Here is a 45,352-nt window from a genome sequence, read left to right on the forward strand (position 1 = left end):
AGTTTTGGAGAATAATATATGAACGGATGTCTTTATGAGTATGTTGGACCTGGAGTATGAACTGATTAAAGATAATTATTTTGATGAAGAAGGAGTACGTACATGAAAACGAGATTAACATTCCCGCAGATTCTATTATCTGCAGCCGTTATTGCAACGATTATGACCGTAGCTGATTCATTCATTGAGTGGGAAAAGAAGATATATGGGGGTATTTTTGCCTTTGTTATCGTAATAAGTGTATGTAAAATCGTTGAGGTCCTATTTAAGGGTCAAAGCTTAGAAGAGTCAGATGAACCTGTTAAAGAATAGTACGCGATAAATCGAACGACATAGGAGGAAGTGAAAGATGGACTATACTTTCACGGTTATGACACAAGAACAGGCAGAATGGATTGCCTATTCATGGCATTATGATGGAGAATACAGCTTCTATGACATGGAGGCCGACCCGGATGATCTGGAGGAGTTCTTAAACGCGGAAACAAGAGGCGATTCGGTATTTGCGGTAACCTATGAAGAGAAATTAGCTGCCTTTTTAACGGTTGAATTGACCGGTAGCCAGACGGCGGATATTGGCTTAGGAATGGAGCCAGGCTTAACCGGTCAAGGGAAAGGAATGGACTTCCTGCAGGCTGTGATTGAATTTGTCACATTCGAATATGAGGTTGAAAGAATGACCTTATCGGTTGCCGCTTTCAATGTCAGGGCGATAAAGGTATACAGGAAAGCCGGGTTTAAGGATGCTGGGACGTTCCTGCAGGAGACAAACGGCCGTACGTATGAGTTTTTGAAAATGGAGTTAGCTGTTTAGAACTCACATGTGACCGGCATCATGAATAATTCATTCTCAACAAGGATATTGCCTCTGACCATTAATTTAGTCTGTGCTTCACATTCAATCGGTCTAAGATTAGGCGATGGAAAGGCTTCTGGATGAAAGTAATATTCGATGGACGTAAATTCATAGGGAATAAAAGAGCATAGCTGTTCGATTGGAGGAATCATTTCTCCCATTACATCATATAAGTGCAGGATTCCATTGTTTACCTCAAAAACAAGGATTGTATCCAGTTCCTCTATAAGGTAAAGATTCTCGTAGATTGCTGGATTATAAAAATTGAAGTACAGACAATTCAAATAACGAATAGGAAAGAAAGTGGTGGATAAGATTTTACTGTGTTGAGCGATTTTGTTGAGAAGATCTAAATCTGCCGGATTCGTCAATGGCTCGAGTTTACGTAAAGAGGATGATGAAGCGATTGTCGTATGGGCAAAATCCATTTTAAAGGAATACTGGTTAACCGTTTTAAACCCAAAAGGGATATAAAGCTCGGGACTGCTCGTATAGAGGATGGATCCTTCATACGTTTGATCTGCATCGTCCAGCATTTTTTGAAACAAAGCCTTCATGAGTCCCTTCCTTCGATAGTCCGGATGCGTCATGACCGATTGAATCCCAATACAATGGATGGATGCACCGTTAATCATCATCGGGAGCGGAAAGGCCGAAACATTTGCAATCGCTTGTTCCCCGTCAAAGAAGCTGTAAGGCATATACTCGTCATTCCACAATCCTTTATCAGAGAGATCGGTCATCAAATTCGGACTGATGCCGAAGACTTGCTCAAATAACGGGTATAGCTTCTCGCGCATGCGGATATCATGCGTGTATTTTTCGGCAAATAGGAAGCCGTCTTTTTGAATGGACAATTTGAACACATCCTTAAACTAGTCATTTATGAATACGCTTTGCTGGATAGTAAGCCGCTTCATCCTCAAAGGCAGGAGATGAATGGTTCCTCGTCACCCGATTCAAATGGTCGGGAGAAGGAGAATAAAACCAATAGGGTGGTTCTATTTGATTATAGCATCTGAAGCCTGATGGTATGGAATTTTATCCCGTTGTGAATGCCATTGGTCAATTCATGGTTAGGGGAGATATGAAATGAAATCATTTGTTCTACATTTTCAGGAAATCGATTGGACGAAGCTTCCGCTTGTTGGCGGGAAGGGTGTTCATTTGGCGGAGCTATCGAAAATACAAGGATTATCTGTTCCAGCAGGCTTTTGTGTAACGACGGAAGCTTACCAAAAAGCCTTTGAAAACCATGACACTTTCCATCAGTTATTGGAGCAGTTAACAAAGTTGAACGGGGAGGAGCACACGCAAATCCGTACCCTCAGTAATCAAATCCGTCAGCATATGATGAAAGCTGAGATTCCTCCTAATGTTGAAGAGGATGTCACTCATGCTCTTGCCCAGCTTGGAGCTGAACATGCCTATGCGATACGCTCCAGTGCCACGGCAGAGGACCTCCCGTCTGCCTCCTTTGCCGGGCAGCAGGACACGTATTTGAATATCATCGGTGTTTCGTCCATTTTGCGGCATATCCAGAAATGCTGGGCTTCTTTATACACGGAACGTGCCGTTATTTATCGGCTGCAAAATGGGTTTGATCAAAAAGACGTCTCGCTATCTGTAATCGTTCAGCAGATGGTCTTCTCAAATGCTTCAGGCGTTATGTTCACGGCTGACCCGATGACCTCCAATCGAAAGATTCTCTCCATCAATGCGAGCTTTGGAATGGGAGAAGCGCTTGTTTCCGGCATTGTCTCACCTGATTCCTATCAAGTGAGGGGAGCCCAACTAATCGACAAGATGATTGCGGACAAAAAGAAAGCGGTCTATTGTTTGGAGGAAGGGGGCACGAAGACACAGCCGATTGAGCCTGATTGGCAAAAAGTGCAAACATTAACGGACAGCCAGATTATCGAATTAGCACAAATCGGAAGGCAGATAGAGGACCACTTCAGCTGTCCTCAGGATATCGAATGGTGTCTTGTAGATAATACCTTTCATATTGTCCAAAGCCGGCCCATTACCACTTTATATCCAATACCTGAAGCAGCAGACCAGGAAAACCATGTGTACGTCTCGGTCGGCCATCAGCAAATGATGACCGCCGCGATGAAGCCGCTCGGCTTATCCTTTTACCTATTAACGACTCCCGCCCCGATGCGAACGGCTGGCGGAAGATTATTTGTCGACGTCACCCAGCAGCTCGCTTCAAAAGAAGGCAGAGTAATGCTGCTAAACACATTAGGAAAGTCTGATCCGCTCATCAAAGATGCCCTCATCACAATCGTTGACAGGGGAGACTTCGTTAAACTGCTCCCGCAAGACTATTCAGCAATAGCTCCGCTTAGAAAAGGCCCTATGCCAGCTGCGCAGCCGCCCATTGAACCTGGCCCCTCCCTTATTTCAGAACTAATCAATAAGAGTCAAGCATCGATCGAATTATTGAAACAGCAAATCCGAACAAAATCAGGGATAGATTTGTTTGATTTTATACAAGAGGATCTCAAGGAATTAAGGAGGGAGTTATTCGCTCCAGAAAGCATGGCGGTGATCAAGGCGGCGATGGATGCTTCGGCATGGCTGAATGAGCATATGGCCAAATGGTTAGGTGAACCGAATGCTGCGGACACCCTTTCACAATCCGTTCCAAACAATATCACATCAGAAATGGGGCTTGCCTTATTGGATGTGGCTGATGCGATCCGCCCTTATCCAGAGGTGATAGATTACCTGCAGAACGTAAAAGAGGACCGCTTTTTGGATGAGTTGTCGGAGTTTGAAGGAGGGGCAACGATCAAACAAGTGCTGGATGATTTTCTCCATAAATATGGAATGCGATGCAGCGGCGAAATTGATTTGACAAGGACGCGATGGAGTGAGAAACCAAGTGCCTTAATTCCGCTTATTCTAAGCAATCTCAAAAACTCCGCTCCCCATGCTAGTCAGTTGATGTTTGAACAAGGACGAAAGGAAGCAGCTCGAAAAGAGAGGGAGTTATTGACGAGACTGCAGTCATTACCTGATGGGGAACAAAAGATGAATGAAACAAAACGAATGATTGATTTGCTGCGGAATACGATCGGCTACCGTGAATATCCGAAATACTTCATGGTTAATCGCTACTTCATTTATAAACAGGCATTGTTGAAAGAGGCGAAAAAGCTTGAACAGGCGAAGGTGATTCATCATCTGGAAGATGTCTATTATCTTACTTTTGATGAACTGCGTGAAGTGGTTCAAACGAAAGAAATGAATGAAGAAATCATCCGGAAGCGGAAAGAGGAATATACGCTATATAAGAAGTTAACGCCACCACGTGTCATTACATCAGATGGAGAAATCATAGCAGGAGCGTACAAGCGGGAAAGCATCCCAGTCCATTCTATTCCAGGTCTTCCGGTATCTGCTGGAGTCATAGAAGGCCGGGCCCGCGTGGTTTTAACGATAGAGGAAGCCGATTTGGAGGCTGGAGATATATTGGTGACGGCTTATACAGACCCGAGCTGGACTCCTTTATTTGTCTCCATCAAAGGCTTGGTCACCGAAGTAGGCGGGTTGATGACCCATGGCGCGGTGATAGCACGTGAATATGGGCTGCCGGCGGTGGTTGGAGTGGAGAAGGCAACAACGCTTATTAAAGACGGACAACAAATCCGCTTGAATGGGACCGAAGGGTATATTGAAATCCTATAATAGTATTTTAAATGGTCAAGAGTAGAAAATTCATTTGTTCATTGCAGCTAAAAGCTGAGGAGTTAGTCTATTTCAGGTTAATATGGCCGATTTTCAATAGGGGAAAATCGGCCAGAAATAATGATGATGGATTTAACGGGTAAAGCCTAGTTTGCTTTTCTAATAGGCGTAAAAAAGTTTCAAGCATTTTCATCTCGATTAACTATTTTCCTATATTCCGACTTCGGTTCGCTTTGCTCCCAAATTAGGTTTTGCAAAAGGATTCCGGTCAACCCTATACATGTCAATCCTATACCAATTGCTTGAAAGGTATTCAGAACGCCAAAATGATGAATCATAAGACCACCAAGGAGCGGGCCAGCAATAAAGAGGATGCTTAAAATAGAATCAAGAATACCAGCGACTCTGCCTACAGCATCTTTAGGCGGTTCAATCTGGATAAGAAAATTGATGGCTGTAACAATCATTCCATTTCCTATTCCCCCGATTAAGGCAAGAATGACCGCTAAAAATATCATGTTGTACTCTTGTAGATAGCCATAACCTCCTGTCATAATCCCAATCAGAAGACTGCCTGTTCCAAAGAACCAACCATACTTGCGGATGCGGCTTAATCCATGCAGAAGCATGACAACCAGGAGAGAACCTAATCCGATAGCTGCAATTGCCCATCCCGTAATTTCTGGGGTGTTAGGAAACACGGTGCTAAATAAAGTGACGATTTGTGTATCAATCATTTGAATGGTGAGTGTACTAAAAATACCAAAAAGGATGCTTGCTCTTAAAGTTTGGTTATTGATAACAATCGTCCAGCCCATCTTCCACGATAAGAAAAAACTAGTCTGTTCGGTAACCTCAGACGCTTCATCATTATCGCGTCCTTTTATTTGAACCCGGCTGAGAATAATCCCAGAAATCGTAAAGGACAAGGCGTTCATGAGGATGGAGAGTTTGGGGGAGAAAATTCCAGCTATAGAACCACCTATAAGTGGTCCAACTACCTTCATCAGCTGAAATAGGCTTCCATTAATGGTGATTGCCTTCATTATGTCTTCATCTTCAACAATATTTCTTATCAATCCTTGCTGGGCAGGCAAGCTAATGACTCCTGCAGTGTTACGTAACAAAAGAATGGGCAGAGCAATAAATGGAGAGGGGACGAAAACGAGACATAAAGTGAGCAGCGCTCGAAACCAGTCGGAATAGATTAAGATTTTCCGTTTATCCATGCGGTCGGCCAATACACCAGCAAATTGTCCGAACAGAATGCTTGGAATCGCATAGGAGATGGATATAAAAGCAATCAGGAGCGGGTCTGCATTCCAGGAATAGCGGAATAAAATTAGCATCCCCACGTAATCAAACCAATTCCCTAAATTGGCAAGAGCATTTGCCGTAAAAAATTTCATAAAGTTCCTGTTATGCCATATTGATGCGTGCTTGTTCATCGATTTCCCTCCACGTCATGTTATTTCTTTCATCATAACGAGGGAATGTCAGAGGAATATCAGAGGCCAATTTAGGAATCGTTTATTGAAAATGTGATTTTAGCTGGAATTCAATCTTCGTCTTTAAATCAGGTAATTTGTATTCTCTGTGATACTTGGCCAGCATCTCCTGATAATGCATATATAAACCGCCATATAGATTGAATTCTTCTAAAAAGAAAAGGATAACTTGGAGATTGATTAGTATACCGGGTATATATTTGGCCTTATGGGACAGTTGGAATCCTTTGTCCACATACTTTTCTCCATTGACGAAATCATTCTTAACAAAGCAGAAGATACCTTGTAGAACAGTGCAGCTTGCCTGTTCCCTAGCATACGGATATGTGGAAAGGGTTTTATTGATATCAATCATCGTATCCTCCATCAAACGACTATCCTTCTGCAGAAGGACAAGGTAGCCTTCTAGAAGAACGAGAATTGGTAGAAAGCCAACTAGTCTTTTTTCATGAATTTCCTGTTTGGATTGGATAAGAAGATGGAGGGCTTCATCTGTTTGTTTTGTGAATATCAAAAAGGATAAGCGATTCAACAGTGTGATCTCCAGCCTATGATGTTCGGGAAGCTCTTTTGATGATAAGGCACGACAAAAGTAATCGAGACATTTCTGCTTATCCAGCTCCGCAAATGAAAAGATATGAAGATAGTAATAGCATTTTTCCCAAAAAGGAATGTTCTCTTTCTCAAGAAACCAGCTGAAATTTCCCTTCATGAACTGCAAATACATCTGACTGGGTAAATCAAGTTCAAAGCCAAGCAGTGTTTGATTATCTTCCAAAAGCTTTAAGGCATCCCCTTGACCATAAAGATGATACTTATGATAGAGACTGAGGAAATGTGAGGTAATGTCTTTTTCGTGGATTAAGGGATTATCCGGTTCCTTTTTGGTTACTAGGCGATATCCTTGTCCCCGCACCGTTTCAATAAGTATAGCCGGTGCAAGAGGCTGGATTTTCTTTCTGACCCTATATATATGATCATCAATTGTTCTGTCAATCGGTGTTTCTAAGGACCAGACAGCATCTAATAGTTCATCTCTTGTAAAAATCCGAGAGGGGTTCTGATATAAAAATTTAAACAATTGAAATTCCTTCGGTAAGAATACGATCACTTCGGAATGATAATTCACTTTATAGTCGTTTGGTGAAAATTTAACTGTATCCATTTTTTAACCTCTTCAGGATGGTATATTTGTACAACGTTCATTATAGCAAAAAATGGGAATGCATTTTCAATCAAGATAGAATATTTGATTGCATTTTTAGTAGAATCTATTTATGAAGGATGGAAGAAAATGTGTATATTGAATGCGAGGTGTAGAAATGGAAATCATTGATTTCGGAAAAGCGAAGGCTAAGGAGATTACAAACTTTCACTCGTTGAAAGCCTTCTATACAAAAATCACGAAAAGCGAAGCTCCAATAACCATAGGGTTTATCCATATAGAGCAAGGTGGGGTTGTTGGTTATCATCTGGCACCGGTACCCCAGTTATTCATTGTGGTGGAAGGAGAAGGCTGGGTTGAGGGGGAAAATCAAAAAAGGGTGAATGTGAGAAGCGGTGAGGGTGTCATTTGGAAGAAAGGGGAAGGTCATACAAGTGGAAGTGATAGCGGTTTGACAGCACTTGTTCTTGAATCGGAAGAATTAACGCTCTAAATAGAATGAGAGTAAAAGGAAGTTGGGACCTGATGTCGAATTAATTAGTTATATAGTCAAATCAAGGGGGGAAATAGGATGGAAGAAAAGGAATTTTGGCGGTTAATCAAGGAGGCGAAGGAACAGGGTGAACAAGAGGAACAAGCTGAGTGGTTATCCGAGCTGCTGATGGAAAGAGGCATAGAGGAAATAGTCGATTTCGAGGCTATCCTGCAGCAGTTCATGAATATGAGCTATACATCCCGCCTATGGGGTGCGGCGTTTGTCTTAATGGGCGGCTGCTCGGATGATGCCTTTGATTATTTCCGTGGTTGGTTAATCGGGCAGGGGGAAGAAATCTTTCATAAAGTAATGGAAGACCCTGAATTTCTAGCTGAATACATCGATGATGATCATCTTGATGAAGAAGGATTTCCTCAAAATGAAGAATTGATTTCTCTTGGCCTGAATGCTTATTTCCTGATTAAAACAGGTGACGATGATTGGGATGATGAGGTACATGATGAGTATCTTCAGGCACTAGAAGAAAAGGGAGTCAATCCTATATCCGAAATAGAATTTGATTGGGAAGAAGAAGATTTGGAAGAGTTATTCCCGGCTCTATGGGAACGATTTGGCGAGGATCCGCTGCCACAGGAATAACCGTCAGTTTAGGAGATATTCGCCTACATACCGGAGGTGACAGGATGGAAATTACCCAGGAATGGAAGCAGGAAAATCGTGATTTTATCCGTAAAAAACTAATCGAATATAATCTATCAAAGCTTCCTGATGAGATTAAACAATTGGTGAATAATATCCATTTTATCCTTCGAGATGAAAGCGGAAAAATAGTTGGCGGTATAACGGGAGACATGGTTTGGTACCGACTGCATATTGATTTCTTATGGGTGGATGAATCAATCAGGGGAAAAGGATACGGGAAAGAATTGCTGGATAGCATGGAGAACTTTGCACGGGAAAATCATTGCAAACTTATTCAACTGGATACATTCAGCTTCCAAGCGCCTGACTTCTATCAAAAGCATGGCTATGAAGTGATAGGTGTCATTGAAGAGTTTCCAACGAAAGAGCATCAGCAGTATTTTTTCATCAAAAGACTAGATTGAAGCCTATCTGCAGAGGTGTTGAGCTTGAAGATTATCGAAACCGAGAGATTATATTTAAGAGAATTAACAATAGAAGATACACATGATTTGTCGAAGGTACTATCTGACCCAGAGTCTATGAAATATTATCCAGCGCCATTCAGCAAGGAAAAAGTGGAGCAGTGGATTCAATGGAATCGGGAAAACTACATCAAATATGGGCATGGTTTATGGGCAGTTATCAGAAAAGAGGATGAACGATTTATTGGGGACTGTGGAATCACGATGCAAACGATTGAGAACGAAACAGTGCCTGAGATTGGCTTTCATATCATGAAGGAATTCTGTAATAAAGGCTATGCCACTGAAGCAGCTAATGCCTGTATAAAGTATGCTTTTTCTGTTGTCGGCTACCCGAAAGTATATGTATATGCCGCATTAACAAATCTTCCGTCACGAAGGGTAGCAGAGAAGATGGGAATGCATGTTTACAAGGAATTTCAGAAAAATGGAGCAAAACAAATTGCGTACGTTACCATCAATCAACCTATGTTCAATTAGCAAGATTCTGTAAAAAAGAACCCAGATACTATTAATAGGACGAAAGTATAGTGAAAAATAAGTTTGTCATCATTTTATTGATTGTCAGCCTAGGGATAAATATGTATCTGCTGGCGAAGTGGCTGCTCATTGACCAATGGTATGAACCGAATGGAGAAGAGAAGATTATTTTAAGCGAAATGGTACAAAAAACGATTGAAAGTGAAGATTATCAAAAAATAGCGGAGCAAGAGAATATTGTGGCAGTGGATACGAGTATGGATAAAAACAAAGGTGGAGTCTTTCCATACTATTTCATGATAAGTGTCCGTACCGATAAGCAAACCTATCTTTTTTCTTGCCATAATGAACCATGTACACAAATGGAAAACATAGGTGAAACCTATTCAATTTATCAAGATGAAAAACCATATTTGCCTTTCGGGGATTAGCAGGCAGCTGTCTAGCATGAAGGAAAACCGGTGCATGGATTCTTAATCCCATTGCACCGGTTCTTCAGGATTCTTAAGGCTTCTAAAGGCCATCTCTATTTGAGATCTTGTATTCCGAGCAATTGATAATGCGGGCAGCTCATCTTCCGGGAAGAAATCAATGGCACTTGTTTCTATGCCCTCTGTTGGCTTGCCGCCAATGATTTCACATTGAATAAATAGTTTGTACACATGATAAGGAGAAGGGGGATGAGGATGGCACTTCTTATCTAATACACCTAACAGCTTGACGGGTTTCACCTCAAATCCCGATTCCTCTTTAACCTCTTTAACCGCAACTTCCCTCGGTGTTAATCCAATATCAGCCCATCCGCCAGGTAATGCCCAGCAGTCATCCGTATTTTCCTTCACCATTAAAATGCGATTATCTTTAAAAACGACCGCTCTTATGTCGACTTTAGGCGTTGCATAGCCAGTCTCATTGGCAAATAATTCTCTGATGATGGGTGTATCCATTTCAGTATAGGTAGACATCATTTCAATGCTAATTTCCCTGATCTGTTCAAACCGTTCCATATCATAAACATCCTTTGAGTAGGTCAAGCCAGCCTGTGCAATCGATTGAAGCTGTTTGGCCCAATCCAGCCAATTCGAATCCATTTCTAATCACCGCCATCATAGAATAAACGCAATATTAAGTGTAAATCGTGTGCGATTGGGTGTTCGTCCTCCTATGTATCCATTATAAATGAAAAACAGCTAATGATGAATTTTATCCTTCACCCCCAAATTGACTGAAATATGATAAAATTATCTAAATTATGAAAAAGGAGATGCGCCTATGTTATCGATCATTGCTGCTGACCTTCACTCACACCTGTTTAAGGCATGTATATAGGGGGAAGCTGCTAGATCTTTATTGCTTGCTGACCCCTAAATAATTATTTTAGGGGGATTAAAAATTGATTGAACCATTTAACGAGAAATGGCTTAAAGGGAGTTTCGTCACCCTTCGCAGGATGGAAAAGGACGATCGTGAGGCATTTATTGAAATGGAAAGCAATATGGAAAATAGATTATTCATGAATGATGCTATCCCATTTCCTCCGACAGATGATGATCATGATCAATTCCTGAATGGAATCAGCGCTGATAAGGAAGAGTATCTATTTGCCATTGAGCGGATGAATGACCAAGCTTTTATCGGCACAATCTCCATCTACGCCATCAATTGGGTGAATGGCACATGTCATGTGGGGATTTCCATTGGCTCTCCACATCAAGGAAAAGGTCTTGGAACAGATGCCATGAATGCCCTGCTTGATTTCATCTTTCATTATCTTCGTATCAATAAAGTAAAGTTAAGTGTCTTTAGCTTTAATCAAAGAGCCATTCGCTCCTACGAGAAATGCGGTTTTCAGCATGAGGGTGTGTTGAGGCAGGAAATCTTTCGTTTTGGCGACTATCATGATTTAATCGTGATGGGGATTCTTCGAGAAGAATGGAAGAAGAAATAAAGAGAAGCCGGACCGGTTTTCACATCGTTTGTCAATAAGCAAAAGCCGCTTCACAAATAGGAGCGGCTTTGTTTTTATTCCCTATGCCTCTTTGTTCACTGGACTGATTTAACTGTTTATTTCATAGACTAATGTATCAAATAATTCTTCGTCTACATACAGCAGAATGGCCCATTCTCCTGACTTAGGTATTTTCACCATAGAAGGTGTATGAGCATCGGCTCCATTATTGGGCCCGCCAAGATTGATAGTCCAGCCATCCTTTAAAATCTTGTGCACCGTTTTGGATTCTTTATGATAACCAACAACAGTCAGGCTGGTATTTGCCTGTTCATTTCCCCATAGATGCCACATCCACTTTTGGCCATCTAAGCTTGGCATATCAGCTCCAATGACACCAGATTTATTTTCGTTTCCAATGATCCCTTTGTCGCCAAATTCACCCGCTTTTCTTTCCCAATTGATTTGTTCCAGATCGCTTTCTTGGACATAATCGGGCATATCATCCGGTAAGACAGTCTTACTCTCAACCGTTTTATCACTTGAACATCCGACAACCAAAAGAAGAACACTGAACGAAACAATTATCATTGTCCCTATTCTTTTCACGAAATCCCTCCTTGAAATGAGCTTATTGGCTGATTTTCTGGATGAATCCTATTGTGGATTTTTCATCGATTGACTGATCATAAATCCTTCATGTTCATGACAGGAATCGATGTTTTAAGGGGCAAACTCGATTTGGCCGGTAAACAATAAAAGAATCGTTATGATCCAGAATAGTATGAGAGATAACGAGAGAAGTAAGGAAAGAATGAGGATGGCCTTTTTCTCCGTTTTCTTCATCAAACCTATTATGGATAAAACAATGCCTGCACCTGTTAGCAGCATGGTCATATAATCACCGGCCGCATTCCCAATGTTCGCTATTCTTGTCTGCGGGACAAAGACGAATAAAAAGCAAAGGATTCCAATGATAATCGTTATATAGCGAAAAACGCCATACTTCTTCTTCGGCAGCGTTGTTTGAACCTCCAATGATTAACCTCCTTTCAGCTATACTGTCGTCATTCCATCCTATTAATTATTCGCTTTATTATGTCTAAAACCTCCTGCTTGTGAAGGATTCACGCTATTTATAAGTTAACGAGTATTCGATTTTCCATGAACAAATAAAAAGAAGGAGAAGATAGAGCTTGAGGAATTGGTTGGTTATTCCGTATCAGCCCCAATATGCACAAGAGACAATCAGAATGTGGCGGGAAAGTAAGGAACGGGCCATAGGCCAGAAGGAGATTCATGATCTTGATAGTCATCTTTATTTCTTGAATCATATTCTAGCCGATCGCTTTCAAATTGAATTGGCTATAGTTGATGGGAAAGTAGCTGGCATGATTGCCTATAATGAACGCGAGGTGAATCAGCTCTATATTCATGTTGATTATCAAGGGATGGGAATTGGACAGTCCTTGCTTGAAAAAGCGAAGGTGCTATGCTCTGGACGACTTACCTTATCTACATTTGAAGTGAATGAAAAGGCGAGGCGGTTCTATGAACGGAATGGATTTGAGGTGATAGGAAGAGGTTGTGAGAATGAAGAAAATTTACCGGATATCCAATATGAATGGACTGTGCCACAACACGATAAAGATACTTAATTGCGACTGTCTTCGATTTCTTTACATGGATCCCTGCCATCCGGAATAGGGTATTCCTAAGAGACATTCAGAAGGGGGAGTGGCTATGGGGTACTATGTGACGGTGGAAAGAGATGTCAATTTATATGTGGAGGATTTAAATCCAAGCGGAAACCGGACGATTGTGTTTCTGCATGGCTGGCCATTGAGCCATAAGCAGTTTGAATACCAGTTTACGATCCTCCCTTCGTTGGGCTATCGCTGCATTGGGATTGATTGGCGGGGATTTGGACAGTCGGACAAACCTGTACACGGGTATCATTTCTCCCGATTGGCGGATGATATTCGGGCCGTGGTGGTGGCGCTAGGCTTAGAGAATGTCATCTTGCTCGGCCATTCAACTGGCGGGGCAATCGCCATTCGCTATATGGCGAGGCATCATGGGTATGGTGTGTCAAAGGTCGTGCTGGTCGATGCGGCGGCACCTGTTGGGTTTACGGCTGAAACAGCCCATAGCTTCCTGACTTCTGCTTTGAATGATCGGCCAAAAATGATGCGAGAGGTAATGGAAAGCTTTTTCTTTCAATCTATCACGCAGCCATTTGCGGAATGGTTCCTTCATTTAGGACTTGAGGCAGCCGGATGGTCAACGGCGGCAGTCATCCGAATGCTGAGGGATGAGACACTTTATGAGGATTTAACAGCCATCCAGGTACCGACACTAATCATTCATGGGGTTCACGATAAGGTCATTCCATTTGCTCAAGCTGAGGAAATGGAACGCTCCATCCCCCATTCAACGCTCGCACCACTTTACTACAGCGGACACGGGGGATTCTGGGAGGAGCGTGCCCATTTTAACAGCCTGCTTCATGAGTTTATCGAGAAGTCATACGCATGAATGGCGGCTGGGACATCCGTATTTCAGCCAATGATAAACCCGAATGATTAGATGATAAAGGAATGAATCTATCGTCTAATTATTCGGGGTTTTTATTTTTCCGTGCATTAGTTGATTGTGAATTTCTATTATTGGTGACTGGTGGAATGGAGCGGAATGGAACGTACCTTTATTTCCTACTGCTCCTGAATAGGAAGATTAAGTGACAATCATTCGATGTTGAGGATCACTTATTTCGTTTTGTCCCAGCCTCCATGATCTTACTCATAATTCTTTCTTGTTCCTTTACGCTTCTTAACGGTTTTCTTCCATTCCTTGTATTCCTCATCCATTTCCTCCGTCGTCGGGAGAAAGTTTTCATCGTTATAGTCCACTCGTTTCCCATACCGGAGCATTTCGTAAATAATCATCCCATTATTCGGTTTCCCGTTGATGGTAATCATCGGGATAGCGTCAAATAAGATGTAGTAAAAGGAATAAAAAACAAAGCGGTCCCAGAATGTCTTATACTCAACGATGATGCCATTAGATATCAATAGATTGATTGTGAAGGCAACGGTCACATTGGCAAGAATAGGACCGGCATAAATACAGACATAGGCAAATTTATTCTTAATTCGTAAATCATCGTACGAAAACCAACTGTATACATGATAATATTTACGGATATCAAACAGGCCAATCTTAACTATCCTTGGTCCTGAGCCAATCGTCAGTCTAGGATTCACAACACCAAAGAATCCGCTGACGACAAAATACCCGCTCTCACGTAGAAAGATGACGACAGGAAGGATGATGAAGGCCGAAATGATCAGTGAAAGTAAATCAGCTATTCCAAACATTCTATTCACATCCCTTTGTTCTATCCTAAGGCTTATCTACTACTACCCTCCTATAAAACCCTTAATCATCCATACGAGTAAGTGTTCTAATCTCTGAACCTTCTTGTCATAAATGATACACTAGTGAAAGAAAGGCCAGAGATTTGACTGGATACATAAGCACGATGGATGGTGGTGAGAGAATGCTGAAAGGACTTACAGCTCTTAGTTTAGCTGTCCTGCTTTTGGCAGGCTGTAATGATACCCAATCAGAAGGTCGGGAATATCCTGAATATGAATTTGTGGAGGAGTATATACAATACGGCGACTATAAAGCAAAGGAGCAGGAGGATGGGGATGGCACACGTGTACTCCTATGGACAGATGAAGATGGGGAACCAGGGTATAAAACGATATTGGTGAAAGAGACAAACCGGCTGAAAATGATCGATGTGAAGACAGAAGAAGTATTATTTAATAACGTAGTGAAGATGCCATAAAAAAGAAAGCACCCGTTCCGCGAGGTGCTTTCTTCATATGAATTGATTAATTTTGTACAGCATCTAATTTTCCAGCGCATAAAAGTCTGGCGCAATTAGGACAATAGACAGATTTATAGATAAATCCAGTAGATTTAATCCATACAGTCTTCTCGCAGTCAGCACAATGAAGCTTGACTAAAAATCTGTTATTCATTTTACCTTCTCCCCTTTAAAATCGTACCTTTTCTCTTTTTAACAAATGTTTATGTCGAGTAAATGTCAGGTTATTTTTGGTAGACTACAATTAGAACAGAGCAGACAGGGGAAGGTCATCCTGTGTTTGATCCCCTGCTTGATGTCGTTCATCTATACCCACATTAACAAGGATTGGAAACGCATTTTAAGATTATAGAAATAAAAAATAACTTTTATTGGAAGGTACGTTTAATCCATGAGAAAGGAGTGACGACTTTGGATGTTTCGGATGCATCACAGGAGCAAGCGAGGAGAGAATTGAATGAAGAGGCAGCCTATTCCCTATCCTTAAATAGAAAAGAAACAGATCCAGAGGGATATGGGCGAATGGCGGAAAAAATGATGCAGGTAAGTGAGCGGGATGCCGATGGAATAGCTGCTCTCGTTCACGTCTTTCTACAGAAAGATCCGACCTTAACGAATGGAGAAGTGGCGGCAAAAGTGTTGAAGGAGCTGGCCAATTCTCATCCGAATCGTTTCATCAAAAAACTTGCGAAACGAATGGTGCCAAGGAAGCGGGGGATAGAGAGATGAAAGGGAATGACTATTATGAATGGATAAGGTCAATCGTTTTAAAGGTGACAGCAGACCCGTATGTTCAGGAAAAGTTTTGGAGGTTTTTGATGGCAACGGTTGAGAAGGAACGAAATAAATAAGGGGATGCTTCAGTCAAAGCATATGGCGAGAAAGTGGTACCAAAAAGCCGCCTTCGGAATGAAAGCGGCTGACTGTGTAAGAAATGATTGATATGTATGGTCTTAGCGATTAGGAGTCTTCCTAGTCGTTTTTTTATCGATCAAGTCCGATAAAAGATAGGCTAAGGTTGCGATTGATAAAGCCGGCAGCAAGGAAAGGCTAGATCGCAGTTCAAAGAATACCGTTTCTTCACTTGGATGATGGCTCATAAAATCAGGAATATAAAGTGCCGTTAAAACGATCCCTGAAACGAATTCATAGGCTAGATAGAACAGAACAAAGCAAATAATAAATAGTAGATATTTTTTCAACCATTTCCACCCCTTTTATGTTCATACGGAATAAAAAGGATTCGGTTTCACATTGTCTTGATCTACGGTGAACAAGGTACACACAAGAGAAAGGTTCTTCATGTCAGAACCATTCATTCGTTATTCTAGGGAATCTCAATCGTGGTATGTAAAAAGAAATCGCAAGACGACTAATGAATGATGAAGGATTTTAGAATGAAAATCTAGACCAATGCGTGTTGATTTTTATCACAAATCTCTTCTAATTGGATGACATTCATCATTGCTTTAGGGATTGCTGGGGTTACGGTATGGTTTTACCAAAAAATGCTCAAGCAAGCCTGCAAGAAATAGGAGAGTAGATTGCTATTCAATTGAAAAGGATAGCACTCTTCATACTATTCGTCTATAATACATTTGTGAATGAACACACAAATTTTAAAGGGAACAATATACTAGATCACAATCCTATCTTTGGCTGATGATTAGAATAGGCATTGTTTCATTTTTAAATGTACGAGGAAAACAAGATAGGTGACTAGTATGAGCAGAAGTGTAAGACAATAAATTGGAATTCTTTCGGCTATTGTTATTTACTATAGTATCCATGAGGGAGCGCACCTCCTGGCGGCATTGTATTATGGTGTCTTTAAGCAAATCAATTTCATGGGGCTTGGTATTCAGGTAGATGTCTATCATACTCAGATGACCGATTTCCAAATGGGCTTTTCTGTCTGGCGGGTGCGGCAGCCACCTTCGTTTGCGGCTGGCTGCTGATTTTATTCAGCAAACGAATTTGTGCAGTAAAATCAATGGTTTTTCGGACCATTGCATGGTACACATCACTCGTCATGCTGCTGCTTGATCCGCTTTATTTAAGTGTACTATTTAAATTTTTTGGCGGGGGCGATATGAATGGTATCGCGCTCTTTTGGCAGGAATGGATAGTGATGGTTCTCTTTGCGGGAATCGGTCTTATTCATGTGGTGGTCATCTACCGGTACTTGCTGCCTAAGTATTCAAAGTCCTTTGCTGAATAGAGGATGATTGGATTGCTTTTAGCCATAGGGGAAAAGAGCTGAAGAAGTTACAGGCAGGCTTTGAAAGACTGCGTCGTGACTTGGCATAAATCAAATGATGAGTAGACGCCTTTGACGCAGAGCCGATTCATGCTGTGAGAAATCACCGCTTGTCTGGCTCTGTTTTTTGTAAGGAAAGTGAGAAGAAGGATGAAACAGAAGGGAGATGTCTTTTATTTAGATAAAAAAGGCAAAGAATGTGAACATTGAATAGGGATCGGAACTACTCGTGTTGAGGTGAATCAAATTGAATAAATGTATGGATATGAAATCTTATGGCCTTTCTGACCGCTTCTTAACCTTAGCCGCAGAACATGACCATCTAACAGTCGGACGCATCACAACCCAAGAAAAGGGCTTATATCGCCTTGTTGCCGAATATGGAGAAAAACTGGCAGAGGTGTCAGGTAAATTTATATATAACGCTGAGAGCGTATCAGATTATCCAGCTGTTGGTGATTTCGTGATGGTCGATTGGAATGAAAACGGAGGAAATGCAGTCATCCATCATGTGCTGCCGCGAAAGAGCTGTTTTATTCGAAAAGCTGCCGGTGATGCTAGACAGGAGCAGGTTATAGCAGCGAACATCGATACGATTTTTTTGTGTATGGCATTGAACAATGATTTCAATCTCCGAAGGTTAGAACGCTACCTGTCTATTGCATGGGATAGCGGGGCAACACCTGTTGTTGTACTGACAAAGGGCGATCTGTGTGATGATGTGAATGGACGCAAACTCGCAATAGAATCTGTTGCCATAGGTGCAGATATTCTTATTACGTCAAGTGTGGAGCAGGATGGCTACAAACAACTATTGCCCTATATTAGGGATGGCCAAACAGTCGCCCTGATTGGCTCGTCTGGCGTTGGCAAGTCTACACTTATTAACCAGCTGCTCGGTGAAGAGCGGCTAGATACAAAAGGACTTCGAAACGATGATAAAGGCCGTCACACCACGACGCATAGAGAAATGCTATTACTGCCGCAGGGAGGGCTTGTGATTGACACTCCAGGTATGCGTGAGCTGGGAATGTGGGACAGTGCTTCCGGAGTTGACCATACCTTTGAAGAGATTGAGGAATTGGCGTCAGGCTGCCGTTTCCATGACTGCACCCATTCTGGTGAACCTGGCTGTGCCATTCAAAATGCGCTGATGAATGGTACGCTGGAAATAGACCGGTGGCGATCCTATCAAAAATTGAAAGCAGAAAGCGCTTATGCCGAAGATAGCAAAAGCTATCTTGCTGCTAAAGAGCGTAAATTCAAGGAAATCGCAAAATATCTTAAAACCAATCGAAAGAGATAAAGAGGCGGTGTATATAGGTACGCAACGGATCGTCGATGTGATTTCTGTTCGTGAGATGGAAAGCGAGGAGTAGGTATGGCTTGGCTGATGAAAAAAGGAAACGCATGTGCCGTTGAAGATTGTAAAGCGATGGAGTGAATTTTTATCACGATTATCTTGCGAAGGAAATAATCAAATAAAAACGAAATGGAGAGCCGATGGTCTAGCGGGGAATGAACAGATCGTCGGCTCTTTCTTTTGTAAGCCGTTAATGTATGGAAAAAGGGTTGGGCAAAAGGTTGTAACGGCTAACTCATTGTACAGCTGAGAGACAAACTGATACAGATAAATACGAGATCATCTGTCCTCGCGTAAGATTTTCTCCATTCGGTCCAGACGCTGTTTAATCTCCTGTATATCGGTTTGTTCCATTTTCAGTTTTTGTTCAGCGATTTTACCGTTAGCTAGATACCGTTTAATAATCTTAACGATAAACACAATCGTAATAATGATGGCAGCTAAAATTGCCAAAAGAATAAATGGCAAAACAGCCGTAAAGACCTCTACAAAAAGGGATGTCTCCCCCTTTGTCTCGATTGTTTCTATTTCCATTATACCGTCACTCCTTAAAATGGTTCTATTGAGTTCTGTCATACAAACAAGGGGAGCTTGTTCAATGTCAAACTAATTCATATATTGGAGGATGATTTGATAGATTGCTAAGCATAGTCCTAGAATGGATGCTTTCATTTTCGCTGGGTGGTATCTATCACTGCGAAACAAATAAAAGAAGATGATAAGAAAACCTAACGGAATCCACAGTTGAAAAAATCCTGCTTGAGTGTCCAGCGTTAAAATGGGCGTTATGTAGCTGCCGATGAGAAAGTAAAAGAAAATGGTAAATCGGCGTGTTTTTAATTGCTTGCTCCACTTAACTAAAACGAAAATAAGGATGATGGCGAAAATGGTGACAGGTAATGAGGGCAGCATAATAGAAAAAGAGCCAAAATTGAATTCCAATATAAATGAACCTCCTTTATGTTAGTTTATCATTGTTGAATGATTTTGATGGATATTTTTAACAGAAATTCTCCACGAATATCTCCATGACCAATTCCATTCCCCGCAAGCCCGAAGAAAGGCGTACGATGAATTTTCTTTTGAAGAAGATGTTCCGGTACTCAAAAATGTAAGGGAAGACAATTCACTGGCATAGATAAATTCTGAAGGTTTAAAATAATCTTTATATAGAACATTCTTTTTGCTACACTTATGAGGCTGAAGATAGAGAGAAAAGAGGGGGCGTTTATGGAGATTTTTCGGAAGCTTGGCTGGTTTTTTAAGCAAGAAAAGAAATCCTACATAATCGGAATTATTTTGCTTTTAATCGTCGCATTGTTGCAGCTTGTGCCTCCGCTGGTCATCGGGGTTGTGGTAGATCTCATTAATGATGGGACTGTAACAACGCCGCGCTTAGTCCAATGGATTGGCTTCTTAATTATCGCCGCTCTTATCGCGTATGTGTTCCGCTATTTGTGGCGTATCAAAATCTATGGGTCAGCCGTGAAATTATCAAGACAGCTGAGGAGCAGGCTGTATGAGCATTTCACGAATATGCCGACCTCCTTCTATCAACGAAAGAGAATTGGGGATTTGATGGCCCATGCGACGAATGATTTGAGTGCTGTGCAGCAAACCGCAGGCAATGGAGTGCTTTCCTTCGTCGATTCCTTGACGACGGGGGGATTTGTCATCATTGCGATGTCCTTCATTGATTGGCGCCTGACTATTCTGAGCTTACTCCCGATGCCTTTTATTGCGCTGTCAACGAGTTATTATGGAAAGCTGATTCACAAGCGTTTCAAACGTGCTCAGGCAGCCTTTTCTGACCTGAATGATAAGACACAGGAAAGTGTGACAGGCATAAAGGTTATCAAGACATTCGGCCAAGAAGAGGAGGACATCGAGTCCTTTCGTCAAGCCTCTCATGATGTGGTCAATAAGAATATTGCCGTGGCAAGGATCGATGCCCTTTATGATCCGACAATCGGGCTGATGGCGGGAATCTCCTATTTCATCACCATTGGGGTCGGAGCGACATTTGTTCTGGATGGAAGCCTGACGATTGGTCAGCTCGTATCCTTTACGACCTATTTGGGACTCCTAATTTGGCCAATGCTTGCTTTTGGCTGGCTGTTTAATATTGTTCAGCGGGGAAATGCCTCGTATGACCGGATCATGGAGCTCCTTCAGGAGAAGCCGGAGATTATCGATGAAAGCCAGGCTATCCAGAAACAGGCCTCTGGTGATATCGAGTATGATTTGAAGTCATTCTCCTATCCGAATGAGGATGAACCTGCCTTGCGTGATATTCATTTGACGATTCATAAAGGGGAGACATTAGGGATCGTCGGCAGAACTGGTTCTGGCAAAACGACCTTGCTGAAGCTGTTGATCCGTGAATTTATCCATTTAGAGGGAGATATCCGTATTGGAGGTCATTCAATCGCAGATTATGCGCTCGCTAGTCTCCGAGCGGCAATCGGCTATGTTCCCCAGGACCATTTCTTGTTCTCGGCCACTGTTGGGGAGAACATCGCCTTCGCGACACCGAATGCCAGTCAAAGGGAGATTGAGCGGGCGGCTTATTTGGCGAATATACACGAGGATATTTTAGGCTTCACGAATGGCTATGGAACGATTGTGGGAGAAAGAGGAGTCTCCTTATCAGGCGGGCAGAAGCAAAGACTTAGTATTGCCCGTGCTTTGATCATGGACCCGGAGATTCTCATCCTGGATGACTCCCTTTCAGCGGTGGATGCGAAAACGGAGGAAATCATCCTTCAAAACTTGAAGCAGGAGCGTTCATCAAAGACAACCATTATTACCGCTCATCGGCTCAGTGCCGTCCAGCATGCGGAGCAGATTATTGTGATGGATGAGGGAACGATTATCCAGCACGGAACGCATGAAGAACTGATGAAAGAGGAAGGCTGGTATCGGGATATGTATAATCAGCAGCAATTAGAGGAGCTTGTTGAGCAGGGGAAAATGGACTAAGCGTGTACGGTAGATCAATCTTGTTGGATATCTGACAAAGGGTATAAATCCTCCCACCTAATATCATAATGGAGCTATAGAATCTATTTATAGCTCGGGGGAATTCTTTTTGGATGAGGTGAGTTTTGGGTTAATTGCCCTGAAGATCATTGTTGGATTCATTAGCTTATTTTTTGTCCTGACGATTACAGGAAGAATTGGGGTATCCCAATTAACACCTATCCATTTTGTCTTTGTCTTATTATTGGATGATTTTTTAGGGCACATCATTTATGAAAAAAGCGAAAACATCATGGAGTACTTATTCGCTGTGGGCCTTTGGACACTCTTTATGCTGCTGATCCAGGTAGTCTCAATGAAATTTCCGAAGTTCAGGACCTTTCTGCAAGGGAAACCGATTTTTATTATTCAGAAAGGCCAATTAGATCGGGACGCAATCAGGAAAGCAAAATTAGATGTGAATCAAGTACGAAGTTTATTAAGGCAGCAAGGGATATTTTCCATGCGTGAGGTTGAGTTTGGTATCGTGGAGCCAGATGGGAAGCTAAGTGTCGGGTTAAAAGCACCCTATAAAAACCCAACAATAAAGGACTTGAATGTAACAGGGAAAAACATCACTTTGCCCGCTATGCTCGTTATGGATGGAATCATTATGCGTCCTGCATTGGCTGAGCATGGTCTCGATGAAAAATGGCTTAAACAGGAGTTGGAGCAAAGCGGCTATGGTGATGTGAAAAGGGTGTTTTATGCGGAATGGACAAAGGATGGCGGTTTATACGTAGCGCCTAAATAAGGAATCGGGGCTGTTTGAATGACAGAACGCCCCATTCCTACTATTTGACCAGGAAGCTTTTATGACATCTTCCTGTTCAACAGTTTTCAAGATTAATAGGGCATTCAACTAGGCGGCCATGAAAAAGAGATGAATGTAAAAAAGGGGGGAGCAGGATGGAGGCTAGCAAGGCATTAACTGGCAAGGAGCAGAAGAAGGTCTTATACCGACTGCTATCCTATGCCAAGCCGCATAAAAAAGAAATATCGATTGCATTCTTGCTATTGTTTTTGGCGACTGCTGCAGACATCACAGGCCCTGTGCTGGTGAAGATTTTCATTGATGATTATTTGACAGCAGGAGAGATTGCGGTGAGCCCTGTCATATGGCTTGCCGGAATGTATCTTTTCTTAATTGTGGCGAAAGTCATAATTCAGTATTTCCAATTATTCAGCTTTCACAAAATTGCGCTTGCCATCATTCAGCAGATTCGTGTTGATGTGTTCTCGAAAGTGCATCAGCTCGGGATGCGCTATTTCGACCGGACACCGGCTGGAGCAATTGTTTCCCGTATCACGAATGATACCGAAGCCATTAAAGAGATGTTTGTCGGAGTGATTTCCTCCTTTATCTCGAGTGGATTCTTCATTATCGGGACGATTATCGCGATGTTTATTCTAGATGTAAAGCTCGCCCTGTTTTGTTTGCTCATTCTGCCGATATTATATGGGTTAATGAGACTGTACAGGAAGCTTAGCAGCCGTTTCTACCAAGACCTGCGGGAGCGGCTGAGCCAGCTGAATGCGAACCTAAATGAATCCTTGCAGGGGATGTCGATTATTCAAGTCTTCCGTCAGGAGAAACGGCTGCGGGCAGAGTTTGAGGACATTAATGAAAAGCATTATATGGCTGGGATGAGAAATATCAAGATTGACGGCTTATTATTGCGGCCGGCGATTGATCTGGTATACACCTTTGCCCTTATTCTTATCTTATCGTATTTTGGAGTCTCCTCCATGAACTCACCGATCGAGATTGGGGTCCTGTATGCCTTCGTCAATTACATCGACCGATTCTTTGAGCCGGTCAATGATGTCATGCAAAGACTCTCTATTTATCAACAGGCCATTGTCTCCGGTTCACGGGTCTTTGCCGTCATGGATGAGGAGGAAACTGCCCCCCATCCTGAGCTGGAGCGGAATGCATCCATCAAAGAAGGAAGAATCGAATTCAGGGATGTCAGCTTCTCCTATGATGGAAAACAAGACGTGCTCAAACATATTTCCTTTGAGGCAAAAGCAGGAGAGACGGTCGCACTGGTCGGTCATACAGGGAGCGGGAAAAGTTCCATTATCAATCTCCTCATGCGATTTTATGAGTTTGATAGGGGCGATATCCTGATTGATGGGACGTCCATTAAGCAATACCCGATGAGGGAGCTGCGTGAAAAGATGGGGCTCGTTCTGCAGGATGCCTTTCTCTTCTACGGGACCGTAAACGATAATGTGCGCCTGCACAGCTCGAGAATCAGTGACGAGGAGATTGTGAAGGCAGCTAAGTTTGTTCAGGCTGATACCTTCATTGAAAAGCTGCCGAATAGCTATGAGGATCCGGTCGTTGAACGCGGATCTACCTTCTCAAGCGGACAGCGGCAGCTGATTGGCTTTGCGCGAACGATTGTGAGAAACCCCAAAATTCTGGTGCTGGACGAGGCGACTGCCAATATTGATACGGAAACTGAAGAAGCCATCCAAGCGGGCTTAGCCAAAATGAGAGAGGGCAGGACGACAATTGCCATTGCCCACCGGCTTTCAACGATTCAGGATGCGGCGCTTATTCTTGTTCTGCATAAAGGGGAGATTGTTGAGAGGGGGACCCATCAAGAGCTGCTCGCTCAAAAAGGGCTTTATTACAAAATGTACCTTCTCCAAAATGGATTAGGAGAGGAAATTGCCCATGAGGTAAGCTGAGTAAGAAAAAGATCACAAATCTACTGTTCAGTTCATTGCAGAGGGATGTGATCTTTTTTGTTTATTCGGCTTTTGATTTAAAGGGTTAGACGATGATTCTAAAGGGAGGCTTCTGGAGTATAAATTACTTAGTTATAAGCAACCTTCTTTTGTACGTAGAATGGAAGAGGAGAATATTCGTTTAAAAGGTTATCAAGCTCTTGGCTATATTTAATCGTGTTTTTGGACGTTAAGCCGTACTTCAAGGCAATGTTGATGAGCTCAGCCCGTTTCAACTCAATTTGATTTTCTAATAGTTCTCTGTCCATCTTCATTGGTCCCTTCCTAAGATATGATTAGAAAATTATAACATAATTTTACAGTTTGGGTATATCTAAATAACAAATCTTTTCATTTAATTGTAAACTTTCCCGTGTTTGTCGTTTAAGGCGGGAAGCTTTTTGAAGAATGGAGGGCAGGGTGATTCCTTGTATTTCACGAGTAGGGGACATGTTTAAGAAAAAACTGTATGACCTAGAAGGACAGAAAAAAACTGAGGCATATGAAAGAAGAGGACAACTTGAATCCACTTGGTTACCATATGATGGTTTATCTGGTAAAATGGGTACGTGTTCAGCTCAGTTTTAGGGGGGTTATCATTTTTGGAAGATATTAATCTATTTCTTGCCTTCGGAGCAGGCTTTCTAAGCTTCATTTCTCCATGCTGTCTCCCGCTATATCCGGCTTTTCTTTCTTACATAACGGGGATGTCAGTATCTGAAATGAAGAAGGACAATGCGATGCTTCAGAAAAGGAGCATATTCCACACATTATTCTTTCTCGTTGGTTTTTCGAGTATTTTCATTGCTCTGGGCTTTGGCTCCTCTTTCTTCGGCAGCCTGTTTACAACCTATCAGGATACAATCCGGCAGCTAGGAGCTATTGTGATTGTGTTCTTTGGACTGGTTATTATCGGTGTGTTTCGGCCATCGTTCATGATGAAGGAACGCCGACTAGAATTTCAGAATAGACCTGGGGGCTATATCGGCTCGATGTTAATCGGAGTAGCCTTTTCTGCTGGCTGGACGCCGTGTACCGGTCCAATCCTCATGGTTGTTCTCGGAATGGCTGCGACAAATCCAAACTCAGCGATGCTTTATATGATTGCCTATATCCTCGGCTTTGCCATCCCATTCTTTTTGATGTCCTTCTTTATTGGGAAAATGGGATGGATCAAGCGGAACTCCGCAAAGGTAATGAAGGCGGGAGGAGTCATTATGATTCTGATGGGGATTGTCCTATTCTTTGATTGGATGACGATGCTTACCTCCTATTTTGTGGCTTTGTTTGGGGGCTGGACAGGATTTTAGAGGGATGAACAGATGAAGCTTTCATTCTGAGGGAAGATGATTTATGATAGAGAAATAACAGGAAGAAAATGGGGCTGTTAACCAATTGAAAATCCTGATTATTGCCGGCTGTTTTAGGACTATGTTTGAATAGGTGGTCCTGTAAAATGAAAATCACCATTAAAGGAATGAACCATTATGATACTAGCTGTATCGACCATTGCTGCTATTGTCATGGCGCTTGCTGTGTTCGCCATACGGATGAAAGCATCTAAGAAGCCAGCAACCTTAAAGAAGATAATTCTGCCGCCGTTTTTTATGAGTACCGGCGCCCTTATGTATGTATTTGAGCCATTTCGTTTGTCAGGAACGGAAATAGTGGAAGCGGTTTTGCTTGGGATGTTTTTCTCGATTTTCCTCATTATGACCTCCCGTTTTGAGATTAAGGAGGAGCAGATCTATATCAAACGCTCAAAGGCATTCGTGTTTGTGCTGCTTGGGTTAATTATTGTAAGGACCTTGCTTAAATTTATTCTTAGCTCGTCCGTTGATGTGGGGGAAATAGGGGGCATGTTCTTCTTGATTGCCTTCTCCATGATTGTTCCTTGGCGTGTGGCGATGTATGTCCAATATAAGAAATTGGAGCGGAATCTTATGAAGCCTAAGGAGACCGTGGCGATGTAATGAAGGTGGACCGGAGTGCAAACTCCGGTCTTTTTTGATGAATAAACCAATAGGGCAGGTTATCCCCGCATACACTGTTTGTAAAAGGAAGCAGCGAAGGGGTGAGAGAAATGAAAGGGAAATGGATTGTGGCCTGCCTGGCCGTTGTGCTATGCCTGCTTCCGATTGTGATATCTGAGCCCATTAGCGAACAAGAGGCTAATTTAAAGGAAATGGAAAGTATAAAGGAGAGATATGAAAATCATGTTCTTGATATGGCTGAAAAAGGGATGCTTGAGGGCCAGCCATTTCATCTTAGCGGCCTTAGCATAGAGGATGTGATCAATGAATGGGGAGAGCCGAGTGAGAGCTTGTTTGAAGATGGCTCGTTCTATGCCTCCTATCCAAGGCGGCATATCGTGATTGGTTATAACCGGGCAGGTGTGTTTGAACTGCGCTCCGAGCACCCTGAACTGCAACAGCTTTCTGGCGCCCTTATCTTATCCGAGTTAGGGCCACCAGCAGAAATTCGGCAAACAAAGCGGCATAGACAATATATTTACCGAGCAGGTGAATATGAATGGACCATTCTCATCGACCAGGAGGATGACCATATCCTCCATCAGGCTGTTTATAACAGTATACAAAAGGATAGGGGAGAATACCTCCTTGAAATTAAGGGTGATTCATCTTCCCTAATGGAATCTGCTCGTATCCAAATGGATAAATGGCGCAAAGAAATACGGCCCTTTATCGAAAAGCATCCTTTCTCTATTTCAGCCAATGGAGAAAATCTTAAGCAGGTCGCTTTAACCTTTGATGATGGCCCTGATGAGCGTGTAACAGAAGAAATCATTGATATACTCCGTGAATATGACGTACCAGGCAACTTCTTCTTCCTCGGCAGCCAAGCTGCCCTTTATCCTCGAATTGTCCAAAAAGCCTATCTTGACGGGCATTTGATTGCCAGCCATTCTGATGAACATCTCGACCTTACCACATTGACCGAGGAACAAATGCAAGCACAAATCGACCGCTCCTCCCGTCAAATTGAGTCGATCATTGGTAAGTACCCCAACTTCTTTCGTCCACCCTATGGAGAAATCAACGCAAAATTATTGAATATCCTTTCTAACGAAGGTAAGCATACAGTCCTTTGGTCCATTGATACGCTAGATTGGTCTGTTCATACAGCTGCTGAAGTGACGGAAAATGTGAAGCGTTATGTGAGAAACGGTGACATTATCTTAATGCACAGCAATGCTGAACAGGCCAAAACAGCACAAGCGCTTCGAGAGATATTGGATTACTTGATTAATAGGGACTTTGAAATCGTGAAACTTGATGAAATGCTGAATAGAGAGGCGTATGAGAATTGAGTAAAAAAAATACATCTCCAGAAGGGGAGATGTATAGGTGCTACAAGGGCACCAAGTTGCTAAGGTTTGAAAAATCAAAATGGCGGAATGATCATTATAACCATTTATAATATTATTCTACCTTTTTCGACTAATTTTTACAAGTATCTTTTTCACATTTTGAGAAAAAATGGGTTGTCAGACAGAAATAATAGGGTAAAGAAAGGGAAAAACATAGGAGCTGCAGACCCATGGGGAAAACAAAGACAGAATTAACATTATCAGAGCGATTTGAAACAGCCTTTAATCGAATTCATAAAGTATTGAAACAGACCGTGAAACAGACGGATTCAGATAAATTCACAGAACTGGTGTATAAAGGTCATAATCATGTGCTTATTCGACACTATAAAGATGATTTATGCCAATATGCTAAATTACGAAATGCCATTGTGCATGAAAAGATTGATGTGGATTATTATATTGCTGAGCCTCATCTGGATGTGGTGGAAGAAATTGAACGGATTGCGGATGAATTTGAGGAGCCGAGGACGGGTTTATCTATTTCAACCAAGGAAGTCTATTATTTCTATGAGGACGATCATTTGAAGGACGTTCTATCGTGTATGAAGAAAACCGGTCATACACGGTTTCCTATCTATAATAAAGAGGACAAGTATCGCTGGCTATTGACGACGAAGGAAATAATCAGCTGGCTGACGAATCAATTTGATAATCCGAAGATGGATCTTGAGAAGGTGAAGGTGAAGGAGCTTTATCAGAAAGACGAGAAACGGGTAGTATTTGTTTCGCAGAATACAACCGTGTTTGAAATTGAAGATATTTATGATGAGGACGAGGGAAATACAGATAAGATTGAGGCCATTATTATAACAGCGACAGGGCAAAAGACAGAAAAGCCAAACGGCATCATTACTTCATGGGATTTGCTGGAGGTTGCGCTGGCTGAGGAATAACCCTTTGCTTCATTCATAAATAGTAAGGCAGGAATCATGATTCCTGCCTTTTTTGGTTTGAATTGATAGGAGAATAGATGAAATTCCATGGCAAGTACCTGCAGCGATCTACACTCTTATCCAATTCATTGAATAATCAGCTAATGATTACCTGTGAAATGGAAATAATCTACCAAATCTTTTTTGTCCAGCTAGTGTTGACAATCCAGCTTCTGTTCCTAAAATAGTAAGGTAGGCAAAATCATCGCTCCCTTTTTACATATTATCAGTAAACAACACAACAATAAGAAAAATCAGCTCAAGTTTAATCTAAGGGAGGATGCATGGATAAAATCAAGCAAACGAATCGTACATTTAGGCATTCACCAACACTGAGAATTATGTTAACTGCTCTCCTATTGGCATTTCTCATTTCCATTCCATTTATGGGAGTTGTTATGTGGGGGAAAATCGCTGCTGATACAGCCTCTGAACGAATTCAGACAGAGAAAATTGTTGACGACATAAAATATATTCTCATAAATACAGCGAATCCCTCTCAAGAAGATGAAATTACGAAAGTATTTGCCCATTACGCTGTGTTTGCCGGTGATAATTATGAAATACGCAATCAAAACAGAGAGCCTTATCTCGTTCAGTACAGTAATATACCTTCCTATATTAAGTCACCATGGATCGAAAAAGCTGCTAACCTAGTTGCGCATTTTCAATCTGATCACTATCTCAAGGACTGGGCATCACCTGCTAGGGTTTATGAAAAATCTGAAAACGGTCATTATATTTACGAAACAAAGCATCGAGTAATTCATCATAATCATTCGGATGAAATTATTATTAGAAGGGATTTGACAGAGCTTTATGCGAAAACCGTAAGGAACGGTTTGCAGCATGGGGCAATGACATTAATTCTCTTGTATGTGGTGATTTTTTTATTATATATATTTTTCTCAAGGAAAAATATCGCTCTCATTAAAAAAGTTGTTGATGAACAGCAAACGATCATAGCACAGGGCGATTGGAAAACCAACATAGGGAAACGACATAATAAAGAACTTGGTGAAATTAGTGACATCATCATTAAATTACATAAGGAAGCTAATGAAGCATATAGAATCAATAAGAATATTCTTCAAGAGATCTCTCATGAAACCGCTTCGCGATTAACAGAGATTAAACAGTCGATTGACTTAATAAGGTACTATGGGACTGAAGATAAGGAGAGAGTAATAACCTTACTTGAAAAAGCAGACAAAGCTGTAGCAAGCATTAGCGACACACAAGCAGCGTTTACTGATTTGGCAAGGGTGGATAATTTGAAAACATTAGCTCCTGCCGATAGTTATCCAGTCAAAGAACTAATCAATTACGCCATAAAGCAAGCACAAAATGAGCATCCGGATTACGAGTTTGTTCAGGATGAGCCAGGCTCAGACAAATGTCTATACATTCGCCGGGAGCATTTCTTTATTATTATGCGAATTCTGCTGAATAATGCCGTTAAGTATTCCGAGAATTCACACCTGGTTGTGGTAAGCATTCTGGATGGCGTCTATAAAGATCAGGTAGCCATAAAGGTCACCAATTGGGGGATTCATATACCTGATGATGAAAAAACACGGATATTTGAAAGATACTACAGAGGACGTAACACGCGAAATATATCAGGTACTGGTCTTGGTCTTCATATAATCAGCAAAACAATGAAGCTATACAATGGAGAAGTATTTGTTGAAAGTGAGTACACAGGAGAAACAAGTTTCTTTGTAGTCTTTCCGAAAGAAATAGTGTTGGAAAATAACCAATAAGCCATACCATACTGGAAAGGAGAGCCATTTATGACGTACTCCATTTTATTTTTAGATGATGAAAAGGATATAGGAGAGCCGCTCTCTGAGATTTTGCAAAGGGAAGGGTACAATGTGGATTATTTTCAAACAGGAGAGGATGCCGTGAAAGCCGGCATGACAAAGCAGTATGACCTCTTGCTGCTTGACATTATGCTAAAGAACTTCAATGTACCCGCGGTCAATCAAGTTACGAGTGGAATTGAAGTGGCGAGAATCATTAATCAAGTCAATCCAACTCCCTATATCTTTTTAACCGGCCGGGGTGACACATTCGATGTGGTTGCCGGTTTAGAAACTGGAGCTGCCCATTACATTACGAAGCCCTATGACCTGTCCATATTATTGGCCACATTACGAGCGTTTTTCCGAGAGTATGAGCGTGTACTTTCTATGAAAAAGATGCACGAAATAGCTGAGATTGTTGCTGGAGACATTCGAATTGATCTGATTAATCGTGTGACGTTCTTAAAAGGAGAGAGAGTATTTCTTCCAGATAAGCCATTTGCTATTCTCGCATACTTAGCGAGAAATCAAGATCGTCCTATTAAAAAAGAGGAATTATTGCAAGAAATCTGGGGTTACTCACCCTCGGACGGTATCCCAACAAATACGGTGGAAGTCAATATCAGCCGATTGCGAAGCTCAATTGGCGAACAATATATTCGAACAGCCCGAGGTGAGGGCTATTATCTGCAGACTAAAACAAGCAGGTAGAATCCGGTGTTTTGTATATTTAATTAGTGATAAGCTTATTTTTTTCCTCCATAACAGACAATCACAGACTGAACATGGAACATATCTACTTTTCTTTAAATAGGAAAGTCATTTTCAAAGAATCGCCAAAGTGGCGATTCTTTTTTTATGTCAAATGCTTTAAGGTATAGGCTAGCTGCCTTCCTAATCATTAAGGAAAAGAGTAAAAAGTCGAAAAAGAATGGAATTTTCTGTCTTTTCCCTATATGATAAAAATAGCTTTTAATGAAGATACAGGGGTGTACATACTGATGTTGGAAAATGTAAAAAAATCAATAAGCACGGTGTTTGTAGGTAAAGAAGAGACCATTGACTTACTAATGGTAGCCTTATTAAGCAATGGACATGTCCTATTGGAGGATGTTCCAGGTACGGGGAAAACCTTACTGGCAAAAACGATCGCCAAAAGCATGGGAGGTACATTTTCGAGAATTCAATTTACCCCAGATGTATTGCCAAGTGATGTCATTGGTTTGGAGTATTTCAATCCGAAACATGGAGAGTTCGAAAAGAGAATGGGCCCCATTTATGCCAATATCGTATTGGCAGATGAAATTAATCGGGCCATGCCAAGAACACAATCAAGCCTTTTAGAGGCAATGGAGGAAAGGCAGGTAACGATTGAGAAGCAAACAGATCCATTGCCAACACCATTTTTAGTGATTGCTACTCAAAATCCGGTCGAATCGCATGGTACGTTTCCGTTGCCTGATGCCCAATTAGATCGTTTTCTCCTTAAAATGAATCTAGGCTACCCATCTCGACAGGATGAACGAAAGATCATGAAGCGCTTTCGGGCGGAGGATCCTTTACGTGGTGTTACCCCGGTCATCACGATGGAAGAGGTGCAGCAATTACAGGAAGAGACAAAGCAAGTGCATATTTCAGATTGTATAGAAGATTATGTCCTTGACTTAGTCGAATCAACTAGAAGCCATAAGTGGATTGAGATTGGTTTAAGTCCAAGGGCAACCCTTGCGATGCTCCGGGCTGCACAAGCAAAAGCCAAAATGGAAGGACGTACCTATTGCACACCAGAAGATATTCAATTTGTTTTTCCACCTATCAGTTCACACAGAATGATGCTTTCAATGGAAGGAGCCTTACATATGACAAAGAACGAAGTCATCCGGTCCATCTTAGACAATACGGATGTTCCTGTGGAGATGTCTTATGAAAGGTAGAGAAGGTGTGCCAGTTTACACTTTTCTATTTGATTCCTATTTTTTGAGGATAATCCTGCCGATCTCCATTCTCCTGTTAATTTATATATCCTTTATCCCGATGACGATGATAATCGTCGTCTATTTCTTATATACATCGTATATTCATTTTTATACGAAGAGAATAGCTAAGCAGGTTTATATCAATCGAGAGAAAGAGAACAGGAAGCTGTTTATCAATGAAACAGATGAATTAGCGATTGACATTCATAATGATGCTCCTGTTACGATTGCCCATGGGAAGCTGCATTTTGTCCTGGATAGAAATATCGAAGTCATGGAATCAGATTTTTTTCATAAAAGCTTAAATGATACTAGGTACACAGTCAATTTCGAACAGAAAAAGAAGACAATTAATCGAATGAGAATTCCTTTTAAAGCTAAAGCGAGAGGCGTTTATTCTATTGAGGAGCTGGACCTTATTATTCATGATTCATTTGGAACCTCCTCTGTACACTTCCCAACAATCAATCATGGTGATACGGAAATCATCGTGTATCCAGAGCGGCTGGAGGTCCAGAATCTCGCTATTCTCAATCTTGATCGAATTGGGGAAGAAGAGGTGCCGCATTCTTATCTGGCTGATGAGACATCTGTTATTGGGATTAAACCATATGAAAAGGAATCATTCCGCCAGATTCATTGGAAGGCAACGGCCAAGATGCAAAGTATGTATGCCAAACAATATCAGCCTATTACAAATAAACGATATACAATCATGTTATACATAACCGAACCAAATGGTCTTACGATACATCAAAAGGGTGAAAAGCTGATTTCTCATACCGCCTTTTTGTGCAGCTATTTAATTTCAAAGAAGTTCTCCTATGAATTGTATGTGAACGATCTGACCAAGGAAGGTGTTTTTAAATTACCGCTTCATACAGGAATTGACCATTTACAAAAGACACTGGAGAAATTGGCTAGACTGCACGATGATTTGCGGTTCGTAAGAGAGGATTATTTCCTATCCATCGCCAAAGAAAGTATGGAACGTTCTAATGAGCTGATTTATGTGAATGGAGATCAACCGCCTAATATAAGAATGGGAACCAAGTATTTTTATATAGGGGGAGAAGGGGAGCTGAGGAGAGTTGGAGGCATGGAAAAGAAACCTAACTAGCACACTTGTATTAAGTTATCTCTTCTTATTGTTTTTTCCGTTGTCCCAATGGCCCTTGCTAGCTGCATTTATCATTGTAAATGGGGTCCTTGATTCCATTAATCAAAAAAGAAATCTGCACACCTTGGTGATACTAGGTGTCCTTCTTATTATCTCTGCGGGTTTATTTTATCCGAATATCGTGATGATACTGTGCATGTGTTTATGCTCCTTCATCCTTCAGACCCTAAACATGGAACCTGGCAAGAAACTGATCATGGCAAGCGGATTATTGGGAATTCACCTATTGAAAAGTCCTTCTCTAGGGCTGTTGATTGTATTAATGACGCTCTTTCTTTCTCATTTGTTGATCACCATCATGATGACAAGCCGCAATCAGGTTCAGCTGTCTCAGCGTTTGAAGGTGATTGCGGCTTTAGGAATTGGGGGCACTCTGCTAGCAGGGATCATTCCCTATTTGACATATGGAATACGAAACCTGCTAAGTATAGCGGTATTTGGGTTAACGAGCCTATTATCTGAAGGTTTATATAAGGGATTCTCTCTTTTTGAGCCTGATGAGACGAATCCGAAGCAACAAGAACGGATGACGGCCATAACCTCTTCAAAAGGCCAAATGGAAACATTTGAGTATAAAGAATATACGACACCCTCTTATTTTTATCCGATTTTACTATCGATCCTATTGGTTATTTTTATCGGAGCTATTGTTTTTATCGTAAAGAGAAGAAGGGCCATTCAGGCAGAATTGAATCATCATCGATTGAGTGAGTTAACGAAGTCCTCTCGGGAATTGACTAAAGGTCAAAGGGGGCGAAGAGCAATTAACTCCAATCCCCCGTCAAATAGGCCGATCAGAATGCTTGTTTATCAATTTGAAAAGGGCATGAAGGGGACGCATGGAAGAAATCCTGAAGAAACCTTCCAGGAGTGGCTTAATCGCATACAACTCGATAGAAATGAGCAGAATAGCAGATTGAGTGAAATCTATGAAAAGGCTCGATATGGGGAAGAAGAGATACCGAAAGACGACGTGAGGTTTTTCAGTGATCGATTAAAGCAAATAAAGAAGCAATTAAAACATCCTAAAAGATAGGTAAATAAAGCAGATTTAGGGGAATAGCTAGTCGTGGATGATGGCAAGTACGCTAGTATCATCCTGTGAATCGGTTGGAATGATACGCAGGAATCAAGACGGCAATAAAAAAGAGGGCAGGGATGGTTGACGTAACAACCAGCTTCTGTCCTCTTTCATAGGATTCTATCTTTCCATCATTGATTTATCTTTATCAGCAGGCAATGTATTATGAGTGGATAATGGAGCTGCTTTCAGCATTGGAATGGAGCCTTCGATTGGCGGAGTGGATTCATAACGTAGTTCTCCTTGTCCATCCAGTGCTTGACCATGTGCCCAAGATCCTTCACTGCTATATTCACCTTCTGAATGATTATAGAGAGAGTAAGCGAGGTCTAGTCTTTCCTTCTCACGCGGGAATGTGCTAGGAACGAGCAAGCCTTCTTTCTCCTCGAGTTCAGCGATAGCGGCAGCCCACAGGTTTTGATGGTAAGAATCACGTGCAATCAAGACGGATAATAAATCTTTGACACCTTTGTCAGTTGTCATCTCATAAATACGGCATGCTTGCAAGCGGCCCTGTGATTCTGCATTAAGGTTTGCACGGAAGTCAGCAAGCAGGTTTCCGCTTGAGATGATATAGCTTCCTTGCCAAGGATTCCCGACACTGTCCGCAGGACGAGCGCCTAAACCGGATACGATTGCATGCTGAGGGTTCATCCCTGATAAGGCAGCTCCAATGACAGGCATTTTTGCTGCTGCTTCTTGATCTTCAACTGGCGCGTCGTCAAGAAGACGAGCAACTAGTGTTGCCAGCATTTCAACATGGCCGATTTCCTCAGTGGCAATATCAAGAATTAAGTCCTTGTACTTTTGATTCCCTTCTCCTCGTACACTCCATCCTTGGAATAAGTACTGCATCATAACGGACATTTCACCGAATTGTCCTCCGATGAGCTCTTGGATTTGTTTAGCTAATAACGGATCTGATTTCTCTGGTTTTGCTTCGAACTGTAATTCTTTCTTGTGTAAAAACATCGACAAATCCCTCCATAAATGGTTTGTGTTGGCGTGAATGGCCTCACAAGCATTAATACCCCTCTATGCTGGTTGGAAACATCCATTTCTGTTATTTCCTTGTTAAAGAAGGGTGATTGGATTTACATTTCATGGTATTTGGTCAATTATTACTACATTTTTTAGAAGGGGTAGAGGAAAAGAGAAAGATGATTTAATGGTCTTTACGGATATCGGCAGCCGCATTGCTGCTTTTAGACAGAAAGGGATTAGTTTAGAGGCATTGGAGCGGAGAGGAAGGTAATCCAGATAAAAAAAGAGGCTTCCGGTTTATCGTGTACCGGAAGCCTCTTTGCTCTGTTAACTTTGCTATAAGCTGATTTTTTCATTCCCTAATGTCGAAATTTGTTCGTTAGGAGATTGTTTTGTAAGAGAATCCATTTTCTTTAATTCTTCCCGCAGTAATCGTCTGACTTCCCGGCGTCTGTGGACTTTTTTACCCATTATTTGTAGCCTCCTTAAAGATAGTGGATTCCAATAATACATTGATACCGACAACCAAAGGCTTCCTTTCCGGTGAAAATCATCCTGTCTGCATATGGTTAGAAAAAATCTATCTTATTTATATCAAAGACAGACCGGATTGACAAAAGGGAGAATGGGCAAGTTTTAGCCGTTTTCTTAGATTAATCATGAAAAATCTTGTCTTTCGTCTTATTTACTGACTATTCCGACAAATTTTACGAAATTTTCACCAAGCTCGCGATCATGCTCTGTTATCAGTCTATGCAGGAGGACTTTGTCTATATGATTCTTTTTCTTTTCATATTTCTATCTGCTATTATTTGGTGAATTTAGTTGAAGCTTGGCAATCCTTTGCTATAATAATGGTATCCTATTCAATTTTCTAGAGGTGAATGAACGTGCTTGAGGGATGGTTTCTATGGTTCATCCTGTTTTGGATTGTCTTTATGGTTGTCTTTATGGGCATTGGCGGGTTCTTCATGTTCAGAAAATTCCTGAAGAAGCTTCCCAAGGAAGATGGTAAATCAGACATGGATTGGGAAATTCATTATGTAGAACAAACAAAGCATTTGTGGGGAAGTGACCAAAAAGCGTTTCTTGAGGAGCTTGTTAGTCCTGTACCTGAGCTGTTTCGGGATGTAGCAAGACATAAGATTGCTGGGAAGATTGGGGAAATCGCCTTACAAGAGGGAGCGACTGCCATCACGATGGATATCCTCATTAAAGGGTACATATTAGCCACACCAAAACGGGATCATAAGTTTTTGAAGAAGAAGCTGGCGGAGGAAAAGATTGATATACGCCCATATGAGCAATATTTTCTTATGTCCAATCAGTAAGAGGCAGAACATGAATGTTCTGCCTCTTTATTCATGCATGGACTGAATTAACTGGTTTTCAAGATCGTCATAATTCAGGCCGGTTGAGCGATGAATCGCTTGTTCAAATGAATCGGCCTGGTCTGCTTCTTTAAGAATGGCCAGGATGATTTCATCGCCAAATTCATCAATGATATACGCGATCGCCTCCTGGCTCTGCCGGTAGATATCAATGACCCCAGCTGTTCGTAAATGCTTCCATTGCTCTGATTTCTCGAGGTTATCGAAAGGGATGATGGAACCAGCTGTTTCAGCCGTGTTAAAGGGACTGGAATGAATAAAACTAAGATATTCTGCATAACCTTCTAGGAACCATTCTGGAATGGGATTATTTACGTCCATTGCCTGTATTTTTTGAAGAAGGGCATAATGACTATATTCATGCTTGACCATATAGCGGATTGTCTCTTTACGGTAGTCATCGTTGTCGGTATAGACAGGAAGGATGCCGATAATCTTGTCAAAATCGGAATAATAGCCATTCGTATAGCTAATTTGGGCGTATTGAAGGAATTGCTCCTCATTTTGAAAGAGAATCAAATCAACCGGAGGGGCAGGGTATTGGCCAATCAAACGATTATTATCCATACGTGCTTCTTTAAGAGCAGAAATCGTGTGAGAGAGAAGCGTCTTTTGGTCGGAACCATAATAGATGCGGATATGGTGATAGGCTGATTTCTCTAATTGGTTTTTTAAGACGATTTCCTCTTCAGAATCGTAATTCCTTGTGGTCAATATTTTCAGGGCATCTATATATCCGATCTCCAACTCGTTTCTTGACTCGAGCATATCATGGATTTTCACCGTGAAAACGACTAGGACGATAAAGCAAAGGATGAAAATAGACCCGATGATTCTCCAAATAATATGGTTCATTAGCCACCTCCAAGTAGAGAATGATGATAAAGTGTATATTTCACCTGAAAAGGGACGGTTTTAGGTGAAAAGGATGAAAAAGGTGCTTTGACTATTAAATGGAATAAATATGCCTATTATAGCATAGTAAATGCAGCATTATGAGGAATAATCATAAATATGGATGAGATTATCTATATCATTTATAGAAAAAACAAGGTAAAATTAGATAGAAACTTTCTATAAGAATTATATAAAAGGGGTCACAAACAATATGGAACTTATCAAGGAGATCTATGATGATGGTTTCGAGCAAAATGCGGACCAAGCTTACCGTATTAGAAAAGCAGCTAGAGCAGTAGTCATTAATGACCGTGATGAGATAGCACTTTTATTTGTTTCGAATGGAAATTATCATAAATTGCCGGGCGGCGGTATTGAAAACAACGAGACCATTTATGATGCCCTAAAAAGGGAAGTAGAAGAAGAAGTCGGTGCCATGATTGAGGATATTGAGGAACTCGGGATGACCATGGAATACCGCGGAGAAATCGGACAGCTCCAAATCTCCTACGGATACAAAGCAAAAGCAACAGGAGAGTTAAAGGAACCGATTTATACAGAAGAGGAAATTAATGACGGTTTTGTGCTGAGATGGGTTCCAATGCATATTGCCATTGAAATCCTTAAACAAGACCAGCCTGCCAATTACATTGGGAAGTTCATCCAAAACAGGGATTTAGAGTTTTTGGTAAGAGCAGATGAACTATTCTTCTAGGAACATAAACAATAAGGAAACCGAACCATTAAAGAAGTTCGGTTTTTGCTTATTTTATCGTTAAAAGTGGTGATATAGGTCATCCTTTGTATAGTTTTCCCGCACACCTCTTTTGGTGGTTAAATAATCAATGATCCTCTGCGGCTCTAATTGAAGGGCCAATAACCCTCTATATAGATTCCGGAGGTACGGGATGGACGGGGAAGTAATCTCTTGTTTCTTCATTTCACCATTCGCTGTAAAGGTGAAGATTGGATACCCATCCCTTTCCCCAAGATAAAGAATATTTCCATACCATGAATCATTAAAGGAGTAGGTATGAACCTCCTTGGCCAGGTTAAGGTCAATCATCATGTCATGATGTCCGTTTTCTTGCTGGACGATTTCTTGAAACTGCTCAGATGTAATTAAATACATCTTGCCATATGTTCTGGCAGATGGGTTTCTTACCGTATCTATAAAGGCTACTCCGCCCTTCCATCGTTTTGAACATTTGGAGAAGTACAGCTCATACGGAATTGTAATCGTCTCTGACTTCAAGGGCAGAGCAGGATTGGTGCATCCTTTTTCCGTAAATGTAGAACCCTCAGGCATTCCCCCGCTAATATAACAATGAAATCGGTCCTCAAACAAATTCGAACCATAACTCGCATACCATACATAATCCAATCGTTACACACTCCTATGAAAGATTAGTTGGTATTTAGTTACCACTTTTTCTAACATTTCACACATTAATGCTTGTTGTTTTCATAAAAGGGCAGCCAGATTGAAAAAGGTCCTTTTTGGAGCGGGTTCGTTTGACTGTTTATATATACCTGAACGAGATCTGCCTCCACCTCCACATGGATAGAGAGGTTCTCTAAACAAAACGGGAAAAGAATTTTCCGTTCCTTTCTTCCGGAAGGCTGTTCCAGCACAATAACGCAAAGGTCTTCCTGAATGTGAATGAGGATACCGTTCTTTGGCGTTTGTTTTCTTTCTGCCTCGATTAAATAGCCTTCATCCACCTCAAATAAATCCACTCGAAATTCTGTCTCATCTAAATAGGTCGTGAATGGATCTAAATAAAACAATCCCAAAATAGCTTTTTCTTCTTCATGACCCCAGTCTGAAGAACACATGAAATAACCCCCATTTACACGGTGTTATTTCCAATCTATTCAAGCTGCTTTCAAACGGTGATAGAGAAAAAAAGCCGGAGCAGGGGAACTGCCGGCTTTAAAGGCTACATATCATGATGGGAATGATTCTTCTGGCGACTGTGATTGCGGTTCTTCACCTTATGTGACCCGCTCATTGGTTTTGGCTGGCCTGATTGCTTATCCGGTTCGATGGCATGCTTGCGTTTATTCGTCAATTCTCATCCCTCCTTTTCGTTTTAGTATGAGTTCGAATGGGAAAAACGATTCGACTGGCACATTTCCAAATCCTTCACGAGAATAAGGTGCCTTTAAATAGTGCACCATAAATGTCGAGATAAAGGATTGGAGGACATAAAAATGCCTTATCATAAGAACAAGATGGCTGCCTTCGAAGCTGCCCAAAACGGGATGAGAAAGGTGACCGATGTATACGTGAATCTGCAGGCAATGAAGCATGATCCCGAGTTTGGCAGGGAAGTAAAACGTTTCTGGGAAGAAATCAATGAAGCCTATCAGCAGGTCGAGAATGCAGATGAGGTAGCAAGCGAGCATCAGCGTGAGCAGCTCGTAGAATTTCGTGATACGCTCAAGCAATATGTTTCAGAGCTGAATGCCTATAATGAATTGCGCTGACAAAGCCGGCTGGGAGGTTTTCCTGCCGGCCTTTATTTTAATTTTCTGAAAAAATTATACTGCGATAAGTATAACTTATAACCCTCTATAAATTACTTATATTTTACTTTATGAAAAGGTTATATTACTATTAAATTGTTAGAATATTTGGATTGGAAAAAGTTCATAACCTTTTCTGAGTATGTATTCTTATTATCTTTTACCTAGAGGGGGTAATTTGATTTGGGGAAAAATGATGTGTTTAACTCACGAAAGCATTTTGAAGTAAACGGTAAACGCTATCATTACTACAATCTGAAAGCTTTGGAAGAAGCTGGAGCAGGGGAAGTAACGAAGCTGCCATACTCAATCAAAGTGCTGCTTGAAAGTGTTCTGCGGCAGCTAGATGGAAGAGTCATCACTAAAGAGCATGTGGAAAACTTAGCGAAATGGGGAACAGATCAGCAATCAATCGATGTTGATGTTCCATTCAAACCATCCCGCGTAATCCTACAAGACTTTACAGGTGTTCCTGCGGTTGTTGACTTGGCTTCCTTGCGTAAAGCAATGGCTGATATCGGCGGCAACCCAGATAAGATTAACCCGGAAATTCCGGTTGACCTTGTTATTGACCACTCTGTACAAGTTGATAAATATGGTACAGCTGATTCCCTGCAAGTGAATATGGATCTTGAATTTGAACGAAACGCTGAGCGTTATCAATTCCTAAGCTGGGCTCAAAAGGCATTTGATAATTATCGTGCCGTTCCGCCTGATACGGGAATCGTTCACCAAGTCAACTTAGAATATTTAGCGAATGTGGTACATGCGATTGAAATGCCTGACGGCGATTTCATGGCATTCCCAGATACGCTGGTTGGTACGGACTCTCATACAACCATGATCAACGGACTTGGCGTCCTTGGTTGGGGTGTAGGGGGAATCGAAGCAGAAGCAGGCATGCTTGGCCAGCCTTCTTATTTCCCAGTACCTGAAGTAATCGGTGTCCGCTTTGTTAATTCCTTGCCAAATGGGGCGATGGCGACTGACCTGGCGCTCAAAGTAACAGAAGTTCTTCGTAAGAGCGGTGTTGTTAACAAATTTGTGGAATTCTTCGGTCCAGGAATGAGCGATCTATCCCTTTCAGACCGTGCGACGATTGCCAATATGGCACCTGAGTACGGCGCTACATGCGGATTCTTCCCAATCGATGATGAAGCATTGAAATACATGCGCTTAACTGGCCGTACAGAAGAGCATATTGCGCTAGTTGAGAAATATTGCAAAGAAAATGATTTATTCTATACAAAAGATACACCTGAACCAACCTACACAAAAGTGATTGAAATCGACCTTTCTGAGATTGAAGCCAATCTTTCCGGACCGAAACGTCCGCAGGATTTGATTCCTCTATCTCATATGCAAAAAGCCTATCGTGAAGCGTTGACTGCACCAGTCGGCAATGCTGGATTTGGCTTAAGCCAAGAGGAAATCGATAAGAAAATCACGGTTGAATTCAAGGACGGCCGTCAAGCGCCGATGAAAACTGGTGATATCGCCATTGCTGCGATTACAAGCTGTACAAATACATCTAACCCATACGTCATGCTTGGGGCAGGTCTTGTTGCGAAGAAAGCAGTTGAGCTCGGTCTTCAGGTTCCTCACCATGTGAAAACATCCTTGGCACCAGGCTCCAAGGTCGTAACAGGCTACTTGCGTGATGCCGGCCTGCAAACGTATATGGATGAGCTCGGCTTCAACCTTGTCGGCTATGGCTGTGCTACTTGTATCGGTAACTCCGGTCCATTGATGGAAGAGATTGAAGCAGCTGTCGGCGAAGCTGACTTGCTTGTGACTTCTGTTCTATCTGGTAACCGTAACTTTGAAGGACGTATCCACCCGCTTGTGAAGGCAAACTACCTTGCATCTCCACCGCTTGTAGTGGCTTACGCGCTTGCCGGTACAGTGGATATCGACCTTGAAAACGACCCAATCGGCGTCGGCAAAGACGGCAAAGAAGTGTTCTTCAAGGACATTTGGCCAACTAGTGAAGAGGTTAATAAACTTGTCCAAGAAACCGTTACATCTGACTTGTTCCGCAAAGAGTATGAGCGCGTATTCGATGACAACCTTCGCTGGAATGAGATTCAAACAAGCAATGAACCGTTATATAGCTGGGACTTTGATTCTACTTATATTCAAAACCCGCCTTACTTCGAGAACTTGGATCCAAATCCATCCGAGGTTAAGCCATTATCAGGCTTACGCGTAGTTGGTTTGTTCGGTGACTCTGTCACAACTGACCATATTTCCCCGGCTGGTTCAATTGGCAAAGATACACCAGCAGGTAAATACTTGCGTGAAAATGGTGTTGGAATCCGTGACTTTAACTCTTATGGTTCCCGCCGTGGTAACCATGAGGTCATGATGCGCGGAACTTTCGCTAACATCCGGATCCGTAACCAAATCGCTCCTGGAACAGAGGGCGGATATACGACTTACTGGCCAACAGGCGAAGTCATGTCCATCTATGATGCATGTATGGAATACAAGAAGGATGACACAGGTCTTGTCGTTCTTGCCGGTAAAGACTATGGTATGGGAAGCTCTCGTGACTGGGCTGCGAAAGGGACAAACCTTCTCGGTATCAAAACCGTTATCGCAGAAAGCTTTGAGCGTATTCACCGCTCCAACCTTGCACTTATGGGCGTCCTGCCGCTTCAATTCAAAGAAGGCGAAAACGCGAAGGTACTTGGTCTTACAGGTAAAGAACGAATCTTCGTTCCAATCGATGAAAATATCAAACCTCGTCAGTTGATCACCGTAACAGCTGTAGCTGAGGATGGTACAGAGAAGAAATTTGAAGCACTTGTGCGTTTCGACTCTGAAATTGAAATCGATTATTACCGTCATGGAGGAATCCTGCCAATGGTTCTCCGTGAGAAACTAGAAGAAACAACATCTGCACAATAATAGCGCAGAATAAAGGGCTGGCCGTCTGGTCAGTCCTTTTTCTCTTTCTTGATAGTGGGATCATTGGTACAATTTGAGATAAGAGATGCATGAAAGCAGGAGGACGGGATTGTGAAGAAGACTATAGGCATACTTTTGTTGTTTGGACTGATTGGCGGGGCCTTTTATCAAATCATGAATCAAGAGGAAAAGCCTGTCGGGGCGAAGGTGGGAGCAAGCGCAGCTGATTTCACCCTAGAGGATACGGAAGGGAATAAGGTCACATTATCAGATTATAAAGGAAAGAAGGTCATCTTAAATTTCTGGGCAACCTGGTGCAATCCATGCAAGAAAGAGATGCCTGAGATGGAGAAAATCCATCAGAAATATGAAGATGTCGTTATCCTGGCCATTAATTTGGATACAGAAAATGATATCAAAGGATTCATGAATGAATATGAGTTAACCTTCCAAGCCTTATTAGATACGGAGGAAAAGGTGAATGACCAATATGAGGTAGTTTCCATACCGACTTCGTTCTTTATTGATGAAGAGGGAATTATCCGCAAAAAGATTGTAGGGATTCTCGATTATGAGAAGATGGAAGACAATTTAGAGGCTTTATAAAGGGACATGTAAGCTTTTAACCAAGGTTGAACCATTATCTTTCTAACCTGATTGTTCATACTCCGTATTATTTTCAAAAAAGTGCTATAAATTCAAGAGAGAGTGGGCATGCTAGAGGAGGACAATATTTATAGCGGATGGTGAATGAAGATGAACAAAAGGAAAAGAATGTCTCTGGCTGATTTGATTTTGGAGAACAAGCGTCAGCTATTAAATGATAAACAAGCGATGGAAAAACTTGAGGACCGCATAGACCGCCGTCATATCGAGAAGGCAGAATAGCGTTGGCAGGAATTGCCCTCATAATAAAGCTATCTGATAAGCATCCTAACAAGTATAAGGGAGGATGATAGTAATGGGCAATCCAAAACGAAACTCAAAGCCTTTCCAGCCGAATCATATCGGCACTCAGCCAAGAGCGGCTGGCGGAAATAAAGGCAAGCAAATGCAAGACACATCAGGAAAACACCCTGATGTCATACAAACAAAAGGTGAGTAACTCACCAGAAACAAAAAAGAGCCGAATGATGTTCATTCGGCTCTCAGACTGTCGACAAAATGGACTGAGAATTCTTTTATTCTCAGTCCATTTTGTGATTTTTTGCTATTTCCTCCCAAGACAGACCTCTCCTGCTCTTTTTTTTAGGCCATTTTTGGCGTTTTCCACAGCCAATTGGCCATCTTCTTCAGGTTCATGGCAGCGAATTTTGCATCGCCTGCATGGACAATTTTTCAATTCCCCTAAGGGTTGTCCACCGCATTCCATGCTTTTCCTTTGCATCGGCAAAGACTCGTTCGATTGTCTCTTTGCGCCTTGCATAGATGATTTTATTCTCTTCTGTATGACGAAGGTGGTCAGCTTCCTCCATGTGTTCCTCCCATACATGGCGTTGAATCACCTTCTGATGATTTTTGCTTTGAGTGCAACGGGATAGAAATGGACAGTCCTTACAGTGCAGGGGATTGGATACATACTGACGATAACCTTCTTTTGTGGTCGTACTCTCTTTGATTTCTTTCCTCTCTTCTTTTTCGAATTTATCTGGAGGA

Annotated in this window: 52 protein-coding genes and 1 pseudogene; 35 read left to right on the forward strand and 18 right to left on the reverse strand. The window is 41.7% G+C overall.

Annotated elements, in window-relative coordinates; genetic code table 11:
- Nucleotides 1-102 precede the first annotated feature (102 nt).
- Together ACI35L_RS09615 and ACI35L_RS09620 are read left to right on the forward strand one after the other, a co-directional pair.
- Nucleotides 103-312 (forward strand): hypothetical protein, encoded by a 210-nt coding sequence (locus ACI35L_RS09615; RefSeq protein ID WP_439802770.1) that lies wholly within the window; start codon nucleotides 103-105, stop codon nucleotides 310-312.
- 37 nt (nucleotides 313-349) lie between these two features.
- Nucleotides 350-814, forward strand: a complete 465-nt coding sequence (locus ACI35L_RS09620) for a GNAT family N-acetyltransferase (RefSeq protein WP_439802771.1) — start codon at nucleotides 350-352, stop codon at nucleotides 812-814.
- Here ACI35L_RS09620 and ACI35L_RS09625 read toward each other — a convergent pair.
- Nucleotides 811-1,713 (reverse strand): GNAT family N-acetyltransferase, encoded by a 903-nt coding sequence (locus ACI35L_RS09625; RefSeq protein WP_439802772.1) that lies wholly within the window; start codon nucleotides 1,711-1,713, stop codon nucleotides 811-813. The two genes, ACI35L_RS09620 and ACI35L_RS09625, sit on opposite strands and share 4 nt — an antisense overlap.
- 235 nt (nucleotides 1,714-1,948) lie before the next feature.
- Here ACI35L_RS09625 and ppsA point away from each other — a divergent pair, with 235 nt between their 5' ends.
- The gene (gene ppsA, locus ACI35L_RS09630) at nucleotides 1,949-4,555 is read left to right on the forward strand and encodes a phosphoenolpyruvate synthase (RefSeq protein ID WP_439802773.1); all 2,607 of its coding nucleotides are present in this window, start codon (nucleotides 1,949-1,951) and stop codon (nucleotides 4,553-4,555) included.
- 179 nt (nucleotides 4,556-4,734) lie between these two features.
- On the opposite strand, the gene ACI35L_RS09635 is transcribed toward ppsA, so the two are convergent.
- Nucleotides 4,735-5,964, reverse strand: a complete 1,230-nt coding sequence (locus ACI35L_RS09635; protein ID WP_439802774.1) for an MFS transporter — start codon at nucleotides 5,962-5,964, stop codon at nucleotides 4,735-4,737.
- 121 nt (nucleotides 5,965-6,085) lie between these two features.
- Entirely contained in the window at nucleotides 6,086-7,228 is a 1,143-nt protein-coding gene (locus ACI35L_RS09640; protein ID WP_439802775.1) for a winged helix-turn-helix domain-containing protein, read from the reverse strand.
- 142 nt (nucleotides 7,229-7,370) lie between these two features.
- Here ACI35L_RS09640 and ACI35L_RS09645 point away from each other — a divergent pair, with 142 nt between their 5' ends.
- The 5 genes from ACI35L_RS09645 (at nucleotide 7,371) to ACI35L_RS09665 (ending at nucleotide 9,801) form a co-directional block, all read left to right on the forward strand.
- The gene (locus ACI35L_RS09645; protein ID WP_439802776.1) at nucleotides 7,371-7,721 is read left to right on the forward strand and encodes a cupin domain-containing protein; all 351 of its coding nucleotides are present in this window, start codon (nucleotides 7,371-7,373) and stop codon (nucleotides 7,719-7,721) included.
- A gap of 78 nt (nucleotides 7,722-7,799) precedes the next feature.
- Complete coding sequence (locus tag ACI35L_RS09650) at nucleotides 7,800-8,363, forward strand: DUF4240 domain-containing protein (RefSeq protein ID WP_439802777.1); 564 nt, start codon at nucleotides 7,800-7,802, stop codon at nucleotides 8,361-8,363.
- Between the two features lie 44 nt (nucleotides 8,364-8,407).
- Nucleotides 8,408-8,830: a GNAT family N-acetyltransferase gene (locus tag ACI35L_RS09655; RefSeq protein ID WP_439802778.1), complete on the forward strand. Its 423-nt coding sequence runs from the start codon at nucleotides 8,408-8,410 to the stop codon at nucleotides 8,828-8,830.
- Between the two features lie 24 nt (nucleotides 8,831-8,854).
- Nucleotides 8,855-9,370, forward strand: coding sequence for a GNAT family N-acetyltransferase (locus ACI35L_RS09660; RefSeq protein ID WP_049671014.1), 516 nt, complete (start codon nucleotides 8,855-8,857; stop codon nucleotides 9,368-9,370).
- Nucleotides 9,371-9,420: 50 nt separating this feature from the next.
- On the forward strand, nucleotides 9,421-9,801 hold the full coding sequence (locus ACI35L_RS09665) for a hypothetical protein (RefSeq protein WP_049671013.1): 381 nt from the start codon (nucleotides 9,421-9,423) through the stop codon (nucleotides 9,799-9,801).
- Between the two features lie 42 nt (nucleotides 9,802-9,843).
- Here the strand turns inward: ACI35L_RS09665 and ACI35L_RS09670 are convergent, their stop codons facing one another.
- Nucleotides 9,844-10,461, reverse strand: a complete 618-nt coding sequence (locus ACI35L_RS09670) for an NUDIX hydrolase (protein ID WP_049671012.1) — start codon at nucleotides 10,459-10,461, stop codon at nucleotides 9,844-9,846.
- Nucleotides 10,462-10,763: 302 nt separating this feature from the next.
- Between ACI35L_RS09670 and ACI35L_RS09675 the strand changes: the two genes are divergently transcribed.
- Entirely contained in the window at nucleotides 10,764-11,318 is a 555-nt protein-coding gene (locus ACI35L_RS09675) for a GNAT family N-acetyltransferase (protein WP_231589510.1), read from the forward strand.
- A 108-nt stretch (nucleotides 11,319-11,426) separates the two neighbouring features.
- On the opposite strand, the gene ACI35L_RS09680 is transcribed toward ACI35L_RS09675, so the two are convergent.
- Complete coding sequence (locus tag ACI35L_RS09680) at nucleotides 11,427-11,927, reverse strand: hypothetical protein (protein ID WP_439802779.1); 501 nt, start codon at nucleotides 11,925-11,927, stop codon at nucleotides 11,427-11,429.
- A 114-nt stretch (nucleotides 11,928-12,041) separates the two neighbouring features.
- The gene (locus ACI35L_RS09685; protein WP_439802780.1) at nucleotides 12,042-12,356 is read right to left on the reverse strand and encodes a hypothetical protein; all 315 of its coding nucleotides are present in this window, start codon (nucleotides 12,354-12,356) and stop codon (nucleotides 12,042-12,044) included.
- A gap of 215 nt (nucleotides 12,357-12,571) precedes the next feature.
- Between ACI35L_RS09685 and ACI35L_RS09690 the strand changes: the two genes are divergently transcribed.
- Both ACI35L_RS09690 and ACI35L_RS09695 read left to right on the forward strand, forming a co-directional pair.
- Nucleotides 12,572-12,976 carry a GNAT family N-acetyltransferase gene (locus ACI35L_RS09690; protein WP_439802799.1) on the forward strand — a complete coding sequence of 135 codons (405 nt, stop codon included), beginning with the start codon at nucleotides 12,572-12,574 and terminating at the stop codon, nucleotides 12,974-12,976.
- Nucleotides 12,977-13,061: 85 nt separating this feature from the next.
- On the forward strand, nucleotides 13,062-13,856 hold the full coding sequence (locus ACI35L_RS09695; protein WP_439802781.1) for an alpha/beta fold hydrolase: 795 nt from the start codon (nucleotides 13,062-13,064) through the stop codon (nucleotides 13,854-13,856).
- A 260-nt stretch (nucleotides 13,857-14,116) separates the two neighbouring features.
- Here the strand turns inward: ACI35L_RS09695 and ACI35L_RS09700 are convergent, their stop codons facing one another.
- Nucleotides 14,117-14,698 carry a hypothetical protein gene (locus ACI35L_RS09700; protein WP_439802782.1) on the reverse strand — a complete coding sequence of 194 codons (582 nt, stop codon included), beginning with the start codon at nucleotides 14,696-14,698 and terminating at the stop codon, nucleotides 14,117-14,119.
- A gap of 182 nt (nucleotides 14,699-14,880) precedes the next feature.
- On the opposite strand from ACI35L_RS09700, the gene ACI35L_RS09705 reads away from it, so the two are divergent.
- The 3 genes from ACI35L_RS09705 (at nucleotide 14,881) to ACI35L_RS09715 (ending at nucleotide 16,070) form a co-directional block, all read left to right on the forward strand.
- The gene (locus ACI35L_RS09705; RefSeq protein WP_439802783.1) at nucleotides 14,881-15,177 is read left to right on the forward strand and encodes a hypothetical protein; all 297 of its coding nucleotides are present in this window, start codon (nucleotides 14,881-14,883) and stop codon (nucleotides 15,175-15,177) included.
- Between the two features lie 453 nt (nucleotides 15,178-15,630).
- On the forward strand, nucleotides 15,631-15,948 hold the full coding sequence (locus tag ACI35L_RS09710; protein ID WP_049671006.1) for a hypothetical protein: 318 nt from the start codon (nucleotides 15,631-15,633) through the stop codon (nucleotides 15,946-15,948).
- Nucleotides 15,945-16,070, forward strand: coding sequence for a hypothetical protein (locus ACI35L_RS09715; protein WP_439802784.1), 126 nt, complete (start codon nucleotides 15,945-15,947; stop codon nucleotides 16,068-16,070). Before ACI35L_RS09710 ends, ACI35L_RS09715 begins: the two co-directional genes overlap by 4 nt.
- A 102-nt stretch (nucleotides 16,071-16,172) precedes the next feature.
- Here the strand turns inward: ACI35L_RS09715 and ACI35L_RS09720 are convergent, their stop codons facing one another.
- Nucleotides 16,173-16,421, reverse strand: coding sequence for a hypothetical protein (locus tag ACI35L_RS09720; protein WP_439802785.1), 249 nt, complete (start codon nucleotides 16,419-16,421; stop codon nucleotides 16,173-16,175).
- 791 nt (nucleotides 16,422-17,212) lie between these two features.
- Between ACI35L_RS09720 and ACI35L_RS09725 the strand changes: the two genes are divergently transcribed.
- Complete coding sequence (locus tag ACI35L_RS09725; protein ID WP_049671004.1) at nucleotides 17,213-17,440, forward strand: hypothetical protein; 228 nt, start codon at nucleotides 17,213-17,215, stop codon at nucleotides 17,438-17,440.
- Nucleotides 17,441-17,738: 298 nt separating this feature from the next.
- Nucleotides 17,739-18,785, forward strand: coding sequence for a ribosome small subunit-dependent GTPase A (gene rsgA, locus ACI35L_RS09730; RefSeq protein ID WP_197089982.1), 1,047 nt, complete (start codon nucleotides 17,739-17,741; stop codon nucleotides 18,783-18,785).
- A 336-nt stretch (nucleotides 18,786-19,121) separates the two neighbouring features.
- Here rsgA and ACI35L_RS09735 read toward each other — a convergent pair whose 3' ends face one another.
- On the reverse strand, nucleotides 19,122-19,376 hold the full coding sequence (locus ACI35L_RS09735) for a hypothetical protein (protein WP_439802786.1): 255 nt from the start codon (nucleotides 19,374-19,376) through the stop codon (nucleotides 19,122-19,124).
- A gap of 72 nt (nucleotides 19,377-19,448) precedes the next feature.
- On the reverse strand, nucleotides 19,449-19,784 hold the full coding sequence (locus ACI35L_RS09740) for a hypothetical protein (protein WP_439802787.1): 336 nt from the start codon (nucleotides 19,782-19,784) through the stop codon (nucleotides 19,449-19,451).
- Nucleotides 19,785-20,072: 288 nt separating this feature from the next.
- Here ACI35L_RS09740 and ACI35L_RS09745 point away from each other — a divergent pair, with 288 nt between their 5' ends.
- The 3 genes from ACI35L_RS09745 (at nucleotide 20,073) to ACI35L_RS09755 (ending at nucleotide 24,566) form a co-directional block, all read left to right on the forward strand.
- Nucleotides 20,073-21,824 (forward strand): ABC transporter ATP-binding protein, encoded by a 1,752-nt coding sequence (locus tag ACI35L_RS09745; RefSeq protein ID WP_439802788.1) that lies wholly within the window; start codon nucleotides 20,073-20,075, stop codon nucleotides 21,822-21,824.
- 118 nt (nucleotides 21,825-21,942) lie between these two features.
- Complete coding sequence (locus ACI35L_RS09750) at nucleotides 21,943-22,617, forward strand: DUF421 domain-containing protein (protein ID WP_439802800.1); 675 nt, start codon at nucleotides 21,943-21,945, stop codon at nucleotides 22,615-22,617.
- Nucleotides 22,618-22,772: 155 nt separating this feature from the next.
- Complete coding sequence (locus tag ACI35L_RS09755) at nucleotides 22,773-24,566, forward strand: ABC transporter ATP-binding protein (RefSeq protein ID WP_439802789.1); 1,794 nt, start codon at nucleotides 22,773-22,775, stop codon at nucleotides 24,564-24,566.
- A 128-nt stretch (nucleotides 24,567-24,694) separates the two neighbouring features.
- Here ACI35L_RS09755 and ACI35L_RS09760 read toward each other — a convergent pair whose 3' ends face one another.
- Nucleotides 24,695-24,880, reverse strand: a complete 186-nt coding sequence (locus ACI35L_RS09760) for an aspartyl-phosphate phosphatase Spo0E family protein (RefSeq protein ID WP_331456706.1) — start codon at nucleotides 24,878-24,880, stop codon at nucleotides 24,695-24,697.
- Between the two features lie 327 nt (nucleotides 24,881-25,207).
- Here ACI35L_RS09760 and ACI35L_RS09765 point away from each other — a divergent pair, with 327 nt between their 5' ends.
- The 9 genes from ACI35L_RS09765 (at nucleotide 25,208) to ACI35L_RS09805 (ending at nucleotide 34,934) form a co-directional block, all read left to right on the forward strand.
- Entirely contained in the window at nucleotides 25,208-25,915 is a 708-nt protein-coding gene (locus tag ACI35L_RS09765) for a cytochrome c biogenesis CcdA family protein (protein ID WP_049670997.1), read from the forward strand.
- A gap of 174 nt (nucleotides 25,916-26,089) precedes the next feature.
- Entirely contained in the window at nucleotides 26,090-26,578 is a 489-nt protein-coding gene (locus tag ACI35L_RS09770) for a CcdC family protein (protein ID WP_439802801.1), read from the forward strand.
- A gap of 110 nt (nucleotides 26,579-26,688) precedes the next feature.
- On the forward strand, nucleotides 26,689-27,936 hold the full coding sequence (locus ACI35L_RS09775; RefSeq protein WP_439802790.1) for a polysaccharide deacetylase family protein: 1,248 nt from the start codon (nucleotides 26,689-26,691) through the stop codon (nucleotides 27,934-27,936).
- A 230-nt stretch (nucleotides 27,937-28,166) separates the two neighbouring features.
- A complete protein-coding gene (locus ACI35L_RS09780) occupies nucleotides 28,167-28,892 on the forward strand; it encodes a CBS domain-containing protein (RefSeq protein WP_439802791.1) in 726 nt (241 codons plus the stop codon).
- Nucleotides 28,893-29,215: 323 nt separating this feature from the next.
- Complete coding sequence (locus ACI35L_RS09785) at nucleotides 29,216-30,697, forward strand: sensor histidine kinase (protein ID WP_049670993.1); 1,482 nt, start codon at nucleotides 29,216-29,218, stop codon at nucleotides 30,695-30,697.
- A gap of 30 nt (nucleotides 30,698-30,727) precedes the next feature.
- Nucleotides 30,728-31,453: a response regulator transcription factor gene (locus tag ACI35L_RS09790; protein WP_439802792.1), complete on the forward strand. Its 726-nt coding sequence runs from the start codon at nucleotides 30,728-30,730 to the stop codon at nucleotides 31,451-31,453.
- A gap of 290 nt (nucleotides 31,454-31,743) precedes the next feature.
- Complete coding sequence (locus ACI35L_RS09795) at nucleotides 31,744-32,676, forward strand: AAA family ATPase (protein ID WP_049670991.1); 933 nt, start codon at nucleotides 31,744-31,746, stop codon at nucleotides 32,674-32,676.
- Entirely contained in the window at nucleotides 32,666-33,838 is a 1,173-nt protein-coding gene (locus ACI35L_RS09800) for a DUF58 domain-containing protein (protein WP_049670990.1), read from the forward strand. The genes ACI35L_RS09795 and ACI35L_RS09800 overlap by 11 nt, the downstream gene beginning before the upstream one ends.
- A 232-nt stretch (nucleotides 33,839-34,070) precedes the next feature.
- Nucleotides 34,071-34,934, forward strand: a complete 864-nt coding sequence (locus ACI35L_RS09805; RefSeq protein WP_439802793.1) for a hypothetical protein — start codon at nucleotides 34,071-34,073, stop codon at nucleotides 34,932-34,934.
- A gap of 165 nt (nucleotides 34,935-35,099) precedes the next feature.
- Here the strand turns inward: ACI35L_RS09805 and ACI35L_RS09810 are convergent, their stop codons facing one another.
- A complete protein-coding gene (locus tag ACI35L_RS09810; protein ID WP_439802794.1) occupies nucleotides 35,100-35,951 on the reverse strand; it encodes a manganese catalase family protein in 852 nt (283 codons plus the stop codon).
- 348 nt (nucleotides 35,952-36,299) lie between these two features.
- A complete protein-coding gene (locus ACI35L_RS09815) occupies nucleotides 36,300-36,434 on the reverse strand; it encodes a hypothetical protein (protein WP_269431782.1) in 135 nt (44 codons plus the stop codon).
- A 419-nt stretch (nucleotides 36,435-36,853) separates the two neighbouring features.
- Between ACI35L_RS09815 and ACI35L_RS09820 the strand changes: the two genes are divergently transcribed.
- Nucleotides 36,854-37,294 (forward strand): DUF2621 domain-containing protein, encoded by a 441-nt coding sequence (locus ACI35L_RS09820; protein ID WP_049670986.1) that lies wholly within the window; start codon nucleotides 36,854-36,856, stop codon nucleotides 37,292-37,294.
- 27 nt (nucleotides 37,295-37,321) lie between these two features.
- Here the strand turns inward: ACI35L_RS09820 and ACI35L_RS09825 are convergent, their stop codons facing one another.
- A complete protein-coding gene (locus ACI35L_RS09825) occupies nucleotides 37,322-38,209 on the reverse strand; it encodes a hypothetical protein (protein WP_439802795.1) in 888 nt (295 codons plus the stop codon).
- A gap of 253 nt (nucleotides 38,210-38,462) precedes the next feature.
- On the opposite strand from ACI35L_RS09825, the gene ACI35L_RS09830 reads away from it, so the two are divergent.
- The gene (locus tag ACI35L_RS09830) at nucleotides 38,463-38,966 is read left to right on the forward strand and encodes an NUDIX domain-containing protein (RefSeq protein WP_049670984.1); all 504 of its coding nucleotides are present in this window, start codon (nucleotides 38,463-38,465) and stop codon (nucleotides 38,964-38,966) included.
- Nucleotides 38,967-39,026: 60 nt separating this feature from the next.
- Here ACI35L_RS09830 and ACI35L_RS09835 read toward each other — a convergent pair whose 3' ends face one another.
- From ACI35L_RS09835 to ACI35L_RS09845, 3 genes are all read right to left on the reverse strand, one after another.
- On the reverse strand, nucleotides 39,027-39,635 hold the full coding sequence (locus tag ACI35L_RS09835) for a hypothetical protein (protein ID WP_439802796.1): 609 nt from the start codon (nucleotides 39,633-39,635) through the stop codon (nucleotides 39,027-39,029).
- Nucleotides 39,636-39,700: 65 nt separating this feature from the next.
- Entirely contained in the window at nucleotides 39,701-40,090 is a 390-nt protein-coding gene (locus tag ACI35L_RS09840; protein ID WP_049670982.1) for a hypothetical protein, read from the reverse strand.
- Between the two features lie 104 nt (nucleotides 40,091-40,194).
- The gene (locus tag ACI35L_RS09845) at nucleotides 40,195-40,302 is read right to left on the reverse strand and encodes a small acid-soluble spore protein P (protein ID WP_049672896.1); all 108 of its coding nucleotides are present in this window, start codon (nucleotides 40,300-40,302) and stop codon (nucleotides 40,195-40,197) included.
- Nucleotides 40,303-40,468: 166 nt separating this feature from the next.
- Here ACI35L_RS09845 and ACI35L_RS09850 point away from each other — a divergent pair, with 166 nt between their 5' ends.
- The 5 genes from ACI35L_RS09850 (at nucleotide 40,469) to ACI35L_RS09870 (ending at nucleotide 44,801) form a co-directional block, all read left to right on the forward strand.
- A complete protein-coding gene (locus tag ACI35L_RS09850) occupies nucleotides 40,469-40,744 on the forward strand; it encodes a hypothetical protein (RefSeq protein ID WP_049670981.1) in 276 nt (91 codons plus the stop codon).
- 222 nt (nucleotides 40,745-40,966) lie between these two features.
- A complete protein-coding gene (gene acnA, locus ACI35L_RS09855; RefSeq protein WP_439802797.1) occupies nucleotides 40,967-43,696 on the forward strand; it encodes an aconitate hydratase AcnA in 2,730 nt (909 codons plus the stop codon).
- A 111-nt stretch (nucleotides 43,697-43,807) separates the two neighbouring features.
- Nucleotides 43,808-44,302 (forward strand): TlpA family protein disulfide reductase, encoded by a 495-nt coding sequence (locus ACI35L_RS09860; protein ID WP_439802798.1) that lies wholly within the window; start codon nucleotides 43,808-43,810, stop codon nucleotides 44,300-44,302.
- 150 nt (nucleotides 44,303-44,452) lie between these two features.
- On the forward strand, nucleotides 44,453-44,584 hold the full coding sequence (locus ACI35L_RS09865; RefSeq protein WP_082197262.1) for an FbpB family small basic protein: 132 nt from the start codon (nucleotides 44,453-44,455) through the stop codon (nucleotides 44,582-44,584).
- 73 nt (nucleotides 44,585-44,657) lie between these two features.
- Entirely contained in the window at nucleotides 44,658-44,801 is a 144-nt protein-coding gene (locus ACI35L_RS09870) for an acid-soluble spore protein N (protein WP_049670978.1), read from the forward strand.
- Nucleotides 44,802-44,944: 143 nt separating this feature from the next.
- Here ACI35L_RS09870 and ACI35L_RS09875 read toward each other — a convergent pair.
- Nucleotides 44,945-45,352: pseudogene (locus tag ACI35L_RS09875) on the reverse strand (transposase); the annotation flags it as partial.

Source organism: Pradoshia sp. (assembly GCF_051873915.1).
Lineage (GTDB): Bacteria > Bacillota > Bacilli > Bacillales > Pradoshiaceae > Pradoshia.

Coding starts and splice junctions, on each gene's coding strand:
- ACI35L_RS09690 (WP_439802799.1), top strand. CDS start 12,572: ATGTGGCGGGAAAGTAAGGAACGGGCCATAGGCCAGAAGGAGATTCAT.
- rsgA (WP_197089982.1), top strand. CDS start 17,739: ATGGATATGAAATCTTATGGCCTTTCTGACCGCTTCTTAACCTTAGCC.
- ACI35L_RS09775 (WP_439802790.1), top strand. CDS start 26,689: ATGAAAGGGAAATGGATTGTGGCCTGCCTGGCCGTTGTGCTATGCCTG.
- ACI35L_RS09795 (WP_049670991.1), top strand. CDS start 31,744: ATGTTGGAAAATGTAAAAAAATCAATAAGCACGGTGTTTGTAGGTAAA.
- ACI35L_RS09830 (WP_049670984.1), top strand. CDS start 38,463: ATGGAACTTATCAAGGAGATCTATGATGATGGTTTCGAGCAAAATGCG.
- ACI35L_RS09810 (WP_439802794.1), bottom strand. CDS start 35,951: ATGTTTTTACACAAGAAAGAATTACAGTTCGAAGCAAAACCAGAGAAA.
- ACI35L_RS09760 (WP_331456706.1), bottom strand. CDS start 24,880: ATGAAGATGGACAGAGAACTATTAGAAAATCAAATTGAGTTGAAACGG.
- ACI35L_RS09635 (WP_439802774.1), bottom strand. CDS start 5,964: ATGAAATTTTTTACGGCAAATGCTCTTGCCAATTTAGGGAATTGGTTT.
- ACI35L_RS09620 (WP_439802771.1), top strand. CDS start 350: ATGGACTATACTTTCACGGTTATGACACAAGAACAGGCAGAATGGATT.
- ACI35L_RS09825 (WP_439802795.1), bottom strand. CDS start 38,209: ATGAACCATATTATTTGGAGAATCATCGGGTCTATTTTCATCCTTTGC.
- ACI35L_RS09870 (WP_049670978.1), top strand. CDS start 44,658: ATGGGCAATCCAAAACGAAACTCAAAGCCTTTCCAGCCGAATCATATC.
- ACI35L_RS09725 (WP_049671004.1), top strand. CDS start 17,213: ATGGTTTTTCGGACCATTGCATGGTACACATCACTCGTCATGCTGCTG.
- ACI35L_RS09745 (WP_439802788.1), top strand. CDS start 20,073: ATGGAGATTTTTCGGAAGCTTGGCTGGTTTTTTAAGCAAGAAAAGAAA.
- ACI35L_RS09735 (WP_439802786.1), bottom strand. CDS start 19,376: ATGGAAATAGAAACAATCGAGACAAAGGGGGAGACATCCCTTTTTGTA.
- ACI35L_RS09800 (WP_049670990.1), top strand. CDS start 32,666: ATGAAAGGTAGAGAAGGTGTGCCAGTTTACACTTTTCTATTTGATTCC.
- ACI35L_RS09780 (WP_439802791.1), top strand. CDS start 28,167: ATGGGGAAAACAAAGACAGAATTAACATTATCAGAGCGATTTGAAACA.
- ACI35L_RS09615 (WP_439802770.1), top strand. CDS start 103: ATGAAAACGAGATTAACATTCCCGCAGATTCTATTATCTGCAGCCGTT.
- ACI35L_RS09700 (WP_439802782.1), bottom strand. CDS start 14,698: ATGTTTGGAATAGCTGATTTACTTTCACTGATCATTTCGGCCTTCATC.
- ACI35L_RS09650 (WP_439802777.1), top strand. CDS start 7,800: ATGGAAGAAAAGGAATTTTGGCGGTTAATCAAGGAGGCGAAGGAACAG.
- ACI35L_RS09695 (WP_439802781.1), top strand. CDS start 13,062: ATGGGGTACTATGTGACGGTGGAAAGAGATGTCAATTTATATGTGGAG.
- ACI35L_RS09840 (WP_049670982.1), bottom strand. CDS start 40,090: ATGTGTTCTTCAGACTGGGGTCATGAAGAAGAAAAAGCTATTTTGGGA.
- ACI35L_RS09815 (WP_269431782.1), bottom strand. CDS start 36,434: ATGGGTAAAAAAGTCCACAGACGCCGGGAAGTCAGACGATTACTGCGG.
- ACI35L_RS09865 (WP_082197262.1), top strand. CDS start 44,453: ATGAACAAAAGGAAAAGAATGTCTCTGGCTGATTTGATTTTGGAGAAC.
- ACI35L_RS09755 (WP_439802789.1), top strand. CDS start 22,773: ATGGAGGCTAGCAAGGCATTAACTGGCAAGGAGCAGAAGAAGGTCTTA.
- ACI35L_RS09850 (WP_049670981.1), top strand. CDS start 40,469: ATGCCTTATCATAAGAACAAGATGGCTGCCTTCGAAGCTGCCCAAAAC.
- ACI35L_RS09670 (WP_049671012.1), bottom strand. CDS start 10,461: ATGGATTCGAATTGGCTGGATTGGGCCAAACAGCTTCAATCGATTGCA.
- ACI35L_RS09790 (WP_439802792.1), top strand. CDS start 30,728: ATGACGTACTCCATTTTATTTTTAGATGATGAAAAGGATATAGGAGAG.
- ACI35L_RS09805 (WP_439802793.1), top strand. CDS start 34,071: ATGGAACCTGGCAAGAAACTGATCATGGCAAGCGGATTATTGGGAATT.
- ACI35L_RS09705 (WP_439802783.1), top strand. CDS start 14,881: ATGCTGAAAGGACTTACAGCTCTTAGTTTAGCTGTCCTGCTTTTGGCA.
- ACI35L_RS09655 (WP_439802778.1), top strand. CDS start 8,408: ATGGAAATTACCCAGGAATGGAAGCAGGAAAATCGTGATTTTATCCGT.
- ACI35L_RS09645 (WP_439802776.1), top strand. CDS start 7,371: ATGCGAGGTGTAGAAATGGAAATCATTGATTTCGGAAAAGCGAAGGCT.
- ACI35L_RS09715 (WP_439802784.1), top strand. CDS start 15,945: ATGAAAGGGAATGACTATTATGAATGGATAAGGTCAATCGTTTTAAAG.
- ACI35L_RS09785 (WP_049670993.1), top strand. CDS start 29,216: ATGGATAAAATCAAGCAAACGAATCGTACATTTAGGCATTCACCAACA.
- ACI35L_RS09640 (WP_439802775.1), bottom strand. CDS start 7,228: ATGGATACAGTTAAATTTTCACCAAACGACTATAAAGTGAATTATCAT.
- ppsA (WP_439802773.1), top strand. CDS start 1,949: ATGAAATCATTTGTTCTACATTTTCAGGAAATCGATTGGACGAAGCTT.